This is a genomic window from Marivita sp., assembly GCF_022763305.1.
Lineage (GTDB): Bacteria > Pseudomonadota > Alphaproteobacteria > Rhodobacterales > Rhodobacteraceae > Marivita.
The window spans coordinates 56,388-101,325 of the sequence record NZ_JALEGT010000100.1; the positions used below are offsets into that span (position 1 = coordinate 56,388).

General features: G+C 61.9%; 45 protein-coding genes (1 of these 45 running past the window's edge). 31 read left to right on the forward strand and 14 right to left on the reverse strand.

Annotation, left to right across the window (positions count from 1 at the left end):
* The 4 genes from MRY75_RS17695 to MRY75_RS17710 all read right to left on the reverse strand — a co-directional run.
* Positions 1 to 1,876, reverse strand: partial view of an aerobic carbon-monoxide dehydrogenase large subunit gene (locus MRY75_RS17695; RefSeq protein WP_292309327.1) — the 5' portion only. It extends 551 nt beyond the left edge of the window; 1,876 of the gene's 2,427 nt are visible here — the first part of the coding sequence; its start codon is at positions 1,874 to 1,876; the stop codon falls past the left edge of the window.
* Positions 1,873 to 2,367, reverse strand: coding sequence for a (2Fe-2S)-binding protein (locus MRY75_RS17700; RefSeq protein WP_292309328.1), 495 nt, complete (start codon positions 2,365 to 2,367; stop codon positions 1,873 to 1,875). Before MRY75_RS17700 ends, MRY75_RS17695 begins: the two co-directional genes overlap by 4 nt.
* A 14-nt stretch (positions 2,368 to 2,381) precedes the next feature.
* The gene (locus tag MRY75_RS17705; RefSeq protein ID WP_292309329.1) at positions 2,382 to 3,236 is read right to left on the reverse strand and encodes a xanthine dehydrogenase family protein subunit M; all 855 of its coding nucleotides are present in this window, start codon (positions 3,234 to 3,236) and stop codon (positions 2,382 to 2,384) included.
* Positions 3,237 to 3,370: 134 nt separating this feature from the next.
* Positions 3,371 to 4,504: an MHYT domain-containing protein gene (locus MRY75_RS17710; protein ID WP_292309330.1), complete on the reverse strand. Its 1,134-nt coding sequence runs from the start codon at positions 4,502 to 4,504 to the stop codon at positions 3,371 to 3,373.
* Between the two features lie 314 nt (positions 4,505 to 4,818).
* Between MRY75_RS17710 and MRY75_RS17715 the strand changes: the two genes are divergently transcribed.
* The 9 genes from MRY75_RS17715 to ptsP all read left to right on the forward strand — a co-directional run bounded on the left by MRY75_RS17715 (position 4,819) and on the right by ptsP (position 14,428).
* On the forward strand, positions 4,819 to 5,145 hold the full coding sequence (locus MRY75_RS17715; RefSeq protein ID WP_292309331.1) for an antibiotic biosynthesis monooxygenase: 327 nt from the start codon (positions 4,819 to 4,821) through the stop codon (positions 5,143 to 5,145).
* 251 nt (positions 5,146 to 5,396) lie between these two features.
* Positions 5,397 to 6,713, forward strand: coding sequence for a methyltransferase domain-containing protein (locus MRY75_RS17720; RefSeq protein ID WP_292309332.1), 1,317 nt, complete (start codon positions 5,397 to 5,399; stop codon positions 6,711 to 6,713).
* An 83-nt stretch (positions 6,714 to 6,796) separates the two neighbouring features.
* Positions 6,797 to 7,975 (forward strand): glycosyltransferase, encoded by a 1,179-nt coding sequence (locus MRY75_RS17725; protein WP_292309333.1) that lies wholly within the window; start codon positions 6,797 to 6,799, stop codon positions 7,973 to 7,975.
* A gap of 30 nt (positions 7,976 to 8,005) precedes the next feature.
* Positions 8,006 to 9,220 (forward strand): glycosyltransferase N-terminal domain-containing protein, encoded by a 1,215-nt coding sequence (locus tag MRY75_RS17730; RefSeq protein ID WP_292309334.1) that lies wholly within the window; start codon positions 8,006 to 8,008, stop codon positions 9,218 to 9,220.
* Between the two features lie 69 nt (positions 9,221 to 9,289).
* Complete coding sequence (locus MRY75_RS17735; RefSeq protein ID WP_292309335.1) at positions 9,290 to 9,724, forward strand: DUF1178 family protein; 435 nt, start codon at positions 9,290 to 9,292, stop codon at positions 9,722 to 9,724.
* Positions 9,724 to 10,374, forward strand: coding sequence for an SDR family oxidoreductase (locus tag MRY75_RS17740; protein WP_292309336.1), 651 nt, complete (start codon positions 9,724 to 9,726; stop codon positions 10,372 to 10,374). The genes MRY75_RS17735 and MRY75_RS17740 overlap by 1 nt, the downstream gene beginning before the upstream one ends.
* Entirely contained in the window at positions 10,347 to 10,820 is a 474-nt protein-coding gene (locus MRY75_RS17745; RefSeq protein WP_292309337.1) for an SgcJ/EcaC family oxidoreductase, read from the forward strand. Before MRY75_RS17740 ends, MRY75_RS17745 begins: the two co-directional genes overlap by 28 nt.
* A gap of 81 nt (positions 10,821 to 10,901) precedes the next feature.
* Complete coding sequence (locus tag MRY75_RS17750) at positions 10,902 to 12,140, forward strand: aspartate kinase (protein WP_292309338.1); 1,239 nt, start codon at positions 10,902 to 10,904, stop codon at positions 12,138 to 12,140.
* Between the two features lie 47 nt (positions 12,141 to 12,187).
* A complete protein-coding gene (gene ptsP / locus MRY75_RS17755) occupies positions 12,188 to 14,428 on the forward strand; it encodes a phosphoenolpyruvate--protein phosphotransferase (protein WP_292309339.1) in 2,241 nt (746 codons plus the stop codon).
* Positions 14,429 to 14,436: 8 nt separating this feature from the next.
* Here the strand turns inward: ptsP and MRY75_RS21980 are convergent, their stop codons facing one another.
* The 3 genes from MRY75_RS21980 to MRY75_RS17765 form a co-directional block, all read right to left on the reverse strand.
* Complete coding sequence (locus MRY75_RS21980; protein ID WP_366934950.1) at positions 14,437 to 14,844, reverse strand: GFA family protein; 408 nt, start codon at positions 14,842 to 14,844, stop codon at positions 14,437 to 14,439.
* Positions 14,845 to 15,252: 408 nt separating this feature from the next.
* Positions 15,253 to 16,002, reverse strand: coding sequence for an EcsC family protein (locus tag MRY75_RS17760; RefSeq protein WP_292309340.1), 750 nt, complete (start codon positions 16,000 to 16,002; stop codon positions 15,253 to 15,255).
* A 31-nt stretch (positions 16,003 to 16,033) separates the two neighbouring features.
* Complete coding sequence (locus tag MRY75_RS17765) at positions 16,034 to 16,519, reverse strand: GNAT family N-acetyltransferase (RefSeq protein ID WP_292309341.1); 486 nt, start codon at positions 16,517 to 16,519, stop codon at positions 16,034 to 16,036.
* 99 nt (positions 16,520 to 16,618) lie between these two features.
* On the opposite strand from MRY75_RS17765, the gene MRY75_RS17770 reads away from it, so the two are divergent.
* The 6 genes from MRY75_RS17770 (at position 16,619) to MRY75_RS17795 (ending at position 20,200) form a co-directional block, all read left to right on the forward strand.
* A complete protein-coding gene (locus MRY75_RS17770; RefSeq protein ID WP_292309342.1) occupies positions 16,619 to 17,224 on the forward strand; it encodes a flavin reductase family protein in 606 nt (201 codons plus the stop codon).
* A 148-nt stretch (positions 17,225 to 17,372) separates the two neighbouring features.
* Positions 17,373 to 17,723, forward strand: coding sequence for a Lin0512 family protein (locus MRY75_RS17775; RefSeq protein ID WP_292309343.1), 351 nt, complete (start codon positions 17,373 to 17,375; stop codon positions 17,721 to 17,723).
* Positions 17,720 to 18,064, forward strand: a complete 345-nt coding sequence (locus tag MRY75_RS17780; RefSeq protein ID WP_292270941.1) for a Lin0512 family protein — start codon at positions 17,720 to 17,722, stop codon at positions 18,062 to 18,064. The genes MRY75_RS17775 and MRY75_RS17780 overlap by 4 nt, the downstream gene beginning before the upstream one ends.
* 60 nt (positions 18,065 to 18,124) lie before the next feature.
* The gene (locus MRY75_RS17785) at positions 18,125 to 19,009 is read left to right on the forward strand and encodes an S-methyl-5'-thioadenosine phosphorylase (protein WP_292309344.1); all 885 of its coding nucleotides are present in this window, start codon (positions 18,125 to 18,127) and stop codon (positions 19,007 to 19,009) included.
* A 17-nt stretch (positions 19,010 to 19,026) separates the two neighbouring features.
* Entirely contained in the window at positions 19,027 to 19,650 is a 624-nt protein-coding gene (locus tag MRY75_RS17790) for a LysE family transporter (protein WP_292309345.1), read from the forward strand.
* Positions 19,651 to 19,657: 7 nt separating this feature from the next.
* Entirely contained in the window at positions 19,658 to 20,200 is a 543-nt protein-coding gene (locus MRY75_RS17795; RefSeq protein ID WP_292309346.1) for an adenine phosphoribosyltransferase, read from the forward strand.
* A 152-nt stretch (positions 20,201 to 20,352) separates the two neighbouring features.
* Here MRY75_RS17795 and MRY75_RS17800 read toward each other — a convergent pair whose 3' ends face one another.
* The 6 genes from MRY75_RS17800 to tldD form a co-directional block, all read right to left on the reverse strand.
* Entirely contained in the window at positions 20,353 to 20,979 is a 627-nt protein-coding gene (locus MRY75_RS17800; protein WP_292309347.1) for a CoA transferase subunit B, read from the reverse strand.
* A gap of 44 nt (positions 20,980 to 21,023) precedes the next feature.
* Positions 21,024 to 22,094, reverse strand: a complete 1,071-nt coding sequence (locus tag MRY75_RS17805; RefSeq protein WP_292309348.1) for a PAS domain-containing protein — start codon at positions 22,092 to 22,094, stop codon at positions 21,024 to 21,026.
* A gap of 22 nt (positions 22,095 to 22,116) precedes the next feature.
* Positions 22,117 to 22,821, reverse strand: coding sequence for a CoA transferase subunit A (locus tag MRY75_RS17810; RefSeq protein WP_292309349.1), 705 nt, complete (start codon positions 22,819 to 22,821; stop codon positions 22,117 to 22,119).
* 169 nt (positions 22,822 to 22,990) lie between these two features.
* A complete protein-coding gene (topA, locus tag MRY75_RS17815; protein ID WP_292309350.1) occupies positions 22,991 to 25,567 on the reverse strand; it encodes a type I DNA topoisomerase in 2,577 nt (858 codons plus the stop codon).
* Between the two features lie 210 nt (positions 25,568 to 25,777).
* On the reverse strand, positions 25,778 to 26,917 hold the full coding sequence (dprA, locus tag MRY75_RS17820) for a DNA-processing protein DprA (RefSeq protein ID WP_292309351.1): 1,140 nt from the start codon (positions 26,915 to 26,917) through the stop codon (positions 25,778 to 25,780).
* A 128-nt stretch (positions 26,918 to 27,045) separates the two neighbouring features.
* Positions 27,046 to 28,467 (reverse strand): metalloprotease TldD, encoded by a 1,422-nt coding sequence (tldD, locus tag MRY75_RS17825; RefSeq protein WP_292309352.1) that lies wholly within the window; start codon positions 28,465 to 28,467, stop codon positions 27,046 to 27,048.
* A gap of 187 nt (positions 28,468 to 28,654) precedes the next feature.
* Between tldD and coxB the strand changes: the two genes are divergently transcribed.
* From coxB to MRY75_RS17880, 11 genes are all read left to right on the forward strand, one after another.
* On the forward strand, positions 28,655 to 29,533 hold the full coding sequence (coxB, locus tag MRY75_RS17830; protein WP_292309353.1) for a cytochrome c oxidase subunit II: 879 nt from the start codon (positions 28,655 to 28,657) through the stop codon (positions 29,531 to 29,533).
* Positions 29,534 to 29,609: 76 nt separating this feature from the next.
* Entirely contained in the window at positions 29,610 to 30,551 is a 942-nt protein-coding gene (cyoE, locus tag MRY75_RS17835) for a heme o synthase (protein WP_292309354.1), read from the forward strand.
* Complete coding sequence (locus MRY75_RS17840; protein ID WP_292309355.1) at positions 30,548 to 30,712, forward strand: hypothetical protein; 165 nt, start codon at positions 30,548 to 30,550, stop codon at positions 30,710 to 30,712. The genes cyoE and MRY75_RS17840 overlap by 4 nt, the downstream gene beginning before the upstream one ends.
* Complete coding sequence (locus tag MRY75_RS17845) at positions 30,709 to 31,296, forward strand: cytochrome c oxidase assembly protein (RefSeq protein WP_292309356.1); 588 nt, start codon at positions 30,709 to 30,711, stop codon at positions 31,294 to 31,296. Before MRY75_RS17840 ends, MRY75_RS17845 begins: the two co-directional genes overlap by 4 nt.
* A gap of 24 nt (positions 31,297 to 31,320) precedes the next feature.
* Positions 31,321 to 32,121, forward strand: coding sequence for a cytochrome c oxidase subunit 3 (locus MRY75_RS17850; RefSeq protein ID WP_292309357.1), 801 nt, complete (start codon positions 31,321 to 31,323; stop codon positions 32,119 to 32,121).
* A gap of 102 nt (positions 32,122 to 32,223) precedes the next feature.
* On the forward strand, positions 32,224 to 32,901 hold the full coding sequence (locus tag MRY75_RS17855; RefSeq protein WP_292309358.1) for an SURF1 family protein: 678 nt from the start codon (positions 32,224 to 32,226) through the stop codon (positions 32,899 to 32,901).
* A 6-nt stretch (positions 32,902 to 32,907) separates the two neighbouring features.
* Complete coding sequence (thrC, locus tag MRY75_RS17860; RefSeq protein WP_292309359.1) at positions 32,908 to 34,296, forward strand: threonine synthase; 1,389 nt, start codon at positions 32,908 to 32,910, stop codon at positions 34,294 to 34,296.
* Complete coding sequence (locus MRY75_RS17865) at positions 34,293 to 35,555, forward strand: pitrilysin family protein (protein ID WP_292309360.1); 1,263 nt, start codon at positions 34,293 to 34,295, stop codon at positions 35,553 to 35,555. Before thrC ends, MRY75_RS17865 begins: the two co-directional genes overlap by 4 nt.
* Positions 35,555 to 36,139 carry a GNAT family protein gene (locus MRY75_RS17870; RefSeq protein WP_292309361.1) on the forward strand — a complete coding sequence of 195 codons (585 nt, stop codon included), beginning with the start codon at positions 35,555 to 35,557 and terminating at the stop codon, positions 36,137 to 36,139. The genes MRY75_RS17865 and MRY75_RS17870 overlap by 1 nt, the downstream gene beginning before the upstream one ends.
* Before the next feature lie 160 nt (positions 36,140 to 36,299).
* Complete coding sequence (locus tag MRY75_RS17875) at positions 36,300 to 37,136, forward strand: MBL fold metallo-hydrolase (protein ID WP_292309362.1); 837 nt, start codon at positions 36,300 to 36,302, stop codon at positions 37,134 to 37,136.
* Between the two features lie 19 nt (positions 37,137 to 37,155).
* Positions 37,156 to 38,577 (forward strand): FAD-binding oxidoreductase, encoded by a 1,422-nt coding sequence (locus tag MRY75_RS17880; RefSeq protein ID WP_292309363.1) that lies wholly within the window; start codon positions 37,156 to 37,158, stop codon positions 38,575 to 38,577.
* Here the strand turns inward: MRY75_RS17880 and MRY75_RS17885 are convergent.
* Complete coding sequence (locus MRY75_RS17885) at positions 38,569 to 39,378, reverse strand: lytic transglycosylase domain-containing protein (protein ID WP_292309364.1); 810 nt, start codon at positions 39,376 to 39,378, stop codon at positions 38,569 to 38,571. The two genes, MRY75_RS17880 and MRY75_RS17885, sit on opposite strands and share 9 nt — an antisense overlap.
* A 358-nt stretch (positions 39,379 to 39,736) precedes the next feature.
* On the opposite strand from MRY75_RS17885, the gene MRY75_RS17890 reads away from it, so the two are divergent.
* The 5 genes from MRY75_RS17890 (at position 39,737) to MRY75_RS17910 (ending at position 44,820) form a co-directional block, all read left to right on the forward strand.
* Complete coding sequence (locus MRY75_RS17890) at positions 39,737 to 39,934, forward strand: hypothetical protein (RefSeq protein ID WP_292309365.1); 198 nt, start codon at positions 39,737 to 39,739, stop codon at positions 39,932 to 39,934.
* Positions 39,935 to 40,237: 303 nt separating this feature from the next.
* Positions 40,238 to 41,095: a Flp pilus assembly protein CpaB gene (gene cpaB, locus MRY75_RS17895; protein ID WP_292309366.1), complete on the forward strand. Its 858-nt coding sequence runs from the start codon at positions 40,238 to 40,240 to the stop codon at positions 41,093 to 41,095.
* A gap of 193 nt (positions 41,096 to 41,288) precedes the next feature.
* Entirely contained in the window at positions 41,289 to 42,710 is a 1,422-nt protein-coding gene (locus MRY75_RS17900; protein WP_292309367.1) for a type II and III secretion system protein family protein, read from the forward strand.
* 4 nt (positions 42,711 to 42,714) lie between these two features.
* Positions 42,715 to 43,389: an OmpA family protein gene (locus MRY75_RS17905; RefSeq protein ID WP_292309368.1), complete on the forward strand. Its 675-nt coding sequence runs from the start codon at positions 42,715 to 42,717 to the stop codon at positions 43,387 to 43,389.
* Between the two features lie 192 nt (positions 43,390 to 43,581).
* A complete protein-coding gene (locus tag MRY75_RS17910) occupies positions 43,582 to 44,820 on the forward strand; it encodes an AAA family ATPase (protein ID WP_292309369.1) in 1,239 nt (412 codons plus the stop codon).
* Positions 44,821 to 44,938 lie beyond the last annotated feature (118 nt).

The following is a 44,938-nucleotide window of genomic DNA, read 5'->3' on the forward strand; positions in this document are numbered from 1 at the left end:
CTTTCATGGTCTTGAACTTCTCGGGCGCACCCTTGACCACAAAGCGGTCCACGTCGAATTCGACATCGTCGTCGTGCACTTCAAGAAGATATGCCGCGATCATCTGCGCCTTGGCCCGGATTTTCCGACCTGCCATCGCCGTCGCCGCCCCGGCCACCGGAGTGGAGCGGGACCCGTAGGTGCCCAGACCGTAAGGTGCGGTGTCGGTGTCGCCTTCCTCGATGGTGATCGAATCCGCCGGCAAGCCGATCTCGGTCGCAAGGATCTGCGCAAAGGTCGTGGCGTGGCCCTGACCCTGGCTGATCGTGCCAAGCCGCGCGATGGCCGACCCCGTGGGATGGATGCGGATTTCACAACTGTCGAACATGCCCAGGCCGAGGATATCGCAGTTCTTGACCGGTCCTGCCCCGACGATTTCGGTGAAGAACGTCAGACCGATGCCCATCAGAGACCGCGTCTTGCCCACCTTGAAGTCCTCGACCCGCTGCGCCTGTTCGGCCCGCAGACCCTTGTAGTCGACGGCCTCCAGCGCCTTGTCCCATGCCGTGTGATAATCGCCGGAATCGTATTCCCAGCCCAGCGCCGATTTGTACGGGAATTGGTCCTTCTTGATGAAATTGATGCGGCGTAGTTCGGCGGGATCCATATTCAGCTCGATGGCCAGAACCTCGATCATCCGTTCGATGAAATACACCGCCTCGGTCACGCGGAAGGAACACCGGTAGGACACACCACCGGGTGCTTTATTGGTGTAGACCCCATCCACCGCCAGATAGGCGACCGGGATGTCATAGGACCCGGTGCAGATGTTCATGAAGCCCGCAGGGAACTTGGTTGGATCGGCACAGGCATCAAAGCCGCCATGATCAGCCGTGGTGTGGCACCAAAGACCGGTGATCTTGCCTTCCTTGGTGGCGGCGATCTTGCCCTTCATCCAGTAGTCCCGCGCAAAGGCGGTGGTCATGAGGTTTTCCATCCGGTCTTCGACCCACTTCACCGGCACGCCGGTCACGATGGAGGCCACGACCGAGCAGACATATCCCGGATAGGCACCAACCTTGTTTCCGAAGCCGCCACCGATATCAGGGCTGATGACGCGGATGTTGTGCTCTTCGATACCGGAAATGAGGCTGACCACGGTGCGGATCGCGTGCGGCGCCTGGAACGTGCCGTAGAGCGTCAGCTTTCCGTTCACCTTGTCCATCGACGCGACACAGCCGCAGGTTTCCAGCGGACAGGGATGTGTGCGGTGATAGTAGAACATCTCCTCGGCCACGACATCGGCGTCGCTGATGACCTGCTCGGTGGTTTCCTTGTCACCGACCTCCCATGTGAAGATGTGGTTGTGATGCTTGCGCGGGCCATGTGCGCCATCCGGCAGCGACCCGTCCTCGGCTACGAGGTCTTCGCGCAGGACAACGTCGGACTCCAGCGACGCGAACGGATCGACGATCACGTCGAGTTCTTCATACTCGACCTCGACCAGCTCCACGGCGTCGGCCGCGATATAGCGATCCTTGGCGACCACATAGGCCACTTCCTGACCCTGAAACAGCACCTTGCCATCGGCGAGGACCATCTGCTTGTCACCGGCCAGCGTCGGCATCCAGTGCAGCCCAAGCGGGGCAAGATCCGCAGCGGTCAGAACCGCCACGACGCCATCCAGAGCCTTGGCCGCGTCGGTGTTGATCGACTTGATCCGGGCGTGGGCATAGGGCGAGCGGACGAAATCCCCGAACAGCATGCCGGGCAGCTTGATGTCGTCGACGTAATTGCCTTTGCCCTGCGTAAAGCGGGCATCTTCCACGCGCTTGCGCTTGCAGCCCATGCCACCCAGTGCGTCGGCGCGTTCCTGACGAGACAGTTCCTTGTTCATTCTGCGGCCTCCTTGGCTGCATTCATCTCTGCCGCAGCGGCGAGGATGGATTTCACGATGTTCTGGTAACCGGTGCAGCGGCAGAGATTGCCTGCCATCCCAAAGCGGACCTCTTCCTCGGTCGGGTTGGGGATCTCCTCCAGCAACTTGGAGGCGCGGGTGATCATGCCCGGCGTGCAGAAGCCACATTGAAGACCGTGGTGTTCCTTGAACGCCTCCTGCAGCACATGCAGCTTGTCGGGGGATCCGAGCCCTTCGATGGTCGTCACCTCGGCACCGTTGGCCTGCGCCACGAACATGGTGCAGGATTTCACCGACTTGCCATTCAGCGTCACGGTACAGGCCCCGCAATGGGACGTTTCGCAACCGATATGCGGACCCGTGATGTTCAGGCGTTCCCGCAAGGTGTGAATCAGAAGCTCTCGCGGTTCGGCCAGGAATTCCTGTGCCTCGCCGTTGACGGTCATCTGGATATGCATCTTCTTTGCCATGATGTGATCCTCCCTCACGCCCGGTCCCAGGCGCGCGCGATGGCGCGGCGCAGGATCACGGCGGCTGCATGGCGTTTGAATTCGATCGGGCCGCGGTTGTCCTGTGTCGGGTCGATATCACCCAACATGGCTGCGACGGCAGCATCCACGGCTGCGGCATCGACGGACGTTCCGACAAGCGCTGCGCCTGCGGCTTCGGACCAGACCGGCGTGTCGCTGAGATTGGTCATCGCGATCGAGGCCGAGGTGCAGGTGTCCCCGTCCTTGCCAAGAAGGACAGCCGCCGCAGCAGTCGCGTAGTCACCGATCTTGCGCTTCTGCTTTTCGTAGGCGTAGCCGCCTGACGGCGCATCAAAGGCTACCGCCACCAGAACCTCGTCATCTGCGCGGTCGGTCATGTAGGCGGCTTCATAGAAACCGCGGGCCTGCACCTCGCGTTCGCCGTCCGGGCCGACCAGAAGGAAGGTTGCATCAAGGCACTGCATCAGACCCGGCATGTCATTGCCCGGATCACCATTGGCCACATTTCCACCAACGGTGCCCATGTAGCGCACCTGCGGATCTGCGATCTGCAATGACGCTTCGCGCATGATCGGCGCGGCTTCGGCAAGGGCGGCATGACCGATGATGTCGGACTGTGTGGTCATCGCCCCGATACGCACGCGGCCACCCTCGACCGTGATGCCTGACAATCCGTCGACATCCTGCAGGTCGATCAGATGCGGGACATCCGCCATGCGCAGCTTCATCATCGGGATCAAACTGTGCCCACCGGCCAGAACACGCGCTTCGTCGCCGTGCTCTGCCAGGACGGCCAGAACCCCTGCCATGTCCGTTGGACGATGGTACTCAAAGGCAGCTGGAATCATTGCCACTCCTCCCTAAGCAATTTCTCTCGCTGGGCGGAAGGGTGCACAGAGGCCGCGCAATCACTTCTGAAAACGCTCAGTATTCGCGCTTTTTGAACGAAATGCGCCGCATCCTGCACGAATGGCGCGCAGGCTCAGCAGAACGCAGTCTGTGCATCCTTGAGGCGGGAGCGGCTGACCGGCACGGGCGGCAGGTTGCTCCCCGAAAAGGTCAGACGGCCCTTGTCCTTGCTGCGCTCGAAGGTAGCAACCATGGACGGATTGATCAGGTAACTGCGATGCACCTGCATGTATCCCGCGGGCAGCAATCGGTCGGCGGCCTTGGTGATCGGCCAGACGCAGAAATAGCGATCTGTCAACGTGTAGACCTGGCTGTAGTGACCGTCGGCACGGACAAAAGCCACCTCGGAGGACGAGACGAAGACCTTGCTGCCATCGCGTTCGCACGGGATGCTGGTAAACTCAGGGGACAGCCCGGAGCCGGCCACGGGTGCACTCTCGTCCGGCGCGGCTTCGGCGAGCGGCCCCGCCACGGGCGGGGCGGCCTCGTATTGGCTTGGGATCAGATAGGTGGACCCGACCCAAAGGAAGGTCCCGAAGATCACGAAGCTCGACAGAATGACCCCCAACGCAAGTGTCTCATTGCTGATGAGAGGCCCGAGCACAACGGTTTCGGGCAAGGCGACAAAATTCGTCCCGGCCATGGCAAGGAAGTGCACAGCCACCACGGCGCATCCGAAACACAGAGTGCCAATCGCGATATTGCGGGCACTGCGCGCCTGATATGCAACGCCAAAGGCGAGCACACACAGAACGATTGCCAGCAGCGACGATGCGACCACACCAAGCGGCGTATAGACGGGCTGGCACAGTTGCATCCCGGCCATACCGACATAGTGCATCGCCAAGACACCCAGTCCGACAAGCGTGCCGGCAGCCACAATTGGCCTTTTGGTGCGCCGCGTGAAATGCAGCAGCACCAGGGCCAGCGCCACCATGAGGATCGCGATCAATGCCGAGACAAGCGTGATCGCCGCGTCATAGTAGAACAGGATCGGCATCCGCAGGCCCAGCATCGCCAGAAAATGCATGGACCAGATGCCTCCGCCAAGCGCAACAGACGCAAGGGCAACAGCCAGTTTGCGCTGCGTGACGGATTTCTTGGACAGGTCCTTGGTCAGCGTCAAACCCGTGGCGCCCGCGACAAGCGCGATGACAAGCGACATGGCCACAAGCCATGGGTTATACTGGACCTCGAGGAACTCCATGAGACAGCCTTGTAGGCAATAGTATCGACCAAGCAAAGGTCGATAATCCTGCGCCAAACGAAATCCACAGCCTTCACAGCCGACACAGGAGCAAGGGAATGAATCCGCCCCTCATCATCCAACCAAGAGGCATGTGCGGATCGCAGCCCCACGCAGCGCACGCGGGTGTTGCCACAGGCGATGGGAAGGCCCTCCCGTCCCCGTGATCGCGCCCGGGCGCAGCGACGTCCGCCACCGTGCGACGCCGGCCTCTTTGCTTTCTCGGTGCGGGTGGATCATCTTACCACCCGACAGACACAATACGGAGCCCCCTGATGTATCTCGCCATGAACCGGTTCACTGTCCCTCTTGAAAACGCCACCGAGTTTGAAGAGCTGTGGCTGAGCCGCGAAAGCCGCTTGCAGGACATGGACGGCTTTGTGTCCTTCCACATGCTGAAGGGCCCCGAGACCGAAGGGCGTATCCTCTACGCCTCGCATACGGTCTGGGCGTCCGAGGATCATTTCCGGGCATGGACGACGAGCGAGGCATTCCGCGCATCGCATGCCAGCGCCGGCGAGACACGAAAGCTGTACGAGGGTGCACCGAAATTCGAAGGCTTCACGGCAATTCAGGAAATCGACGCCCTGCAGTCAAACTGAGGTCCAAGGGCGCGCTCCTTTGGCCGGTTCGGCATTGCAGAAGGTCGGGCACAACAGGACACATCAGCATCGCTGGATGCGGCTGCCTCGCCAGGAGCATCGAGGCCATTGCCGCGCCAATTCATGCGGCCCGATCCAGATCGTCGATCCAGATCGAAAGGCCCTGAGGCCAAAAGCCGTTTCTGCTTTGGACTGGATTTCCGTAACGGAAGGCCGCAAACTCGCAGCAGTAGCGTGAAGGGGCGAAGACCATGCAGGATGTTCAAGTCGATCCGTCTCGGGACGAGGACCGCGAGATTACCCTCGAACCGAATCCCGAAGTGACCAAGGAAATCCTGGCCGAACTCCAGCGGGCACGCTCTCTGATCAATGACGGAGATCTCGAAGAAGCCACGGAAATCTGCCAGACGCTGTTGGCGCGAGACGACATGTCGATCGGCGCGGCATCAAAAGTGACATTTGTGCTCAAGATGCTTGGACAGGACGAGGTGGCGAAACGGATCCAGACCCGTATTCTTGGCGAGATCAAGGGAAAGATCCATCTGCTGCGGGATCCCGCGACGGCCATGTTCCCGGCCGCGATGATCCTGATCGATTTGGGCGAGCCCGAAACGGCCGAACAACTGATCTTCAAAGCGCTTGAAACTGCCCCGGGCGAGCAGATGGTGGTCGTCGAGGCTGCAGCCCTGCTGGTGCAGCTTGATCGACACGATGCCGCCTACCAGCTGGCAAAGGATTACTTGGACGGTATTGACCGAGCTTTCGACAGTGCCATCCATTTCAGCGTGGTCTTTTCGCACATCAAGTACCCGGAAGGTGCCCGAATGTGCCTCGATGTCGCGAAACGGAACTGCAAAACGAAAACGGAACGCGCGAAGCTGGACTATTTCCTTGCTTCCAACGGTGAACCGGTCGCCCAGTTGGACCAACACGGAATGGCCGTCGAATTGTTCGACAAGTTCGCCGATATATATGACCACCAACTCGGAGTGCTGGGCAACAACGGCCCAAGTCTGATCTATACCGCCCTCGAAGAGCTGAAGCTGCCCAAGAAAAAGACACGTCGCGTTCTGGACGCAGGCTGTGGCACCGGCCTCTGTGCGGGTTTTTTGCGCGACTATGCCAAGGAACTGACCGGCGTCGATCTGTCGGTCAAGATGCTGGAAGTGTCCCGCGACAAGGGGGTGTATGATTATCTTGCCCGTACCGATCTGTCTGTCGCGGCAACCTATCCCGAGGGGAAGTTCGATCTGATCGTCTGCGCCGATGTCTTCGTCTATTTCGGAGAGCTGCGGACCGTGCTCGGCAATCTCAAGCAGGTTCTGAACCCGGGCGGATGGCTGATCGCCACAGTCGAGGACGAGAACGACGACACTGTCGTCACCGGCTTCAAACTCTACCCGTCAGGCCGATACAAGCACGCCGATGGGTATATCATCCGAACCCTGAACGAGGTCGGGTTTCCCAAACCGAAACTGATGAAACATGCGCGGTTGCGCGATGATTTCGGCGTGCCTGTGCTTGGGACCGTATTCGCCGTGCAAAAACCGGCACTTGTGTTCAACTGACCGTTTCGTCGCCACGTCCAGCCTTGCTGGTGCCATGATGCGCTGTTACCTAAGAAGTCGGTTTTCCTTCGGACCATGTTCTCATGCGCGCAGCCATCGCAACTGGCGAATACCACCTTGGCGGAGAGACCTTCATCAACCGCCACATCGAGCATCTGTTCGGTGGAGATACAGTTGTGGTCTGCGGGCGGTTCCGGGGCGACAACCCCTACGGCAAGCCCTATTTCGTGCGCAGAGAAGGACTTTCGGGACGCGACATCATGGTGGCGCCGTGGTGGCTCTTGCGCAATCGCGTGCAGCACGGCACGTCCCGCCTGCCTTTTGGCGAGGCGAAAGAGGCGCTGATCCGCTTTCTGCGCGATGAAAGGGTCGATGTGATCCTTGCGGAATTCGGCACGCAGGCGCTTGCTTTGGCGCCGCTGGCCAACGCGTTGGACATTCCGATTTTCACCTATTTCCGCGGCACCGATGCGTCAAAGGCGATCCGCACGGAACGCATGCGCTCGGCGTATCGCAAGATGATGCCCCGACTTGCCGGGGTATTTTCGGTCTCGCGCTTCCTGCTCGACAATCTTGCCCGGCACGGCATCACCCATCCCAACAGCGTTGTGATCCCCTCCGGCGTCGACATCCGCCGCTTTGCACCACAGGCCAAGGTCCCGCTCAGTTTTCTCGCCGTCGGGCGCTTTGTCGAAAAGAAAGCGCCCATGACAACCCTGCGCGCCTTTGCCGAAGCCACGGCCGACCTGCCGGCGGCACGACTGGATTTCATCGGCGATGGCCCCCTGCTCGAACCGACGCGCGCGCTTGCTGCGGAACTCGGCGTTACGGACAAGCTGCGCTTTCACGGCGCGCAGCCGCACAACACCGTCCGCGATCGGTTGATGAGCACGCAATTCTTCCTTCAGCATTCGATCACGGCACGAGACGGCAACACCGAAGGTTTGCCCACGGCCATTCAGGAGGCGATGGCCTGCGGCTGCATTACCGTCTCGACCCGTCACGCAGGTATCCCCGAGGCCATCGACGAAGGTGAAACGGGTTTTCTGGTCGATGAATGCGACGAGGCCGGATTTGCACAGGCCATTTCCGCCGCGATGAACGTGCCCGATCTTGCTGCCATGTCGACCCGCGCGCGACGGGTGGCCGAAGAACGCTTTGACAATCACGTCCTGCTCAAGCTGTTGGAACGCCACATCCAGGATGCGCTGCTGTCAACACCGCCTCGAACCGGCGATCTGCGCAACACGGCCACCGCCTGAGGGCGGGGCACGCCCGGAACGGAACCCACCATGTTCGCATATCGCCTGCTGATGACGCTCTTCGCGGGCCGGGAACTGGCGAAACGGCTGAGCGCAAGGGATTGGCCCGCCATGCGCGCGCGGCTCGGGTGGATCGCGCCGTCGCGTGAGGCCAACCGCATCTGGCTGCACGCTGCCTCGAACGGTGAACTGGCGTCTGCGCGCCCGGTGATCGACAGCCTACTGGCAGACGGGCATGCGTTGCTGATCACCGTCAACACCGACAGCGCGCGAGAGATGGCTCTAGGTTGGCACCTGGCGAACACCGATGTCCTGCTGGCCCCGGTCGATCTGCCCGGCCCGACGGCACGCGTTCTGCGCCAATGGGGCATCACGGCCCATATCACGCTCGAATCCGACCTCTGGCCGATGCGCATCCTTCAAACCCCCGGTCCCGTGCTGGTTCTGGGCGGGCGGCTGACCGAACGCTCGGCCAAGGGCTGGGCGCGGTTCGCGCCTCTGGTGCGCCGCGTCATGGCGCGGGTCAGCTATCTCTCGGCGCAGGACAGTGGCTCGGCTGAACGCTTCGTGCAGGCCGGGCTTCCCGAAACCGCGCTTGGCCCGGTCTTTGACCTCAAGGCGCTTTACGTCCCGCCACAGGACCAGCCCGCCCCGGCCCTCGCCGAAACCTTCCCGCGCGCCGACACGTGGCTTGCCGCCTCGACCCACGAGGGCGAGGAGGACACGATCCTTGCAGCGCACAAGGCCGCACTGGCGCAGCGCCCGCAACTCAAACTGATCCTCGCCCCCCGCCATCCCAGACGCGCCGTCGAAGTCGCCAAGTTGATCCGCGCGCATGGCCTCACCTGTGCCCAGCGCAGTGCAGGCGATGATCCGGGCACGGCGCAGGTTTATCTGGCCGACACGCTGGGCGAGATGCACCTGTGGTACAGGCTTGCCGGCGTCACCTTCGTCGCCGGGTCGCTGACGGATCGCGGCGGGCACACGCCCTACGAACCTGCCGCGTTCGGGTCGGCCATTCTGCACGGCCCCGATACGGCCAATTTCCGCGCGGCCTACGACCGGCTGACCCAGCACAACGCCGCACTCTGCACGCCAGACACCGGTGCCATTACCCAAGCCCTCCTCACGCTCGACACAGCCGAAAAACAGGCACAACTGGGACAGGCGGCGCAGGTCGCGTTGCGCCAGAGCACCGACCTCGACGCCCTGATGCGCGACATCACCAACGCGCTTGACGCTTGATGTCCCCCGGCAAACGCTTATTTTTGAACAACCGACAACAACCAGAAAAGCACCCCCGCAGGCATCTCGATGATCCAGTTCACCCTGAAATGCGCAAATGACCACCAGTTCGACAGTTGGTTCCAATCCGGAACCGCTTTCGACAAGCTGCATGCCTCGGGCATGGTAAGCTGTTCGGTCTGTGGCACCACGCAGGTGAACAAGGCGATGATGGCCCCGCGTGTGAGCACCACCGACAAGGCTGCAACGCCTCCGGCCAAACCCAGGCTGACCGAACCGGCCAGCCCGGCGGAACAGGCTTTGGCCGAACTCAAGAAATACGTCGAGAAGAACTCTGATTACGTCGGCCGTGACTTCGCCAAAGAGGCGCGCGCGATCCACACAGGCGACGCGCCCCAGCGCCCTATCTGGGGCGAAACGCGCGGCGACGAAGCAAAGAAACTGATCGAAGACGGCGTGCCCATCGCCCCCCTGCCCTTTACGCCGACACGGAAATCGAACTGATGAATATTCTTATCACCGGTGCCAATCGCGGCATCGGCGCAGCCCTTCTTAGCGCCGCCCAAGACCGCGGCGACACCGCCTTCGGCACCACCCGCAGCGCAGACCACGATACGCTCCTGCCGCTGGATGTGCGCGATCCTGAAAGCTGCGCCGCCCTGGCGGACCGTCTCAAGGACACGCCCATCGACCTTCTGGTCTGCAACGCGGGCGTCTATCTCGAAAAGGGCATGCCCACCGACAGCCTGACTGACCCGCAACTTTGGGCCGACAGCTTCGCCACCAACGTGACCGGCGTCTACCTGACCGCGATGGCGTTCCTGCCGCATCTCAAACGCAGCAGCGCGCCGAAGCTGGCGATCATCTCGTCACAGATGGGGTCCAGCACCCGCGCGAAAGGACAAAGCTATATCTACCGTGCGTCCAAATCCGCAGCCCTGAACCTTGGCCGCAACCTTGCCGTCGATCTGAAACCGCAGGGCATCCCGGTGGGCATCTACCATCCCGGCTGGGTCCGCACCGACATGGGCACCGACGCCGCCGACATCGGAACGGACGAGTCCGCACGCGGGCTTCTGCACCGCTTCGACGCCCTGTCGCTCGACACCACCGGCTGTTTCGAGATGTGGAACGGCGACGCGATGCCGTTTTGACGGTCTCGGCCCCCGAAGAGTTCCCAAAGGCCTTTGCCGACGCCTGGCACAGCCGCGATGGTCATCGCATCGGTGCGCTGTTTGCTGAAGACGCGGATTTCGTGAACGTCACTGGCCTCTGGTGGCGCAACCGGGCGGCAATCTCAAAGGCGCATGACTACGCGCTCAAATCCTTTTTCGGCAACACGACGCTGAAACCCGGCGTGACCACCACACGCCAGCTTGGCCCGGACCATGCTGTCGTTCAGTGCCGCTTTACGTTGACCGGCCAGACCGCCCCCGACGGCACAACCGCGAACACGCGCCAGACAATCCTGACATTCGTGCTGCAGAACACGCCAGATGGCTGGCAGGCCGTCGCGGCGCAGAACACCGATGTGGTCCCCGGCAAGGAGACCCATGTGAACACCGGCGACCTCACCGCTGTTGACTATCGGGACACGTAATCGGCCCACATCACGCAGCGCTCTTGCGCGGCACCGCCACCCGACGTAAAGCACCCGCTGAGTCTGACCCGGGAGGCCAATATGCCCGTTCTCGTGATGAAATTCGGCGGAACCTCCGTCGCCACGCTCGACCGCATCCGCCGTGCGGCCAAACGTGTCGGCGTCGAGGTCGCCAAGGGCTATGACGTGATCGTCATAGTCTCCGCCATGTCCGGCGAAACGAACAAGCTGGTGGGCTTCGTCAACGAAACCTCGCCGCTTTTCGATGCGCGCGAATACGATGCCGTCGTGTCCTCGGGCGAAAACGTCACTGCGGGCCTCATGGCGCTGACGCTGCAGGAAATGGATATCCCCGCGCGCAGCTGGCAGGGCTGGCAGGTTCCGGTGAGAACCACCTCCGCCCATTCCTCGGCCCGGATCGAGGAAATCCCCACCGACAACATCAACCGCAAATTCGGCGAAGGCATGAAGGTTGCCGTCGTCGCAGGCTTTCAGGGCATCAGCCCCGAAGGCCGCATCACGACGCTGGGCCGTGGCGGGTCCGACACCACCGCTGTCGCCTTCGCCGCCGCGTTCGGCGCGGAACGCTGCGACATCTATACGGACGTGGACGGTGTCTACACCACCGATCCGCGCATCTGCGACAAGGCCCGCAAGCTTGACCGCATCGCGTTCGAGGAAATGCTGGAACTCGCGTCTCTGGGCGCAAAAGTGCTGCAAACCCGCTCGGTCGAACTGGCGATGCGGTATAAGGTGAAACTGCGCGTGCTCAGCAGTTTCGAGGAACAATCTGACGACGCAGGAACCCTGGTCTGCGACGAGGAGGACATCATGGAAAGCAATGTTGTAGCAGGCGTGGCCTATTCCCGCGACGAGGCCAAGATGACCCTCGTCTCCGTCGCCGACCGCCCCGGCATCGCCGCGGCGATCTTCACACCGCTGTCAGAGGCGGGCGTGAATGTCGACATGATCGTGCAGAACATCTCGGAAGAGGGTCGCACCGACATGACCTTCTCCTGCCCCACCGATCAGGTCAAGCGCGCCGAAAAGGCGATGAGCGATGCCAAGACGGCGGGCAAGATCAACTTCCACGACATCGTGGCAGACACCGGTGTCGCCAAGGTCTCGGTGGTGGGCATCGGCATGCGCAGCCACACCGGCGTGGCCGCCAAAATGTTCCAAGTACTCGCCAAAGAGGGGATCAACATCAAGGTGATCACAACCTCCGAGATAAAAATTTCCGTTCTGATCGACCGGAAATACATGGAACTTGCCGTTCAGGCGCTGCATGATGCGTTCGAACTGGAGAAAGCCTCCTGACCACGTGACCTGCGCTGTCACGTAAGGCGGCACGCGAGGGGCAGAGTATGGTTGAGCGCGCGGAAAGCGAAAGCCGCAAGCTGCTTGGGCGGCTGCGCGACACGATGGCCAGCCAGGCGGCGGGCCAGGAACGGCTGGATCAGATCACCCATCTGACCGCCGATTCCATGGGCACCGAAGTGTGCTCGATCTACCTGTTCCGCGACGACGAAACGCTCGAACTTTGCGCGACTCAGGGCCTCAACCCCGAATCCGTGCACCAAACCCGAATGAAGTTGGGCGAAGGCCTCGTCGGTCGCGTTGCCCGCACCGGAAAAGTGATCAACGCCGCCGATGCGCCCTCGGCCAAAGGCTTCCGCTACATGCCGGAAACCGGCGAGGAGATCTATTCCAGCTTCCTCGGCGTCCCCATCCAGCGCCTCGGCGAAAAGCTGGGTGTTCTGGTCGTGCAGTCCAAGGAAGCCCGCGAATTCAGCGCCGACGAAGTCTATGCGCTCGAAGTCGTGGCGATGGTGCTGGCCGAAATGACCGAACTGGGGGCCTTTGTCGGCGAAGGTGCCGCCCTGCGCGCACGCCACACGCAGCCGGTGCTGATCCGCGGCGTCACCGCACAGGAAGGCACTGCCGAAGGGCATATCTGGCTGCATGAACCGCGCGTCGTCGTCACCAACCTAGTCGCCGATGACCCGGCCCGCGAACATGTGCGCCTGACCGAAGCGGTGGAAAACCTGCGCGTGAGTGTCGATCAACTGCTCGCCGGTGCCAGCGGTGACACCGAACAGGTGCAGGTCCTCGAAGCCTACCGCATGTTTGCCAACTCCAAGGGCTGGCTGCGCCGCATGGAGGAGAACATCGACCGCGGTCTCAGCGCCGAAGCCGCCGTCGAAAAGGAACAGTCCGACGTGCGCGCCCGCATGTTGCAGGCGACAGACGCCTATCTGCGCGAACGTCTTCAGGATCTCGACGACCTGTCGAACCGGCTGCTGCGCATCCTGACGGGTCAGGGCCACCAGACCGGCGCCGAACTGCCCGAGAACCCGATCCTCGTCGCCCGCAATATCGGTCCAGGCGAACTGCTCGAATACGGCCGCCAATTGCGCGGCATCATTCTCGAGGAAGGCTCTGTCGGCAGCCATGCCGCCATCGTCGCCCGCGCGCTGGCGATCCCGCTCGTCATCAACGCCAAGCGCATCCAGAACGAGGCGCTGAACGGCGATCATGTGATGGTCGACGGCGATCAGGGCGTGGTGCATCTGCGTCCCGACGACACCGTCGTCAACGCCTTCCGCGACAAGATGGCGATGCAGGCCAAGGCGCAGGAACGCTATGCCTCGATCCGAGACAAGCCCGCAGTCACACTCTGCGGCAAGACCATCCGTCTCGACATGAACGCGGGCCTGATGGCCGACCTGCCGTCGCTGGAAAGCTCCGGTGCCGAAGGCGTCGGCCTCTTCCGCACCGAGCTGCAATTCCTCGTCCGCAGCCAGATGCCCAAGCGGACCGAACTGGCCGCGCTCTATGCCCGCGTGCTTGACGCCGCCAAGGGCAAGCGCGTGGTCTTCCGCACGCTCGACATAGGGTCGGACAAGGTGCTGCCCTACATGCAGGCGCAGGACGAACCGAACCCCGCGCTGGGATGGCGTGCGATCCGAGTCGGCCTCGACAAGCCGGGCGTGATGCGGATGCAGTTGCAGGCGCTTCTGCGCGCCGCCAATGGCCGCCCTCTGTCTCTGATGTTCCCGTTCATCGCGCAGTACGAGGAGTATACAGCGGCCCGCGCCGAGGTGGACAAGGCCATCGCCCGCGAGAAAAAGCTGGGGCACACCCTGCCCGAAAAGCTGGAAATCGGCGCGATGCTGGAAACCCCGTCGCTCGCCTATGCGTGCAAGAAATTCTACGAAGAGGTCGAGTTTCTGTCGATTGGCGGTAATGACCTCAAGCAGTTCTTCTTCGCCGCCGACCGCGAGAACGAACGCGTCCGCCGCCGTTACGATACGCTGAACGTCAGCTTCCTGAGCTTCCTCGAAGATATCGTTGCACGCTGCGCGGCCACCAACACCCGCCTCTCCTTCTGCGGGGAAGACGCCGGCCGCCCGGTCGAAGCCCTCTGCCTCGCCGCAATCGGCCTGCATTCCCTGTCCATGCGCCCCGCCTCCGTCGGCCCGGTCAAGCATCTGCTGCGACGGTGCAACCTCGACGACGTGCGCACCGTCATCCACGACGCGCGCGATGCCGGGGAGCAATCGGTACGGCCGGCGGTGATGGAGTATCTGCGCGGGTTGAGTTGAGTGCGACTTTACTCCGGAAGTCCTGCGATCTGGTTCAAAGAGGCAAGGTCTTCGTCCCAGGTCGCGCGGCTTGACCAACAGATATGCGCGTTCGGCCGAATGTTGACAGGACTATCCAGTGACCCCGCGGGCACGACGACCATGTTTTTTGTCCCTTGCTGAAATGGCAGGGCCGACCCGCATTCTGCGCAAAAGCACTTCATGTGCCTTGTGCCCGGCAGCCTGAACGTCCGAACCTGATCGACGCCTGAAACCCAAGTGATCGTCGCAGAAGATGAAAACAGGTTCGCCGAATGGGCCGAGCCACTATCTTTGCGACACCGCGTGCAATGGCACAGAAAGAAACTGTCGAATGCCCCCGCAATGCGGAATTTCACCACGCCGCAGAGGCACTGTCCGAGTGTCTCATGTTCCATGAAAAGCCCCCCAGCGAAGCAGCTGCTTGGTCGCCGACAAAACACAAATAAGTCGGGTAGGACTATCGGTGCGCTGAACCAAGGTCAAACTTGCACTGAGGCGCATGCCGCCACCGAAGCGGCGATCCCGTCGCGAGAGCCTTTATCGGAACAGACCGCGAGAAACAGGCCATTCCGCCCCAAACCCCAACAGCACGCCTCAGCCATTCTGGCTGACCAAAGCCGGGTTTTCCGACCCGCGTGCTGTCAGAGCCTGTGAGGCGAACGGGTGCGCAATGGTCCGGTGCCGGATCATGATTGGATCACGACGCCCCGTCCGCTCATGCCCCCGAGCTTCATCGGGAACAGGGCCAATTTCCGCCATTAACGTTAAGATCGGGTGAACCGTTGGGATAATTTAAGCAGAATTCAGACCGTTTTCATCGCCCGACGCAGTTCTTCGACCAGCAGCGTCTCGGACATGCCAGAGTCGATCGCCAGCCGCCGCAACCCGAAATGCACATGGGCCATTTTCTGATAGTAGCTGGTATAAGCGTAATTCGTCGCCGCTCCCGCAGCCGCCCCAAGGATCGGCACGGTCTGCGCGGCAAGCTTCTGGCCCAGCACGGTCGCAAGCTTGGGCGCCACGGATTTCATGATCCCGTGCACCGCCGTCCCCGTCAGCGTCACCCTTGTGGTCAGGAACGCCATGTTCGCCCCGTCATCATCGGCCAAGGGTCCGGCACTTGCGAACACGGTCAGGCAATCGGCCAGCACGTCGGGATCGTTCGGATCAAACTGATATTCCGCCGCAATGCCCTGAATCGCACGCAAAAGCACCGTGGTCGTCACAGGCAGTTCCGCAAGCGCCGTCGGCAAACCGCCAGCGCCGCCAACGGCCCCCATCGCCGTGGTGACCGCCGTGTTGAGCCAGCCCTTCTGGTCCGGCACCACGCCGCGCGATTGCCTTGCGGCCTGCAGCGCGACCCTCAAAGCGCGCTCCGTCGCGCCCTCCAGACCCAGTTTCACCGGCTGCGGCAACCGTTCGAGCAGGTTTTCGGCCCGCCCTCCGATCATGTTGAGCACCTGCAGGCCAACTCCCCCGGCGGCCTTGTGGCGGCGGGCCAACGAAGCGATGGCAGTCTGGGTGTCCTGAGGCACGAGATCGGTTCCTGTCATACCGTACAATTGGGGACATGTGCCGTACGGTTCAAGCGTCCCGCTGCACAACACCTTCAACGCCGTCCCACGCGCCCGGCTCCAGCTCCAATGCCAGAACCCGGTCCGGGTTGGTGGGCGGTGGCATCTCGACCCCGTCGATCTTCCAGAACCCGAACCGCTTGTAGTAGGGCGCATCCCCCACCAGGAGCACCCGCGCCCAGCCTTCGCTCTGCGCTTGGTCCAGACTGTCGCGGATGAGCGCACCACCCAGCCCCTCACCCTGCGCGGTGGGGTGTACGGCCACCGGCCCCAAGAGCAGAACCCTCTGCCCTGCGACCCGCACAGGCCAGTACCGGATGGCGCCGCCCACGATCCCCTGCTCGTCCCGCGCCACCCGGCTGAGGCTCGCCACCGGCGGGATGCCATCCCGCAACCGGTAGGATGACAGCGCCTCGCGTCCCGGTGCGAAACACAGGTCGTAGAGGGCTTCGACCTCCCACCAGTCGCCTTTGGTTTCCGGTCTCAGGGTGAACATAAAACCGCTCTTCGTTGACGTGCGGCACACCCCCGTGCATTCCGCTGCGAAACGGCCTATCACGCTGGAAAACAATCGGCAAACAGGGAGCTTGCCCTTATGTTCTACCGCCCCGAAGACGGCCACGGCCTGCCGCACAACCCGTTCAACGCCATCGTGACCCCCCGCCCCATCGGCTGGATCTCGACCCGTGGCAGCGACGGGCAGGACAATCTTGCGCCCTATTCCTTCTTCAATGCCGTGGCCTACGTCCCGCCGCAGGTGATGTTCGCTTCCACTTCCGCCAAACCGGATCGCGGCGACACCAAGGACAGCGTGGCCCAGATCCGCGACACCGGTGTCTTCGCCGTCAACATCGTCGAATACGCCATGCGCGACGCGATGAATCAGACCTCGGGCGCATGGGACCGCGATGTGGACGAATTCGCGCATGCGGGCATCGACAAAGCCGAATGCGACACGATCAACTGCCCCCGCGTGGAGGGTGCGCCCGCCACGCTGGAATGCAAACTGACCCAGATCGTCAAACTGCCCGGAGAGGCCAATTTCGCCGTCTTCGGCGAAGTCACAGGCGTTCACATGCGCGACGATTGCATCGTGGATGGCGAATTCGACGTGCTGCGTTTCAACCCGCTGACGCGCATGGGTTACCGCGATTATTCGGTGATCCACGAAAAGTTCAGCCTGAAGCGCCCCGGAGAATAGGTCACGTCTTGCATACCCGGGGCTCCGCCCATTCTCACCTCAAACCATCCCCCGGATGGTTTGTGTGCCAGAGGCACAACCGGTTCGAATTGTTTCGCGCGCGAAACATTGGGTCCGATCCGGTCTTTTAGCAAAAGGTTTACACGATATGCCCGCCAAACGTCTGCTGACCGAATTCGGCATGGGGTCTTCCTTGCGCCGACAGGATTATACCGAAGCCGCCGCGCGGGCTGTGCGGGATGCTCTGTGGCACAATTCGATCAACCTTGCGGAGCTTTACGGCAAGGACAAATCCGACATGCAGATCACCGTCGAGGTCGGCGTCCAGAACCCCGACGCGCTCGACACCGACACAATCGCAGCGATCTTCCCTTATGGCCAAGTCGCTGTAATTGCCCGCAAAGGCGGGCTGGACGTGCCGCGCACCGATGGCGGAAAGCCGACCGTGATCGCCAATGTCGCGATCTCGGTCGCACTCGATCTGGAGGGCGTGGCATGAGCGACCAGCGGTTCATCATCGAAATGGGCATGGGCAACGACCAATACGGCATGGACTACACCAAGGCCGCCGCCCGCGCGATCGAAGACGCGATCCGCCATTCCTCGATCCCGCTTTTTGACGCCACCGGCCTGCCGCACGACCAGATGCGGGTGCAAGTGACGGTGGGCGTGGCCGAGCCCGACAAGGTGGATTGCGCGGAACTGGCGAAGGGCCTGCCCCGAGGCCGCGCCACGGTGACGGCCGTTGAGGGTGGCCTGAACGTCACCAACCCCGACAGCGGCTCCACCTTGGTGATCGCCACTGCAGCGGTCGAGGCCTTTTTGCCGCGTCAGGGCTGACCGCTCTTGATGCAGTGGGTCCACGCTGCAAGACTGCGCTGAACCGGATCGGAGGCGCATATGGCAAGCCGCAAACTGGGTGTGATCGGCGGATCGGGGCTTTATGCCGTGGACGGGTTGCAGGACGCCGCATGGCACACCGTAGACACCCCATGGGGCGCACCTTCGGATCAGCTTTACTGCGGTACGCTGGACGGTCTCGAGATCGTGTTCCTGCCCCGTCACGGGCGCGGCCATGTGCACAGCCCGTCCGACGTGCCTTACCGCGCTAATATCGACGCGCTGAAACGGCTGGGCTTGACGGACGTGATCAGCGTCAGCGCCTGCGGATCGTTCCGTGAAGAGATGGCGCCAGGTGATTTCGTCATCGTCGACCAGTTCATCGACCGCACATTTGCCCGGCCAAAAAGCTTCTTTGGCACCGGCTGTGTGGCGCATGTGTCGGTCGCCCACCCGGTCTGCGGCGAGCTCGGCAAAACCTGTGCACAGGCCGCGCGACAGGCCGGGGTCACGGTGCATGAGGGCGGCACCTATCTTGCGATGGAAGGGCCGCAATTCTCGACGCTCGCGGAGTCCAACCTCTACCGCGATCAATGGGGCTGTTCGGTGATCGGCATGACCAACATGCCCGAGGCGAAACTCGCCCGTGAGGCAGAGCTGTGTTATGCCAGCGTCGCGATGGTCACCGATTATGACTGCTGGCACCCCGGCCATGACGCAGTCGAGGTGACCGACATCATCCGCGTGCTGACCGGCAATGCCGACGCCGCGCGGCGGATGATCAAGGCCCTGCCCGCGCTGTTGGGCACCGACCGGCCCGCCTGCCCCCAAGGCTGCGACACCGCGCTGGAACACGCGCTGATCACCGCGCCCGAGGCCCGCGACCCGGAGATGATCAAAAAGCTGGACGCGGTTGCAGGACGCGTGCTTTCTGGGCGCACATGATCCAAGGCTGACCCGATATGAGCATCGACCTCTGGCTGACCTTTGTCGCCGCCTCGACCGCGCTGCTGCTGATCCCCGGCCCCACCGTTCTGCTGGTGCTGTCCTACGCGCTGAGCCAGGGCAAGCGCGTGGCCATCGCCTCGGCCAGTGGTGTCGCCCTGGGCGATTTCATCGCCATGAGCCTCTCGCTCGCCGGGCTGGGCGCGCTGGTGCTGGCCTCGGCCACGCTTTTCACCGTGCTGAAGTGGGTGGGTGCCATCTACCTTGTGTATCTCGGCATCAAACTTCTGCGCTCCGCTCCCGGTGCCGCTCTTCCGGTGACGGATCAGAGTGTCGCAGCGCGATCGGTCTTTGCCCATGCCGCCCTCGTCACGGCACTGAACCCCAAATCCATTGCGTTCTTCATCGCCTTCGTGCCGCAGTTCATCACGCCTGATGCGCCTCTCCTGCCGCAATTCGCCATACTCATCGCCACCTTCGTCACGCTCGCCGCTCTCAACGCCTTTGCCTATGCGCTGGCCGCCGACCGGCTGCGTGGCTGGATCGGACGCGAGAGCGTCATCGGCTGGCTGACCCGCGCCGGAGGGGCCACCCTGATCGCCATGGGGGCGCTGACCGCCCTTGCCCGCCGCACAAACTGAGACCGACATGACCAAGACCACAAAGACCGTCAAAGACTACATCCGTACCATCGTCGATTTCCCGCATGAAGGGATCATGTTCCGCGATGTGACCACGCTCTTCGCTGATGCGCGCGGCTTCCGTATGGCCATCGACCAGTTGCTGCACCCCTATGCGGGTGTGCGCTTCGACAAGGTGGTGGGGCTCGAGGCGCGCGGCTTCATCCTTGGAGGTGCGATTGCACACCAGCTTTCGGTCGGCTTCGTCCCGGTGCGCAAGAAGGGCAAGCTGCCCGGTGCGGTGATTTCGGAAGAGTACACGCTTGAATATGGCGAGGCGGTGGTCGAGATCCACGATGACGCCATCCAGCCGGGCGAAAAGATCCTGCTGGTCGACGATCTGCTCGCTACAGGTGGGACGGCGGAAGCCGGGCTGAAACTGATCGAACGGCTGGGCGGCGAGGTGATCGGCTGCGCCTTCATCATTGACCTGCCCGATCTGGGTGGTCGCAAGAAGCTCGAGGCGATGGGCATGGACGTGCACGCGCTCTGCGCATTCGAAGGTCTTTGACCCCGCCCCCTGCTTCTTCTTTTTCCAAATATGCTGGGGGTTTGGGGGTGAAACCCCCAAGGCCGAAGGTCAAAGCCAGCGCTGCCCTTGACGAAAAAGGGCGCACTCTTTCGAAGGAGTGCGCCCGAATTTTTTGAAAATTCGGTCCCGCCTCAGACGAGGGTGGCCTCGGTTGCGGCCCGTAGCTCATCCTCGGTCACGCCATCCGCAACCTCGACGATCTTAAGACCGCCCTCGACCACATCGAGCACGCCAAGATTGGTGATGATGCGGTTGACCACGCCGGCTCCGGTCAGCGGCAGGGTGCATTCCTTGAGCACCTTGCTGTCTCCGTGCTTGTTCGTGTGGTCCATCACCACGATCACCCGACCCACGCCAGCCACAAGGTCCATCGCGCCGCCCATGCCCTTCACGAGCTTGCCCGGGATCATCCAGTTCGCCAGATCGCCGTTCTCCGCCACTTCCATCGCGCCCAGGATCGCCATGGCGATCTTTCCGCCGCGGATCATGCCGAAGGAGGTGGCACTGTCGAAATAGCTGGTGTGCGGCAGTTCGGTGATCGTCTGCTTGCCCGCGTTGATCAGGTCAGGATCTTCCTCACCCTCATAGGGGAACGGACCCATGCCCAGCATCCCGTTCTCCGACTGCAGAGTGACGGTCATGCCCTCGGGAATGTAGTTCGATACGAGCGTCGGGATGCCGATCCCAAGGTTGACATACATGCCATCCTGCAGCTCCTGCGCCGCGCGCGCCGCCATCTGGTTGCGATCCCATGCCATAGTGGTCTTCCCTTCGTTAATCGTCAGAACCGCATGCTGCGGCGTTATCCCTTGAAGTCCGTAAAACCGACGGGGACGTCGATCATGATCACCGTACCGGCCGCACCGCGCACGACGTTGAGCGTTCCGTCCAGACCGTCGAGCAAGGACGAGACCAGGCGACCGCCAACGGAATCGGCGGACGGAAAAGTCATCTTGCGGGGAATTCCCACGCCGTCATCCGAGATCGTCATACGCAATCCACCGGCGGCCAGCCGATTGACCCGCAATTCGAGATAGCCCTGATCCAGCCCGTCGAACGCATGCTGGAACGCGTTCGACACCAGTTCGAAGGTGATCAGCGCCATGCGGATTGCCGTGTCGAGATTCACCTCAAGCGGTTCGATCAGGGACACGAACCGCACGCCGGGTCGGCCTTCGTTATGGGCGATGGTGTGCGAAATCCGCGACAGCAGCGACCCAAGATCGATCCCGTCCCGGTTCCACTGTTCGTCCGCGAGCTTCATCTCTTCGTAGACGAATTGCAGACATTCCAGCCGCCGGGGCAGCAGGTCGAGCATCCGCAGACGCCGTTTGTTGGCTTCGGGCGAAAGCGAGCCGTTCTCGTCGGCATTGTCGACGAGAGAGCTGACGATGAGTCCGAGATCCTGGTTGACCCGCGAACAGACGGTGTCGAGATGCAGACGCGTTGCCTCGGACGCGCGGTCCTTTTCATCGTCGCGCAGTTCTTTCTGGATACCCAGAAAGTAGACAGGCTTGCCGGATCCGTCATTGATCGGCGCAATCAGCAGCCGGTTCATGAACGCCTCGCCCGTGGCGCGATAATTCAGGATATCGACGCTGACATCCTCGCCGGCCTCGATGGCGCTGCGGATCATCTCGACCGCCTTGGGATCCGTATCCGGCCCCTGCAGAAAGCGGCAATTCCGACCGATCACGCGCGAGCGTTGATAGCCGGTGGTCCGTTCGAACGCGTCGTTGATGTAGACGATCGGGTTGTCGTCGGAGTTCGGGTTGGTGATCACCATGGCGACGCTCAGCCGGGAAAAGCCGGCCAAGGCCTGGCTGTCATCCAGGACCGAGGTCAGTTTTGGTTTCTCGACAGATCGTTCCACGGCGATACGGTGCGTCCCTACGTCAGGCTGCCGGCCTTGGGCGTGTCGTACGCTGTTCGATGCGCTTTTCATGCTCGCCCTGAATGATGCGGTGCACATAGATGCCCGGCAGGTGAATGTGATCGGGATCAAGCTCGCCCGGCTGGACGATTTCCTCGACCTCCATGATGCAGACCTTGCCGCACATCGCGGCGGGCGGATTGAAGTTGCGCGCGGTCTTGCGGAAGATCGCGTTGCCTGTCGTGTCGGCCTTCCAGGCCTTGACGATGGAGAGATCGGCAAAGATGCCCTCTTCGAGGATATAGGTCTCCCCGTTGAAATCGCGGTGGTCCTTGCCTTCGGCGATCACGGTACCGACACCGGTCTTGGTGTAGAAGCCCGGGATGCCCGCGCCGCCAGCGCGCATGCGCTCGGCCAGGGTGCCCTGTGGGTTGAATTCCAGTTCCAGCTCGCCCGAGAGATACTGACGCATGAACTCCGCGTTCTCGCCCACATACGAGCTGATCATTTTCTTGACCTGACGGGTCTGCAGCAGAATGCCGATGCCGAAATCATCCACGCCTGCGTTGTTGGACGCGAAGGTCAGGTCCTTGACGCCGCTGTCGCGAATCGCGCTCAGAAGCAGCTCCGGAATGCCGCTCAGGCCAAACCCGCCTGCGGCAATCAGCATGCCGTCCTTCAGCACGCCATCAAGCGCCTCGGTGGCCGATCCGTAGACTTTCTGCATCGCGATATTCCCCCGCTGTTCAACGCCACGCTGTTTTGGCGTGTCACAGCCCCTAAGTCAACGCTGCGCGCAGCCACCTGCGGATGTGTCAACTTCGCACACCACTGATAAAGTTGACACTTTTTCGAACTCTCTCAACTGCCCGGATGCGGCGGTTCACAAGACCCGGTCAGGATTTCTTGGCGGCCGTTTTTTTCTTGGCTGCAGGCTTCTTCGCTGCGGCCTTTTTCTTGCCGCCGGATTTGGATGCCTTCTCGGCAATCAGCGCCAGCGCCATCTCCATTGTCACGGCATCGGGCGTGACATCCTTGGGCAAAGTCGCGTTGACCTTTTCCCATTTCACATAGGGCCCGTAACGTCCTTCCATCACCACGATCATGCCGCCGTCCTGCGGGTGTTCGCCAAGCTCCTTGAGCGGGGCTACAGCGGCACCGCGGCCACGACCGGGATTGGCGCGCTTTTCGGCAAGAAGTTCCACGGCGCGGTTCATGCCAATCTCGAAAACGTCCTGGAACTCCTTGAGGTTGACGTAGACCGGTTTCGATTCGTCAGGGAGCTGATGCATGATGAACGGGCCGAACCGCCCGAGGTTGGACTTCACTTCGCCGCCGTCCGGATGCATCCCCACGATGCGCGGCAGGGTCAGGAGCGTGACCGCTTTTTCAAGCGTGACATCATCGGGTGACCAGCCGGGCAGGAAATCGCCCTTGGCCTTGGGCAGGCTGGCGCGGGGTGGTTTCTTGTTCTCGGGCGTTGGCTCGCCCTTCTGGACATAGGGACCAAAGCGGCCGGACTTGAGCCAGATTTCCTCGCCCTCGTGTTCGCCGAGCACGCGTTCTTCGCCTTCGGCACCCTCGCCCGCGATGGGGCGGGTGTAGGTGCATTCGGGATAGTTTCCGCAGCCGACGAACCCGCCCGTGCGCGAGGTCTTCAGATGCAGCCGCCCCTGCCCGCATTTCGGACAGATACGCGGATCGCTGCCATCCTCGCGCGGCGGATAAAGCTGCGGCGCCAGCGCCTCGTCCAGCACGTCGAGAACTTCGGTGATCCGCAGGTCCGAGGTTTCCGAAATCGCGGCCGAGAAATCGCGCCAGAACTTGGCGAGCAGTTCCTTATAGTCGCCCTCACCCGCGCTCACATGGTCGAGCTCGTCCTCGAGCGCAGCGGTGAAATCGTATTCCACGTAGCGCTTGAAGAAATTGAGCAGGAAGATCGTCACGATCCGGCCCTTGTCCTCGGGGATCAGGCGGTTCTGATCCTTGCGGACATATTCGCGGTCCTGGATCGTGGTGATGATGCTGGCATAGGTCGACGGGCGGCCGATCCCAAGTTCTTCCATCTTCTTGACCAGCGTCGCCTCGGTATAGCGGGGCGGCGGCTGGGTGAAATGCTGGTCGGGCGTGATCCCGCGCTTTTCAGCCTTTTCGCCCTGCATGATCTGCGGCAGGCGCTTGTCGTCGTCATCGACCACGGCGTCATCGCGGCCTTCTTCATAGACGCGGAGGAACCCGTCAAACAGAACCACCTGCCCGGTTGCACGCAGGACGACCTGCCCATCGGCGCTGCCCACATCGACGGTGGTGCGTTCAAGACGTGCGGATTCCATCTGGCAGGCCAGCGTGCGCTTCCAGATCAGATCGTAGAGCTTGCGCTGGTCCGTATCGCTGATCTTGAGGCTGGCGGCATCCTTGGACATATCGGTTGGACGAATGCATTCGTGCGCTTCCTGCGCGTTCTTGGCCTTGTTCTTGTAGATGCGGGCCTGCGACGGAACGTATTCGGCGCCATAGCGGTCCTTGATCGCTGCGCGCGCCTGTTCGACGGCTTCCGGGGCCATGTCGATGCCATCGGTCCGCATATAGGTGATGTGCCCGGCCTCGTAGAGGCGCTGCGCTGCGTTCATACACTGGCGCGCGCCCATGCCGAACTTGCGGCTGGCCTCCTGCTGAAGCGTGGAGGTCATGAAGGGGGCCGACGGGTTGCGCGAGGCGGGTTTCGCCTCGACCGACTGAACGGTCAGGTCGCGGCTGGTGATGGCCTGAACGGCCAGTTCGGCCTGGGTTTCGTTCTCAAGGTCGTAACGATCCAGCTTCTTGCCCGCCAGAACGGTAAGCCGCGCCTCGTATTCCTGTCCGCGCGGGGTCGAGAGCAGTGCCTTGACCGACCAGTATTCGCGTGGCCGGAAGGCTTCGATTTCCATCTCGCGTTCGACGATGAGCCGCAGGCAGACGGACTGCACGCGCCCTGCGCTGCGCGCGCCGGGCAGTTTGCGCCAAAGCACCGGCGAGAGGTTGAAACCCACCAGATAGTCAAGCGCACGGCGCGCGAGATAGGCCTCGACCAGCGGCGCGTCGATGTCGCGTGGATTGGCCATTGCTTCGGTCACAGCGGCCTTGGTGATGGCGTTGAAGGTGACGCGCTTGACGTCGGTCGTCTTCTTGATCGACCGCCGCTTGGTCAGCGCTTCCTTCAGGTGCCATGAGATCGCTTCGCCTTCGCGATCAGGGTCGGTTGCGAGGATCAGCGCATCGTCGTTCTTGAGAGCATCGGCAATGGCAGCGACGTGCTTTCGCGAGTCGGCGGCGACCTCCCACTTCATGTCAAAGCCGTTTTCGGTGTCGACCGATCCGTCCTTGGGCGGCAGGTCGCGCACATGGCCGTAGGATGCCAGAACGGTGTAGTCAGACCCCAGATACTTGTTGATCGTTTTGGCTTTTGCCGGGGATTCGACAACGACAACTGGCATGTAATGAAGACCTCTCTGACCGTTCCAAGACATCCTTGGGTGTTCCGCATATGGCGGCGCAAGAGGTGGGGCGCAAGCGGGAATTGTCAATCGGGGCTGTGCTCAACCACCGCAGGACCGACGTACCGCAGCCGTCTTGGACCGCGAGTTTCGGACGGGATTTTCCTTGTAAGGAAAAATTCAAAAATTGGGAAATTTTTGGCGCGCCGGTCAGATGACACGCGAAATCAGGCCACCCGGTTGACGATGAATCCGGCCTGCAAGTTCGAGATCCGTCAGAGCTGGCGAAACGATCCGCGAGGACGTTCCGAGATCGCGGATCAGCTGATCCTCTCCCATCGGTGACGGGCCCAGCCGGTCGAGGATGGACTGGTGCAGCTGCGCGGTTTCGGCAAGCGACCGGTCCTGTGCCCGGGGCGCGTCCAGCGGCAACTGGGCGGGCACGGCAAGAGCAATCGGCGCCAGTGCTTCGATCACGTCTTCGGCGCTGCGGACAAGGCGGGCCCCGTCACGCAGGAGCATGTTGCACCCGCTGGCGCGGGCGTCGAACGGATGGCCGGGCACAGCCATTACCTCGCGCCCCTGATCGAGCGCGATACGCGCCGTGATCAGCGAGCCGGATTTTGCGGCTGCCTCGACCACGATCACCGCCCGGGCCATGCCGGAAATGATGCGGTTGCGGGCCGGAAAATGCCGCGCCTGTGGTTGCAGGCCCATCGGTTGCTCGCTGACCCGCGCCCCGCCCTGCGCAACGATGTCTTCGGCGAGTTTGGCGTTCTCGGACGGGTAAAGCACGTCGACTCCACCCCCGAAGACGGCGATCGTGCCGGTCTTGAGCGCGGCGACATGTGCTGCCGTGTCGATGCCCCGCGCGAGGCCCGAGGTGACGACAAACCCCGCGTTGCCCAGCCCTGCGGCAAGCGCACGGGCCATGCGGCCCCCAAGAGAGGATGCGTTCCGCGCACCCACCAGCGCGATCTGCGGCCTGGTCAGGATGTCAGTGCTGCCCATGACCCAGAGCATGGGGGGTGCATCGTCAAGATCGCACAGCGCCTCGGGATAGGCTGCGTCGCCGCGGCAGACAAGCTGGGCGCCGCAGTCGCGGCCCGCCCGGAGTTCCGCCTGAACCACGGCTTCGGGACACAGGCTGTAATCATCGACCCCGGCGGCACGGGCAATGTCGGGCAGATGGTCAAGCGCGGCGGACGCGCTGCCATAGTCGCCCATCAGCCGATAGAAGGTGCTGACCCCCACCCGGCGCGAGCGCAAGAGACGGAGCCAGTCAAACCTTTGGTCTTCCGTGGTGGGTGGGAGTAGGGGGTGAGTGGAAGAGTTCTGTTCCAAGGCCATCCTGCCTCCGTCCGCTTGCAGGAACAGGGATAGGCCTTCACTGGTTAATCAGTGGTGAACGCAGGCAGGGCGCGCAGGGAAAATGCGCGCCCCACTCGGTAAGCCACTGTTATCCAGACTTTCTTTTTTTACGTTTGAGCCCCGCCGACCGTGAGGCCTCCGATCATGACGGTGGGCTGACCCACCCCGACGGGCACCCATTGCCCCTGCTTGCCGCAATTGCCCATGCCCGGATCCAGCGCCATGTCATTGCCCAGCGCGCGAATCTGCTGGAGCGCGGTGGCCCCGTCACCGATGAGCGTCGCGCCTTTGACAGGTGCGCCAACCTTCCCATCCTTCACGCGATAGGCCTCGGTGCAGGAAAACACAAATTTGCCATTGGTGATGTCCACCTGCCCGCCGCCGAATCCCACGGCCCAAATGCCGTCCTTGAGATCGGCGACAATGTCCGACGGGTCGGCATCGCCACCCAGCATGTAGGTGTTGGTCATGCGCGGCATCGGGATATGCGCATAGCTCTCACGCCGCCCATTGCCGGTGGGGGCCACACCCATCAGCCGCGCGTTCTGGCGGTCCTGCATGTAGCCGACGAGTTTCCCATCCTCGATCAGCACGTTCTTGCCCGAGGGTGTGCCTTCGTCATCGACGGTGATCGAGCCACGGCGGTCGGGAATGGTTCCGTCGTCCAGAACGGTCACGCCCCTGGCAGCGACCTGCTGGCCCATCAGCCCGGCAAAGGCGGAACTGCCCTTGCGGTTGAAATCACCCTCGAGCCCGTGCCCCACGGCCTCGTGCAACAGAATACCTGGCCAGCCCGGCCCAAGCACGATGTCCATCACCCCGGCAGGGGCCGGAACCGCATCGAGATTAACCAGCGCGATGCGCAACGCCTCGCGGGCCTTGTCCTGCCAGTCCGCAGGGTCCAGCAACCCATCAAGCAGCACGCGCCCGCCGCCACCGGCCGTTCCCGATTCGCGGCGGCCGTTTTCTTCGACGATGACGCTCACATTGACGCGGGTCATGGGGCGGGTGTCGGACACCAGCGTGCCCTCGGGGCGCAGGATCGCCACTTCCTGCAAGGAGGCGGCAATCGTCGCGCTGACCTGAACCACGCGCGGATCAAGATCGCGGGCAAAGGCGTCAATCTCGCGCAATGTGTCCACCTTGACCGGAAAGCTGTGGCCCGCGATCGGATCCGCATCGGTGTAGAGCCGGGTGTTCGTCCCGGCTGGTTTGTCCGCCAGCGTGCCACCGCCCTCGCCCACGGCAAGCCGTGCAGTGTCCACCGCGCGTTTGATCGCCGATTCGGAGATGTCGGTGGAATGGGCATAGCCCGCCACCTCGCCGCGGACCGCGCGCAGGCCGAATCCTTCGGACGCGTCATAGCTGGCGGTTTTCACCCGGCCATCATCGAAGACCAGCACTTCGGACCGGCGTCGTTCGAGGAACAGCTCCCCATCGTCCGCCCCCGCCACGGCCTCTTTCAACAGCGCCAGCGCGCGGTCCTGATCAAGATGCGTGTCGAATGGTTGGAAAGACGTGTCGGTCATGAAACCCCCAGAGGTGTGATTTGATCCAGATCAAAGAAAGCGCGTTTTTGCCGCAAGCAAGCTTCTTTAACTGATGCTCAGAATATGGTTTTAACCGCTCCCAAGACAACGGGAGGATTGTGCCGGCTTCTGCCCGAGCGCGCCCGACCTTGCAATTGACAGAACACGCAACCGATCAGGGTAAGACATGCAACTCAAATCTTTGCTCTTGGGTCTGGCCACCAGCTTTGCCGCAGCTCCGGCGTTTGCCCAGCAGACGCTTGAAACAATCGGCTCTCCGGTGGACCGGGGAACAGGCTTTCAACCCGCGGCAACCGAACTGGCGCGCGACCTTCAGTGGCTGGACGGGATGATCCTCATTATCATCACCGCCATCGTGCTTTTCGTGACCGCACTGCTGGCCTTCTGCATCGTGCGCTACAACCGCCGTGCCAATCCGACCCCTTCCAGCTTTACCCACAACACCCCGCTCGAGATCGCGTGGACCGTTGGCCCGATCCTGATCCTGGTGTTCATCGGCGCGTTTTCGCTGCCGGTGCTGTTCAAGCAGCAGGAAATCCCCGAAGGCGACCTGACCATCAAGGTCACAGGCTACCAGTGGTACTGGGGCTATGAGTATATCGGCGAAGACCTGGCCTATGATGGCTACATGATCGGCTCGCCCTTCACCGGTGGCGACAACCGCATGACCCCCGAGGTCGAGGCGCAGCTCGTCGAAGCGGGTTACCGCAAGGAAGACTTCCTGCTGGCCACCGACACCGCCGTGGTCGTGCCCGTCGGCAAGACCGTCGTGATGCAGGTGACAGGCGCAGACGTGATCCACTCGTGGACCATCCCGGCCTTCGGCGTGAAGCAGGACGCGGTTCCGGGCCGTCTGGCAGAGCTGTGGTTCACCGCCGAGAAAGAAGGCGTGTATTTCGGCCAGTGCTCCGAGCTTTGCGGCCTTGCGCATGCCTATATGCCGATCACGGTCAAGGTCGTGAATCAGGCCACATATGACGCATGGCTGGAAGCTTCCAAGGCGGAAGGCGCATATGTGGATGTCCGCTCGGTTCTGACGAACTGAAGACACTCCGGCGCACGCGGCCCTCGCGTGCGCCTCACCGACCGGCCCCTACTGACCCAACGCAGTTGAGACACACGTGACCGATACAAGCATCAACACACAGTCGCATGTCGCCCAGAATGAGGCGCAGTTCAGCGATTATTTCGCGCTTCTCAAGCCGCGCGTGATGACGCTTGTCGTGTTCACCGCCTTTGTCGGGCTGCTGGCCGCACCGACCCCCGTGCACCCTTTCATCGGTTTCTGTGCGATCCTGTTCATCGCCATCGGTGGCGGAGCGTCCGGTGCGCTCAACATGTGGTGGGATGCCGATATCGACGCCGTGATGAAGCGCACCCAGCGCCGCCCGATCCCTGCGGGCAAGGTCACGGGCGACGAAGCCTTTGCCATCGGCATCGCCCTGTCGGCCTTTTCGGTTGTGTTCCTCGGCCTTGCGACCAACTGGGTCGCCGCTGGCCTGCTGGCTTTTACCATCTTCTTTTACGTCGTGATCTACACGATGTGGCTCAAGCGCTGGACCCCGCAGAACATCGTCATCGGTGGTGCGGCAGGCGCCTTCCCTCCGATGATCGGCTGGGCGGCGGCAACCGGCGGTGTGAGCGTTGAATCCGTGCTGATGTTCTGTCTGACCTTCATGTGGACCCCGCCGCATTTCTGGGCGCTGGCCCTGTTCATGCGCAAGGACTACGACAACGCGGACGTGCCGATGCTGACCGTGACCCACGGTCGCCGCGCGACGCGCAATCATATTCTGGGCTACACCATCCTGCTGGCCATCCTCGCGGTTGCGGCTGGCTTCACATCCATCGGCGGGCCGTTCTATATCGTGACTTCGGTGGTGCTGAACGCGATGTTCCTGATGGGCGCCTACCGCATCTGGCGCCGGGACGAGGATATGTCCGAAGAGGACAACTTCCTTGTCGAGCGCAAGTTCTTCAAACTGTCCCTGCTCTATCTCTTCGCCCATTTCGGCGCGATCCTGATCGAAGCGGGGCTCGACAAGATCGGAGTTTGGGCATGAGCCTGTCCAAGCAGCACGAACTTCACGAGCGCCGGTTCGGCCGCAACGTGGGCGTTGGTCTGGTTCTTGCCGGGCTGATCGCCATCGTGTTCGGCCTCACTGTCGTCAAAGTCACGCGCGGGGACTATGAGACCCCGGCAACAACATCGGTGAGCCAATGAAACCGCTTGATCCGAAGAAGAAGACCGCCCTTCAGGGTGCCGCCGTCGTCGTCTTCATGGGCGCACTGGCCTGGGCGTCGGTGCCGCTTTACGACTGGTTCTGCCGCGTGACCGGCTTTGGGGGCACAACGAATGTCGCCGAAGCAGGCAGCGTCGAGATTGTGGACCGCACCATCAAGGTTCGGTTCGATGCGTCGCTCGAACGCGGCATGCCGTGGGAATTCAAGCCGATGCAGCTCGAGGTGGAACTGCGCCTTGGCGAAGAGGGTCTGGCCTTCTATGAGGCCTACAACCCCACCGACCGCCCTATCGCGGGCACCGCAAGCTACAACGTCGCGCCTTACGGCGCTGGCCTCTATTTCTCGAAGATCGCGTGTTTCTGCTTTGAAGAGCAGATCCTGATGCCCGGTGAGCGGGTGGAAATGCCCGTCAGCTTTTTCGTTGACCCCGACATCATGAACGACACCGACGCGAAATTCGCGAAGCACATCACCCTGTCCTACACGTTCCACGAGATTGATCTGCCCGAAGAAACGCAGGCGATGCTCGACGCGGAACGGACCGACAGCGGTTCTCTGAACTAACGCCTATAGCCACGAGGGACCAAAATGGCGCACGCAAAAGATCATGACTATCACATCCTGAACCCCTCCGTCTGGCCGTTCATCGGCGCGGTGTCCGGGTTCGCGATGCTCTTCGGGGCGGTTCTGTGGATGCACGACAGTGGCCCCTGGCTGTTCCTGATCGGCCTTGTCGGCGTTCTTTACACCATGTTCGCATGGTGGTCCGACGTCGTGGCCGAAAGCCAGGTCGGCGATCACACCCCGGTGGTGCGCATCGGTCTGAAATATGGCTTCATCCTGTTCATCATGTCCGAAGTCATGTTCTTCGCGGCGTGGTTCTGGAGCTTCTTCAAGCACGCCATGTACCCGATGGGTCCGGACAGCCCGGCCATTGACGGTGTCTGGCCGCCGGTGGGAATCGAAACGTTTGACCCGTGGCACCTGCCGCTGATCAACACGCTGATCCTGCTCTGCTCGGGTGCCGCTGCCACATGGGCGCACCACGCCCTCGTGCACGAGAACAACCGTCAGGACATGAAGTGGGGTCTGATCATCGCCATCGCCCTAGGCTTCATCTTCACCCTGCTGCAAGCCTACGAATACAGCCACGCAGGCTTTGGCTTTGCCGGCAACATCTACGGTGCCAACTTCTTCATGGCGACCGGCTTCCACGGTGCACACGTCATCATCGGGACGATCTTCCTGTTCGTCTGTCTGATGCGTCTGACACGCGGTCACTTCAGCCCCGAGAAACACGTCGGGTTCGAAGCGGCGGCATGGTACTGGCACTTCGTGGACGTGGTCTGGCTCTTCCTTTTCGCAGCCGTCTACGTCTGGGGCCAGTAACCGCACCGGACACGGGTGTTCCGGCTTGAACGGACCCCGCCATCAAGGATAAAGCAAGGCGCGCCCGACCGGCGCGCCTTTGCCACTCTCAGGAGCCCTGTTTTGTCCCGCATCTTCCTGCCTCTGGTCACCGGTCTGATCGGCACCGCGATCCTCGTGGGGCTTGGGACCTGGCAGATGCAGCGACTGGACTGGAAAGAGGGCGTTCTCGCTGAAATCGACAGCCGGATCGGCGGGGCCCCCGCCCCGCTGCCCGCGACGGGTGATCCCGCAGAGCATCGCTATCAGCCGGTCCAGTTGAGCGGCACGCTCGGGTCGGACGAGCTTTATGTTCTGGTCTCGCAGAAACAGGTCGGCGCCGGGTATCGCGTGATCTCGCCTTTCGTGACAGAGGACGGCCGCCGCATCTTGGTGGATCGGGGCTTCATCCCCGTGGCCGAGCGCGGCACAACGCGTGACGGTGGCGAGAAAGACATCACTGGCAACCTGCACTGGCCGGATGACAGAACGTCAGCCACGCCCGAAAACGACGTGAGCGGCAACACATGGTTCGCCCGCGATGTTGGTCAGATGGCCGAGCAGCTTGAAACCGAACCGCTTCTGGTGATTGCCCGCAACATGTCGCCCGCTGATCCCGGTGTGACGCCCCTGCCGGTGGACACCAGCGGCATTCCGAACGATCACCTCCAATACGCAATCACCTGGTTCTCGCTCGCCGTCGTGTGGCTGATCGGAACCATCGCGCTGGTGTGGCGCTTGCGACAGACGAAGGAAGGCTGAGGCCCGATGCAGTATATCTCGACCCGCGGAAAAGCCCCGGCGCTTGGATTTGAAGACACGATGCTGTCCGGGCTTGCCCGCGACGGCGGTCTTTATGTGCCTGAGACCATCCCGACACTTTCCGCAGATGACATCCGCGCGATGCACGGGCTGTCCTATGAAGAGATCGCGTTCCGCGTGATGCGCCCCTTCGTGGGCGACGCTTTCACGGATGAGGTTTTCGCCGACCTGATCGCCAAGGCCTACGCAAATTTCGGCCACGATGCCCGCGCGCCGCTGGTGCAGCTCGGCAATGGGCACTTCCTGCTGGAGCTGTTCCACGGCCCGACGCTCGCGTTCAAGGACTTCGCGATGCAGCTTATCGGCCAGATGTTCCAAGAGGCACTGTCCCGCAGCGGCAAGCGCGTGACCATCGTTGGTGCGACCTCAGGCGACACCGGCTCGGCGGCGATCGAGGCGTTCCGTGGGCTGGATGCGGTAGACGTGTTCATCCTCTACCCGCATGGCCGGGTGTCCGAGGTGCAGCGCCGCCAGATGACGACGCCGGTGGAATCGAATGTCCATGCGCTGGCGCTGGATGGGACGTTCGACGATTGTCAGGCGCGTCTGAAGGACATGTTCAACCATTTCGAGTTCCGCGATTCGGTGAAACTCGCTGGCGTGAACTCGATCAACTGGGGCCGTGTGCTGGCGCAGGTCGTCTATTACTTCTCGTCCGCTGTCAGCTTGGGCGCACCAGATCGCACCGTCAGCTTTACCGTCCCCACCGGCAATTTCGGTGACATCTTTGCGGGTTACATCGCCAAGCGCATGGGCCTGCCCATCGACCGGCTGGTGGTGGCCACCAACCAGAACGACATCCTGCATCGCTGCCTGAGCACGGGCGGCTATGTCACCGACAGCGTGACGCCGTCTATCAGCCCGTCGATGGACATTCAGGTGTCCTCGAATTTCGAACGTGCGCTGTTTGATGCCTACAACCGCGACGGCAACGCCGTTGCGCAACTGATGGACGAACTCAAAGCGGGCGGCTTCCATGTCAGCCAGGGCGCAATGCAGGTGCTGCGCGAGCATTATGACAGCGGGGGCGTCAGCGAAGACGAAACACTGTCGATGATCGCCCATGCGAACCGCCACATGGGCGAATTGCTCTGTCCGCATTCCGCCATTGGCGTGAAGGTGGCCGAAGACCTGCGCGATCCCAACGTGCCGATGATCACGCTTGCCACGGCGCATCCGGCGAAATTCCCCGACGCGGTGGAGAAAGCCAGCGGCATCCGCCCGCCCCTGCCGGACCGCATGGCGGACCTCTTTGACCGCGACGAGCGCGTGACACGCGTGCCCAACGACCTCGACCAGCTTGAAACCCTCATCAAAGATCGGATCGCCTCTTGACCGTCCAGACCGCCACACTTCCCAACGGCTTTCGCATCGTGACCGAGCATATGCCCGGTCTGGAAAGTGCAGCCATCGGCATCTGGGTCACGGCTGGCGGGCGGCACGAACGCCCCGAACAGAACGGCATCGCGCATTTCCTTGAACATATGGCGTTCAAGGGCACCAAGACGCGGTCGGCGTTGCAGATCGCCGAAGCCATCGAAGATGTGGGCGGCTACATCAACGCCTACACGTCGCGCGAAGTGACGGCCTATTACGCCCGCGTGCTCCGCAATGATGTGGGGCTGGCTCTGGACGTGGTGGCCGACATTCTGCGCAACCCGGTCTTCGATCCCAAGGAGATCGAGGTCGAGCGTCACGTGATCCTGCAGGAGATCGGACAGGCCGCCGATACGCCGGACGACATCATCTTCGACTGGCTGCAGGAAAAGGCCTATCCCGATCAGCCCATCGGGCGCACGATCCTCGGCGAAACGGACCGGGTTTCAGGCTTTTCGAAAGACGATCTGGCGACCTTCGTGTCCGAACACTATGGCCCCGATCAAATGATCCTTTCTGCCGCCGGTGCGGTTGACCACGACGCTATCGTGTCACAGGCCGAGGCGCTCTTCGGCGACATGATCGCCCGTCCAGCACTGATCGCGGATGCCGCACGCTTCCATGGCGGGGAAAGCCGCAAGGTCAAGGACCTCGAACAGGCGCATCTGGCACTCGCCTTTGAGTCGCCGGGCTATCGAGACCCGAACTTCTATGCTGCTCAGGTCTATTCCGTGGCTCTGGGCGGCGGCATGTCGAGCCGCCTGTTCCAGGAAATCCGCGAAAAGCGCGGGCTGTGCTATACGATCTTTGCCCAGACCGGTGCCTATTCCGACACTGGCATGACGACGATCTACGCAGGCACCAGTGGCGAAGAGATACGGGACCTCACGAACCTCACCATCGACGAGATGAAGCGCGCGGCAGAAGATATGTCCCCTGCCGAGGTGGCGCGCGCGCGGGCTCAGATGAAGGCTGGATTGCTGATGGGGCTCGAAAGCCCGTCCTCGCGCACCGAACGGCTGGCACGGATGATCCAGATCTGGGGCGAGGTGCCCTCGCTCGAGGATACGGTGTCGCGGATCGACAGTATCACCACCGGCGACGTGCGGGCCTTTGCCGAACAACTGGTCCGGAAGGCACCCGCGGCCATGGCGCTTTATGGTCCGGTCGGTACGGCACCGGATCTCGCGGCCCTGTCCCAACGCCGCGTGGCCTGATGCTCGGCCTGCGGCGCAAGCTTCGGCTCGATACGGAGCGGATGGTACTGCGCCCGCCGATCCACAGCGATTTCACTCCCTGGAGCGCCCTGCGCAGGGACAGCGAAGGCTTCCTTGCCAAATGGGAACCAAGCTGGGCGGAAGACCACCTGACGCGACGTGCGTTCACCAACCGCGTCTATTGGGCCAACCGCGCCATCGGCAATGGCTCTGCCGTTCCGCTGTTCCTGCTGCGGCGGAAAGACGACATGCTGCTGGGCGCGATCACGCTCGACAATATCCGGCGCGGACCTGCGCAGGCCGGCACACTGGGGTACTGGATCGGCGAACCGTTCGCGCGGCAGGGTTATATGCGCGAGGCGATTGACGCCGTGGTGCATTACGCCTTCGACCGTCTGGACCTGAGCCGGATCGAGGCGGCCTGCCTGCCCGAGAACAAGGCGTCGCGCGGTCTTCTGGAAAAGGCCGGGTTCAAATACGAAGGTGTGGCGCAAAGCTACCTTCAGATCGACGGGCGCTGGCGCACGCATGTGCTTTATGCTGCCCTGCGCCTCGATCGACGGGGACGCACCGATGCGGGCTAGGGCCAAGACCTTTCGAAAGGTCTTGGCACTGCGGTTTGCAAACCGCGCAAAAAGCGCGTTCGACCGCGCTTGATCCACGCCGCTTCGAAGCGGCTTGCCCATCTCTATTCCTCTGGATCGCCAAAGCCCGCGTGCTACCTTCCCGTCAGGAGGTGTCGGTATGCGTTTCAAACCACTCTGGATGGCGCTGGCCATCGCAATCATGGGAAGTGCGGCCTTTGCCCAAGAGTCCCGCCGCCCAAGCCATTGCCTTGCCATCGCGGATGCCACGCCGGGCGCGGCCTATATCCAGAAAGCGTCATGGACCGCGCCTGTGCCGCAATACTCGGTGCGCATCAACTATGTCGCGCACGCGACATTTCTCTTGCAGACGCCCGGCGGGCTCGACATCGCGACGGATTTCACCGGCTTTCTGGGGAACACCACGCTGATCCCCGATGTGGTCACGATGAACCATGCCCACGACACCCATTGGACGGCCAATCCAGACCCCGCCATCCCGCATGTCCTGCCGGGGTGGGGGCCGTTCGGCGAGGGCATCGACCACCATCTCGAGTTGGGCGAAGTGCTGGTGCGCAACGTCTCCACCGACATCCGGTCGCAATTCGGCGGGCAGGAGGACAACGGCAATTCGATCTTCATTTTCGAAGTCGAAGGTCTTTGCATCGGCCATCTGGGGCATCTGCACCACGAACCCAACGAACAGCAATACGCGGCGATCGGGCGGCTTGATGTGGTGATGGTGCCGGTCGATGGCGGATATACCCTGCCCCGCGACGTAATGGTCCGCATCGTGGACCGGCTCAAATCAAGCATCGTGATCCCGATGCACTGGTTTTCGGGATTTGCGCTCGAGGCGTTTCTTGAGCAGGTGCAGGACAGCTTCGTGATCGACCGGCGCGACAGTTCTTTCCTCGAAGTATCATTGCGCGATCTGCCGTCCCGTCCTACGGTCGTGGTCCTGCGTCCCGAATGGCTTCGCGACGCGCAGAACTGATTCACTCGGAGACCCGTTGATGCCTCGCGACTCTGCCGATAGCGGCTTTATCGACGCCCTGTCGCAACATTTCCCCGCGGATATGTTTTCCCGCGCAGACCAATCCTACCTCGAAGAGCCCCGTGGCCGCTTTCAGGGCGCGCGCGGCTTTGTTGCCCGCCCCCGGTCAACCGAAGAGGTGTCGGCCTTGGTGAAAGCCTGTGGCGAAGCGGGTGTCGGCATCGTGCCCTATGGCGGCGGCACCGGTCTGGTGGCCGGGCAGATCGCGCCCGAGGGCGAACCGGAGATGCCTCTGATCCTTTCGCTGGAGCGGATGAACACGATCCGGGCGGTCTACCCGCAGGAAAACGTGCTGATCGCGGATGCCGGGGTGATTCTGGCCAACATCCAGAAGGCCGCGGAAGAGGTGGATCGCCTGTTCCCGCTGTCGCTGGCCTCGGAAGGATCGGCGCGGATCGGTGGATTGCTGGGCACCAATGCCGGCGGCGTCAACGTGCTGCGTTATGGCAATACGCGCGACCTGTGCCTTGGGCTTGAGGTCGTGATGCCCGACGGGTCGATCTGGAACGGGCTGAAACGCCTGCGCAAGGACAACACCGGGTACGATTTGCGCAACCTGATGATCGGGTCCGAGGGCACGCTGGGGGTCATCACCGGCGCGTCGCTCAAGCTGTTTCCCCGCCCGGCCAGCATCGGGACGGCGGTGTTCGTGATCCGTGATGCCGAGGCGGCGCTGGACCTGTTGTCGCTTGCAAAGTCGCAACTGGGCGAAAGCATCAGCGCTTTTGAGTTGATGCATGGGAACGGGTTGGACTTTCTGCAGCAGACCATGCCCGACGTGCGCAAACCCTTTGGCGATCATCACCCCGAATGGATGATCCTGATGGATATCGGTCTTCCAAAGGGGCTGGACCCGCAGGAGGCGCTGGAAAACCTGTTCATGTCGGCCGAAGCCGAAGGCATCGTGTCGGACGCGGTGATCGCGCAATCCGAGACTCAGCGGAACGATTTCTGGGCCGTGCGCGAGTTGATCCCCATCGCCAACCGGCAGATCGGCGCAGTGTCGAGCCATGATGTGTCCGTTCCCTTGGGCGAGCTTCCCCAGTTCATCGCTCGCGTCTGGCAGAGCATTGCGCAGGTGGGCGAGTTCCGGATCAACTGCTTCGGCCATGTCGGCGACGGCAACCTGCATTGCAACGTGTTCCCGCCCGAAGGCCAGCCCCGCGATCTGTTCCTTGAGGAGACCAAACAGATCAAGCGGATGGTGCATGACATCGCCAACGAACTGGGTGGCACGTTCAGCGCGGAACACGGTGTCGGTCGGGCCAAGAAGGCCGATCTGGCGCGCTATGGCGATCCGGCCAAGCTGGCGGCGATGCGCGCGATCAAGGATGCGCTGGATCCCAAGGGCATCATGAACCCCGGTGCCGTTCTATCGTGACGCAACGCGGAACACGCACCCGTCGGTGACAAGCTGAGGCGGCGTGAGGCACAGGCCTTTCGCTGTCTGGAACGCCTGCAGCACCTTGGGCACATAAGCGCGGGTTTCGGCGTAGTCCGGCACACCGTTCGCGCGGACCACTGCGTTTTCACCGGCATTGTACCCAGCCAGCGCCAGAATCACGTCGTTGTCGAATTTCTCCATCAGGAAATCGAGGAAGGCGACACCGCCCTTGATGTTCTGTGTTGGGGAAAAGCTGTCCGACACGCCAAAACGCTCGGCTGTGGCGGGCATCAACTGCATCAGCCCCTGCGCGCCGACCGAGCTTTGCGCATCGACGCGGCCCGCCGATTCCACCGAGATCACGGCCAGAGCCAGCGCTGGCGAGACCCGTGTGCCTACCGTATGCAGAAGGATGTCCTTTCCATGCCGTTCGGCAATGCCCTGAAGGTCCTGAAGGCGCGGTGCCGCGATGCCCTGCCCTGACGGTGGGTTGAGCAGACGCACCAAGGCAGGTTCCAGCCGTCCGGGCCCCTTGGCCTCGATCGACGGCGAAATGTCATTCCAGAACCAGGCCAGCGTATCGCCTCCCGGTACCCTCGGCTGTGGGGCCGCTGCTGCCGGAGCTGCGGGTATGCTGGGGGCCTGCGGTGCGATCTGAACCGTGATCCGTTTTTTCGCACCCGACGACGGCGGCTTTACACGCTTTGCCGAGAATTCGGGAAATGGCGGAGGATCGGCCATGGCACCACCCGCGCCAAGGCACATGGCGACCAGCGCCAGGACAAAATACCGTTTCATGTGCAGGCTCCTGCTCGACGCCCGATTTTTTTGTTTGATGAAGTATGACACAATCCGGTCTTCAAGGCCATTTCGTTTCGAAGATGCCATCAATCGCTCCGATGTCAGGTCCAGATTCTCTCTAAAATTCGCAATGATCCGGGCGGTGATGTTTTTTATATTGATAAAAATCAGTATCTTAAGAGAAAATCATTAACTTTTTTACGACGCTCCAAAATCGGACCAATGCGGTCAAACTGCTGCCCCAATCCGACAGCTATAAGTACTCATCCAAGACGGGATGGAGCGAATGAGAGAGCGCTCAACACAAAGTCCTGAGCTTGGCCAACGTGAGCAAACTAGGACTATGGAGATCACCATGATCAATTTCATCAAGAACTTCCGCAAAGACGAAGACGGCGCTGTTACGGTTGACTGGGTCGTTCTGACCGCTGCTGTTGTGGGTCTGGCAATCGCTGCTTATGGCGCGATCCAGGAAAACACCGACGCCGTTCTGACTTCGACCGGCGGTGCGGTTCTCGGCGCCCAGGAGTGGCTGCCGGCAGCTGCCGACTAATCGTCGTCACTCGACTACGGGAAAAAGGCGCGCATCTGCGCGCCTTTTTTCTTGTCTACCCGACAGCCTTGCGCGCCCTGCCGACTGTCGAAGGCGCTTGGCGCGCTGAATCAGGCCGCGCCCGACATGCGGCCCGGAGGATCACCAAGGGTCACGGTTCGGTGAGCCCGCCGACTTCCACCCCGGATCCTCAAATTCGCCACAATCTGCCCCAGACGCAGACACAATGATCCATTACCCCCAAGACTGAACCATGTTTCAGCACGTCACAGAGTGCGGTTTCGGAACATGTAAGGAGGCATTATGCGCATCGTTTTTGGACTTGTCCTTGTCGCGGGCCTGGCTTTGGCCGGGTTCGCCGTCTACATGGCACAGAACTACATTGGCGCGTACCAGACCGCGCTCGAACAGGAACGCAGCAAGGCAACGTCAAGCATTCCGGTGCAGGGCGTCTATGTTGCGACGCGTGCACTGGATTACGGCGAGATCATCACCGACGAGGACATCGCGTTGATGCCCTGGCCCAAACAGACCCTGCCGGACAACTTCTTTGATGAATCCAACCCGGTGAACGCCGAGGGCGCGGAACTGCGCGTGGCACTTCGTCCGATCGAAAAGAACGAAGCGATCATGGCCAGCAAAGTCAGTGAGCCAGGCGCCGATGCCGGTCTGACATCGCGCCTTGAAAAAGGTCAGCGCGCCTTTGCGATCAAGGTCGATGTGGCCTCGGGCGTGTCTGGCTTCCTCCGTCCGACCGACCGCGTCGATGTTTATTGGACCGGGCGCGTCAGAAGCAACGACCCCAACCTGCCGAACGGTGAAGTTACGAAACTGATCGAAACCGGGGTCAAACTGATCGCCATCGACCAGACGTCCGAGACCGACACCGCCCAGACGACGATTGCCCGCACGGTGACGGTTGCCGCCAGCCCGCAACAGGTGGCCTCGCTGGCGCAAGCACAGTCCACGGGACGCCTGTCTCTGTCTCTGATGGGCCGCAATGACGACACCGTCGCCGAGGTGATCGAAGTCGATCAGCGGACGCTTCTTGGCATCGAGGCGCGCTCGGAAGTCGAAAAACGGCCGGCACTTGAGGTTTGCACGATCCGCACGCGTCGCGGTGGCGAAGTTGTGGAAGTGCCCATCCCTTGTACGAACTGAAGCACCGCGCACCGGATCTGGTGCCACCGTCCAAATCCCGTTTGATGAGGCGCAGCATTATGTTGCGCCTTATCCACATGAAGCACCCCTCTGAAATCATTGATTCTTGCAATAAAAGCCGACTTGGCGCAGCTTGTTCGCAATATCGGGCGAAAAGACCCAAATCTGAGGCGTGATCGGAAAGGCAGGTCACATGTATACGAGCAGTCCCATCAAGGCCGTCCTGTTGGGCGCGGTTCTTGCTATTTCTCCGATGGCGCAAACAGCGTTTGCTGAGACCCTGCGTGTCATCCGGACCAATACTGAATCGACACTGAACGTTCCCATGAACCGTGCAGTTGTGGTCGAAAGCGAAGTTCCGTTCGCGGAGCTGAGCATCGCCAACCCGTCGATTGCAGATATCTCGTCCCTTTCGGACCGAACCATTTACGTGCTGGGCAAGACCCCCGGCACGACGACATTGACGATTCTGGACGGTAACGGCCAGCTCATCACCAATGTCGATGTCCGGGTCGCCCCGGACCTCACCGAGTTCAAAGAACGTCTGCGCCAGATTCTTCCGGACGAGAAGATCGAGGTTCGCACCGCGAATGACGGCATCGTTCTGTCCGGCACCGTGTCCAGCACGATCCGCATGCAGCGAGCGCTTGATCTTGCCACCCGCTATGCGCCCGAGCGCGTGTCGAACCTCATGACCGTGGGCGGTGTCCAGCAGGTCATGCTGAAGGTGCGCTTTGCCGAGATGCAGCGCTCCGTGTCGAAATCCCTGCAGGCCTCACTTGCAACAGGCGGGTCTGTTCTCGACGGAGACCTCGGCCTGGAACTGGGGACCGGCAACGCCGCCCCCCTTGCCGCCGTAGATTCCGTGTCGGACAAACTGACTTCCGGAGCGGGGTCGCAAGGCGCGATCTTGTTCGGGTTCAACGCGGGCGGACTGGAAGTGGGCATCCTGCTTGAAGCCCTCGAGGCGAAAGGCGTCGTGCGCACACTCGCGGAACCGAACCTGACCTCTTTGTCGGGACAGGAAGCGACCTTCCTTGCTGGCGGTGAATATCCGGTGCCGGTTTCGCAGGAAAACGGCGCGATTGCCGTCGAATTCAAGCCATTCGGCGTCGAGTTGAACTTCATCCCGCGCGTTCTGGACGATAACGTCATCAACCTCGAACTCGAGGCAGCGGTGTCCTCCATCGACCCGAGCAGCGGTGTCGATATCGGCGCCATCCGCATCGACGGCTTCAGCCGCCGTGAGACCACCACGACAGTCGAGCTTCGGGATGGCGAAAGCTTTGCCATCGCGGGCCTGTTGCAGGACGATTTCCGTGACCTGAACAGCCAGGTTCCGTGGCTGGGTGACATCCCCGTGCTGGGTGCGCTGTTCCGCAGCGCCGAATATCAGCGCGAACAGTCCGAACTGGTGATCATCATCACGCCGCATCTCGTGACGCCCACGCGTGGCGAAGCGCTGGCCTTGCCGACCGATCGTGTCCGGCCGCCGAGCGAAAAAGACCTGTTCCTCTTTGGACGCGTTGCCAATGACACGCGCAATCTGCGCGGGGCCGCCGGTGAAGTTGCCAAGCAGGATTTCTCGGGTTCCTATGGTTATGTGATGGATTAAGGCGATGGCAGTTCAAAAGAATCTCCGTATCCCGATTGCGCTGACAGGGCTGGCCTTTCTGGCGGCCTGCGCCAGCAGCGATCCGGTCTACAGCGCCTTCCACCGCGAAGCCGGAGCCTTGCTGGACACCGGCAATTTCGGCGCCGCGACCATGAACAACACCCAGATCATGAACGGCGAAAAGCGCTATACCTACGATCTGTCGCAGCGCTTTGCGAGCGAAGTCATGACAACCGTCAACTTTGCCTTCAACAGCGCGGTTCTGGACAGTGGGGCACAGGACACGCTTCGGGAACAGGCCCACTGGATTCGCCAGTTCCCCGAAGTGCGGTTCCGCGTCTATGGCCATACCGACGCCGTTGGCAGCGAAGCCTACAACAAGCGTCTTGGCCTGCAGCGGGCACACGCGGTTGTCAACTTCCTGGCATCACAGGGTATCAGCAAGGATCGGCTAGAGGCGGTTGTCTCATTCGGAGAAACCCAGCCTCTCATCGTGACCGAGGGACGCGAGCGCCGCAACCGGCGCACCGTAACAGAGGTTTCGGGCTTTGTCGGCTCGCATCCCACTGTTATGGAAGGAAGATATGCCGAAATCATCTATCGCGAGTATATCAACAGCGCCGTCCCCAGAAGCGGCCTTGTCGGCATCCAAGGCACCGACTTCCAGGCGTCTCAATAAGGACAAGGCCCCGAAAGGGGCCCTGTCATCAGCCTGAAATACCGTACAATTTCGGTAATTCGGCCCCAATGTTGCCAAGTTTCCCAACCACTTTCGAACCGTAGCAGTCCCTCCCGAGCGAGTCGGGACTGGCGTTCTCGATGCGTGCAAAACGCCGCTCGCGGGCGCCGCGAAGTAGAGGAAACGAGGCAAATGACGAGTATCCTTCCAAGCACCCCGCAACCGGCGCCGCTTGTCGCGTGCACGATCAGTCGGGATGTTCAGGAATTCGATCTTCTGATCGAAGACATGGAGGCCATTCTTGGTGAAGCCTGGGGCGATCTCGGCTTCGACGAGGCCATGCATTTCTTCTCGCAGGAAGAAGGCGAAGGCCTTGAATTCGTCGCGTTGGCCATCGACGAAGACGACGAGGCCAATGTCGACCACTTGTCGTCGATCATCGCTGCGGCCAAGGCCCGCGGCATCAAGGTGGTTCTCATCGCGCATGACGTGACGCCTTCGGCGCTGCATCATCTGCTGCGTCAGGGCGCCGACGAGTTTGTCCCCTACCCTCTTCCCGAGGGTGAACTGGCCGCGGCCATCGACAGAATGCGCGCCCCCGAACCGCAACAGCGTAGCGGGCGCAGCACATCAGGCGTCAAGTTGAGCGATGATGGCGATGGCGTCATCATCGCGGTACAGGGCATGGCCGGCGGATGCGGTGCCAGCACTTTCGCAACGAACCTTGCCTGGGAACTGGCGACAGTGACCAAGGAAAAGCCGCCGCGCGTCTGCATCATCGACCTCGGTCTGCAGTTTGGCGCGGTGTCGACCTATCTGGACGTGCAACGCCGCGAAGCCGTGCTTGAGCTCCTGTCCGATATCGAAGCGATGGACGAAGACAGCTTTGGCCAGGCACTTGTGACCTTCGAGGAAAAGCTGCATGTCTTCACGTCGCCTGCGGACCTTCCGCCGCTCGACATCATCGGCCAGACCGAAGTGCAGGCGCTGCTGGATACGGCATCGCGGCATTTCGATTTTGTCGTGGTCGATATGCCACCCAGCCTTGTTCAGTGGTCCGAAACGGTGCTTTGCGCCGCACAGGTCTATTTCGGCGTGATCGAGCTCGACATGCGTTCGGCCCAGAACACGTACCGGCTCAAACGCGCGCTCCAGTCCGAGGATCTGCCGTTCGACAAGGTCCGCTTTGTCCTGAACCGCGCCCCCAAGTTCACCGATCTGCAAGGCAAGAGCCGCCTCAAGCGGATGCAGGAAAGCCTTGATATCTCGGTTGATATTCACCTGCCCGACGGCGGCAGGGCGGTGGCGGAGGCAGGCGATCACGGCCAGCCCTTGGCCTTGCAACAGCCCAAGAATGCGCTGCGCAAGGAAATCTCGAAACTGGCTCAGTCCCTCTACGAAGTCGGCCGCACCGACGCTGAAGCTGCCTGAGGAGGACACGAATGTTTTCGCGTTATACTCATGCGCCTGAATTGACCTGATGTCGTTTCAGACGATTTTGTATTTTTCTAGGGATACGACGCGGAAGTTGTCGGTTACGGTATCGCGA

What these genes read in the sequence shown, in the direction of transcription:
- MRY75_RS17885 (WP_292309364.1), bottom strand. Translation starts at nt 39,378, where the DNA reads ATGAAACGGTATTTTGTCCTGGCGCTGGTCGCCATGTGCCTTGGCGCG.
- ptsP (WP_292309339.1), top strand. Translation starts at nt 12,188, where the DNA reads ATGGTTGAGCGCGCGGAAAGCGAAAGCCGCAAGCTGCTTGGGCGGCTG.
- MRY75_RS17795 (WP_292309346.1), top strand. Translation starts at nt 19,658, where the DNA reads ATGACCAAGACCACAAAGACCGTCAAAGACTACATCCGTACCATCGTC.
- MRY75_RS17720 (WP_292309332.1), top strand. Translation starts at nt 5,397, where the DNA reads ATGCAGGATGTTCAAGTCGATCCGTCTCGGGACGAGGACCGCGAGATT.
- MRY75_RS17890 (WP_292309365.1), top strand. Translation starts at nt 39,737, where the DNA reads ATGATCAATTTCATCAAGAACTTCCGCAAAGACGAAGACGGCGCTGTT.
- MRY75_RS17740 (WP_292309336.1), top strand. Translation starts at nt 9,724, where the DNA reads ATGAATATTCTTATCACCGGTGCCAATCGCGGCATCGGCGCAGCCCTT.
- MRY75_RS17810 (WP_292309349.1), bottom strand. Translation starts at nt 22,821, where the DNA reads ATGCAGAAAGTCTACGGATCGGCCACCGAGGCGCTTGATGGCGTGCTG.
- MRY75_RS17790 (WP_292309345.1), top strand. Translation starts at nt 19,027, where the DNA reads ATGAGCATCGACCTCTGGCTGACCTTTGTCGCCGCCTCGACCGCGCTG.
- MRY75_RS17750 (WP_292309338.1), top strand. Translation starts at nt 10,902, where the DNA reads ATGCCCGTTCTCGTGATGAAATTCGGCGGAACCTCCGTCGCCACGCTC.
- MRY75_RS17770 (WP_292309342.1), top strand. Translation starts at nt 16,619, where the DNA reads ATGTTCTACCGCCCCGAAGACGGCCACGGCCTGCCGCACAACCCGTTC.
- dprA (WP_292309351.1), bottom strand. Translation starts at nt 26,917, where the DNA reads ATGGCCTTGGAACAGAACTCTTCCACTCACCCCCTACTCCCACCCACC.
- MRY75_RS17725 (WP_292309333.1), top strand. Translation starts at nt 6,797, where the DNA reads ATGCGCGCAGCCATCGCAACTGGCGAATACCACCTTGGCGGAGAGACC.
- MRY75_RS17910 (WP_292309369.1), top strand. Translation starts at nt 43,582, where the DNA reads ATGACGAGTATCCTTCCAAGCACCCCGCAACCGGCGCCGCTTGTCGCG.
- MRY75_RS17780 (WP_292270941.1), top strand. Translation starts at nt 17,720, where the DNA reads ATGAGCGACCAGCGGTTCATCATCGAAATGGGCATGGGCAACGACCAA.
- MRY75_RS17715 (WP_292309331.1), top strand. Translation starts at nt 4,819, where the DNA reads ATGTATCTCGCCATGAACCGGTTCACTGTCCCTCTTGAAAACGCCACC.
- MRY75_RS17875 (WP_292309362.1), top strand. Translation starts at nt 36,300, where the DNA reads ATGCGTTTCAAACCACTCTGGATGGCGCTGGCCATCGCAATCATGGGA.
- MRY75_RS17765 (WP_292309341.1), bottom strand. Translation starts at nt 16,519, where the DNA reads ATGTTCACCCTGAGACCGGAAACCAAAGGCGACTGGTGGGAGGTCGAA.
- MRY75_RS17775 (WP_292309343.1), top strand. Translation starts at nt 17,373, where the DNA reads ATGCCCGCCAAACGTCTGCTGACCGAATTCGGCATGGGGTCTTCCTTG.
- MRY75_RS17870 (WP_292309361.1), top strand. Translation starts at nt 35,555, where the DNA reads ATGCTCGGCCTGCGGCGCAAGCTTCGGCTCGATACGGAGCGGATGGTA.
- tldD (WP_292309352.1), bottom strand. Translation starts at nt 28,467, where the DNA reads ATGACCGACACGTCTTTCCAACCATTCGACACGCATCTTGATCAGGAC.
- MRY75_RS17905 (WP_292309368.1), top strand. Translation starts at nt 42,715, where the DNA reads ATGGCAGTTCAAAAGAATCTCCGTATCCCGATTGCGCTGACAGGGCTG.
- MRY75_RS17735 (WP_292309335.1), top strand. Translation starts at nt 9,290, where the DNA reads ATGATCCAGTTCACCCTGAAATGCGCAAATGACCACCAGTTCGACAGT.
- MRY75_RS17730 (WP_292309334.1), top strand. Translation starts at nt 8,006, where the DNA reads ATGTTCGCATATCGCCTGCTGATGACGCTCTTCGCGGGCCGGGAACTG.
- MRY75_RS17710 (WP_292309330.1), bottom strand. Translation starts at nt 4,504, where the DNA reads ATGGAGTTCCTCGAGGTCCAGTATAACCCATGGCTTGTGGCCATGTCG.
- MRY75_RS17850 (WP_292309357.1), top strand. Translation starts at nt 31,321, where the DNA reads ATGGCGCACGCAAAAGATCATGACTATCACATCCTGAACCCCTCCGTC.
- MRY75_RS17760 (WP_292309340.1), bottom strand. Translation starts at nt 16,002, where the DNA reads ATGACAGGAACCGATCTCGTGCCTCAGGACACCCAGACTGCCATCGCT.
- MRY75_RS17700 (WP_292309328.1), bottom strand. Translation starts at nt 2,367, where the DNA reads ATGGCAAAGAAGATGCATATCCAGATGACCGTCAACGGCGAGGCACAG.
- MRY75_RS17900 (WP_292309367.1), top strand. Translation starts at nt 41,289, where the DNA reads ATGTATACGAGCAGTCCCATCAAGGCCGTCCTGTTGGGCGCGGTTCTT.
- MRY75_RS17880 (WP_292309363.1), top strand. Translation starts at nt 37,156, where the DNA reads ATGCCTCGCGACTCTGCCGATAGCGGCTTTATCGACGCCCTGTCGCAA.
- MRY75_RS17845 (WP_292309356.1), top strand. Translation starts at nt 30,709, where the DNA reads ATGAAACCGCTTGATCCGAAGAAGAAGACCGCCCTTCAGGGTGCCGCC.
- MRY75_RS17800 (WP_292309347.1), bottom strand. Translation starts at nt 20,979, where the DNA reads ATGGCATGGGATCGCAACCAGATGGCGGCGCGCGCGGCGCAGGAGCTG.
- MRY75_RS21980 (WP_366934950.1), bottom strand. Translation starts at nt 14,844, where the DNA reads ATGGAACATGAGACACTCGGACAGTGCCTCTGCGGCGTGGTGAAATTC.
- topA (WP_292309350.1), bottom strand. Translation starts at nt 25,567, where the DNA reads ATGCCAGTTGTCGTTGTCGAATCCCCGGCAAAAGCCAAAACGATCAAC.
- MRY75_RS17840 (WP_292309355.1), top strand. Translation starts at nt 30,548, where the DNA reads ATGAGCCTGTCCAAGCAGCACGAACTTCACGAGCGCCGGTTCGGCCGC.
- MRY75_RS17705 (WP_292309329.1), bottom strand. Translation starts at nt 3,236, where the DNA reads ATGATTCCAGCTGCCTTTGAGTACCATCGTCCAACGGACATGGCAGGG.
- coxB (WP_292309353.1), top strand. Translation starts at nt 28,655, where the DNA reads ATGCAACTCAAATCTTTGCTCTTGGGTCTGGCCACCAGCTTTGCCGCA.
- cpaB (WP_292309366.1), top strand. Translation starts at nt 40,238, where the DNA reads ATGCGCATCGTTTTTGGACTTGTCCTTGTCGCGGGCCTGGCTTTGGCC.
- thrC (WP_292309359.1), top strand. Translation starts at nt 32,908, where the DNA reads ATGCAGTATATCTCGACCCGCGGAAAAGCCCCGGCGCTTGGATTTGAA.
- MRY75_RS17785 (WP_292309344.1), top strand. Translation starts at nt 18,125, where the DNA reads ATGGCAAGCCGCAAACTGGGTGTGATCGGCGGATCGGGGCTTTATGCC.